The organism is Streptomyces roseochromogenus subsp. oscitans DS 12.976 (genome assembly GCF_000497445.1).
Lineage (GTDB): Bacteria > Actinomycetota > Actinomycetes > Streptomycetales > Streptomycetaceae > Streptomyces > Streptomyces oscitans.
Genome location: NZ_CM002285.1, coordinates 8,709,659 through 8,766,780, shown reverse-complemented (window position 1 = coordinate 8,766,780; position 57,122 = coordinate 8,709,659). Strand labels below are relative to the sequence as shown.

The window sequence follows — 57,122 nt, the reverse complement described above, 5'->3', positions numbered from 1 at the left end:
TCATGGAACGTTCCTCACCCCGTCTTCGTCTGCGGCCCGGGCGACCGTCTACACGATGGTAGTCAATGGGGCCTTCGTACGGCTGTGCCCCCGCACACCATTATGGGAGGACCGCTCGTCCGGGGGCCGCCGCCCAGAAGACGCACCCCCGGCGTCTCAGCCTGCGGGGGCGTGCAGGGCGTCCAGCCGTGCCAGTTCGTCCGCGGTGAGCCGCAGGGCGCCCGCGGCGATGTTCTCCGCGAGGTGGTCCGGGTTGCCGGTACCGGGGATGGCGAGGACGTGCAGGCCCTGGTGCAGGGTCCAGGCGATACGGATCTGCGCGGGGCTCACGCCGTGGGCACGGGCGATGTCGCGCACGGTGTCGTCGTGGGTGTCGGCCGCCGCATGAGCCCCGGCCTCTCCGGCGACGGCGAAGAACGGTACGAAGGCGATGCCGTGTCCGCCGCAGAGGCGCAGCACCTCGTCGGCCACGGGATCGGGGCGGTCAAGTGCGTACCGGTTCTGTACGGACACCACCGGGGCGATCTCCAGCGCCTCGGCGAGGTGGTGCGGTGCGACGTCGGAGATGCCCAGGTGCCGGATCAGTCCGGCCTCGCGCAGTTCGGCGAGCGCGCCGAAGTGTTCGGCGACGGAGTCCTGGCCCATCCGGCGCAGATAGACGACGTCGAGGTGGTCGCGGCCGAGCTGGCGCAGGTTCTCCTCGACGTGACCGCGCAGTTGGTCGGGCCGGGCCGCGGTGCCCCACTCGCCGTGATAGTCGCGGAACGGGCCCACCTTGGCGGCGATGACCAGGTCGTCGGGGTACGGGGCGAGGGCGGTGTTGATCAGTTCGTTGGCGGAGCGGGTGGCGGAGAAGTAGAAGGCGGCGGTGTCGATGTGGTTCACGCCGAGTTCGACGGCCCGGCGCAGCACGGCGATCGAGCGTGCGCGGTCGCTGGGTGTACCGAGGTGGAAGGCGGCGCTGCCCGTCAGCCGCATGGCTCCGAAGCCTGTGCGGTGGACGGGCAGGTCGCCGAGTTTCCAGGTGCCCGAGGCATCCGCGGTGATCGTTTCAGCGGTCATCGGCGGAGTCTCGCACAAGCCCCGGAGCCCGTGCCGTTGAATCCGGTGACTCTGGTGAATATCGCATTGAGCGCGGCCGGGCTGGCGAACAGCGAGACGCAGTGGCCTCCTGTTCGTCGTCCCCCCAGCCGACGAGGCCCGAGAAGGGGCCGTGGCCGCACAGTTCGGATCTGCCCCGGCTCGACCCCGCCTGGACAGCGGCCGGGACACCCACCAGGTCCGCCACACATCACGCACGGCATGGTGTCAACTCCGTTGCACGGTAGCGTTTCCGCCGCCGGGCGGCCGACGGGGACTCAGCCGAGCGGCTTGTCCAGCACCGCCTTGCGGTGGCTGAACGTCTCGATGGAGTAGCGGCCGTGGTAGCTGCCCATGCCGCTCTCGCCCACACCGCCGAACGGCAGGTCGGAGACAGTGAGATGGGCGAGGGGCAGGCCGTAGCCGAGGCCGCCGGAGGAGGTCTCGGCGGCGATGCGCGCACGGGTCGCGTCGGACTCGGTGAAGACGTACAGCGCGAGCGGCTTGTCACGGTCGTTGATGAAGCCGATCGCCTCGTCCAGGCCGGTCACGGTGACGATGGGCAGGATCGGGCCGAAGATCTCCTCCCGCATGACGGGCGACTCCGGGTCGACGTCCGCGAGGACGGTCGGCGCGATGTACTTGGCCGTACGGTCGCTGTCGCCGCCCACCGCCACCCGGCCGGAGCCGAGCAGGGCGGAGAGCCGGTCGAAGTGCCGCTCGTTGACGATCCGGCCGTACTCCGGCGACTCGGCAGGGTCGGTGCCGAAGACTGCCTGGACCGCGCGGACCAGTGCGGCCTCCAGGGAGGCGGCGGTCTCCGGGTCGGTCAGGACGTAGTCGGGGGCGACGCAGGTCTGGCCGGCGTTGAGGAACTTGCCGCGGGCGAGCCGGTTCGCGACCACGTCGAGGTCGGCGCCCTGGTCCACGAACACCGGGGACTTGCCGCCGAGTTCGAGGGTGACGGGGGTCAGATGCTCGGCTGCGGCACGCATCACGACGCGGCCGACGGTGCCGTTGCCGGTGTAGAAGATGTGGTCGAAGCGCTCGGCCAGCAGGGCCGTGGTCTCCGGGACGCCGCCCTCGACCACGGCGACGGCGTCGGTGTCCAGGTAGGCCGGGATCAGCTCGGCCAAGGCTGCCGAGGTGGCCGGGGCCAGCTCGCTCGGCTTGGCGACCACCGCGTTGCCGGAGGCCAGGGCGCCGACCAGCGGGGCGAGCAGCAGCTGCGCCGGGTAGTTCCAGGGGGCGATGACGAGGACGACACCGAGGGGGTCGTACTGCGTCCAGGCCGTGGCGTCGGCGCCGAGGTGGGCGGGGACCGGTGCGGGCTCCGGGCGCAGCCACTCCTCGAGGTGGTCGAGGGTGTGGTCGATCTCGCGGATGGTGAAGTCGATCTCGGTGCGGTAGGCCTCGGTGCCGCTCTTGCCGAGGTCGGCGTGGAGGGCGGCGGCGAGGTCGGCGCCGCGCTCGGTGAGCATCGCGCGCAGCCGGCGCAGCTGGCCGGTACGCCACTCGACGGGCTTGGTGCGACCGGTGGCGAAGGTGGCGCGCAGCCGGGCCACGATGTCGGCGGGCTGCTCGATGGCGGGGTGGTTCACGGATGCCTCGCTGGTGGTGCACGGGCTGGTTTCGGCCCGGGCCTAGGTCTCAGTGGATGCATACACCAACCTTTCAGGTCCTCAAGTTCATTCCGGGGGCTCATGGTGACGCGAGTCACGTCGCCACGTGACGGTCCCGACGCGGGTCACGCGGCCATAGGGGCGATCCCGGGGCGGGTCCATCGGCCGCGGGTGTCTCGACGCCGGTCAGCCGGTCCTGACGACGCACTCGGCGCCGGTCACGTCGTCGTCGGACCGATCTCTCTCCTTCGTCGCTCCAGGCAGGCCCGCTCGGCCTCGCTTGCCATCAGGCCGGCGGCCCGGGCGTACTCCGCCGCCGCCTCGGCGGGGCGGTCCAGGCGGCGCAGCAGGTCGGCGCGGACGGCGTGCAGGACGCCGGCAACCGGCCCCTGACGCGATGTCAATAGCAGGCCCCATCGGGTGCTTACCGCAGTGCAGGCACTGGTCGAGCACGGGCTCGCCCACCTGAGGTGAGGCGTCTGGCGGATCCTCGCCAAGCTCTGTACTGGCCCCGTCCGCGCCACCCACCTGTATCGCACGCTGCTCGTCCTGACGAACATCGAGGCTGCTGCTGGCAATTGATTGCTACCGCAGGTAGGTCACGATCAGCTCAAGCACCGCGGAACAGCGTCACCGGGCCGGGATCGGCTGAGTGAGGTTCACCGGGTTGCCGTCGGGGTCCTGGATGTGGGCGACACGCTGTCCCCACGGCATGTCGTTGGGGCCGCTGCGGACCGAGCCGCCCAGCGCCGCCACCCGGCCGAGCGTCTCGTCGACGTCGTCGACACCGATGCTGAGCAGGATCCGCGGCGCCGCCACGGTCCCCGGGTTCGCCTTGGCCACCAGCCCGAGGTCGGTGTCGCCGATGCGCAAGCCGAGGTAGAAGGCCGGGCCTGCCTCCGGTACCCGGAAGATCTCCTCGGCGCCGAACAATTTCGTATAGAAGTCGAGCAGGAGGTCCTGGTCGGCGGTAATGATCACTGGCTGGATGGTGGACATGGCACTCCTGTCGAGAACGGTCGTGTCGCTGGGTAGACCGTTTGAGGACGGTGAACTCATCGACAAAGCCGCCCCGCCGGACGATCTACATCACAAACTGGCGCCCACGACCAGCACGAGCACCCCCAAACGAGGTCACGCCACGCCGCTGATCAGCCACTTCAAGATGGCGGAGCTTCACTGTCGTTGCCGCTGCGAGCACGTCGCTCTTGGTTTTGGTCGCCGTTTCCTGGCCGACGCGTTCGGTGCGCCTGTCGACCGTGCTGCCGGCGCTCGCGGTGGGCGTGATCAGCCAGGCCGAGTGCGGCACCCGTCCGGGCGGTGCCTTGTGCTGACGCGAGGACGACTTGATCAGGCAGACTGACGGCACATCGAAGCTCCGTTGGGCGAGGGCGACTTGGGAAGGTCACCTGCACAACGGAGCTTCGTTGCGTACATCGCGTGGTCGCCGGACATCGGCACACTGCCGTGACCGGCATACCTACAAGATCACCCCGGCTTTGAAACCGCCCTGGGTTGGAGGAGGGTCGGGCTCTTGTCGGCCGGGCTGGGGTCCGGCCGAGCCGACAAGAGCGGCAAGATGTGGTGTGGTCAGCCCCGAGGCGCTGAGGTTGTCAGTGGCCTCAGGGCGTCACCGGGTGAGGCTTGCGTGGGCCTGTGCCGCGGCTTCGACGACGCCTGGCCACAGTTGGTGTCCGAGGTAGGCGGCGTCATCTGCCTCGGGGTCCAGGGCGTCGAGGATCTCGTTGAGGCGGTCGGCGAGGCGTTGCATGGTCTGCGCCTCCGAGGCGTCGCGGAGTGTGTGGCCGATCGCCCCGGATGGGTTGTCCAGTACGGCGGTGTCGTCGTAGAGGATGTGGACGTTCAGCGTGAGGTCATCGAAATAGCCCGGGTGGGGGTACTGGCGCTCGATCCAGACGCGTCGCTGGTGGTCGGGGTCGGACAGCGCGTGTACCGCTGCGATGATCTGCTCGCGCATCTGCGGCAGTCGCACCTGCGGTGTCTGATTCATGGCTTGTCCCATTCCTTCCAGCGCAGCCATTCCTCCAACGGGATGTGGGCCTCCTCTGCGTGATCCTTGATCGAGCCAGCTATGGGCGTTCCATCGCGGCCGATGATTTTACCACCGGAGTTGATGACGACGTGGTCGACCTGCTGGAACACCTGGGAATTGTTGGGGTTTCCCTGGTCGATCCGGACGCCGTTCCCCTTGCCGTCGTTCCAGCGGTAACCGACGCCCTTCTTGTTCTCCTTCATGAAGGGCTTGAGTGAGTCCGGCACCTTGTCCACGGCGTCCTGGGGGAGCCAGCCGTCGACGGTCCTGCTGACCCGGCTGGCCTCGGCCACGCCTTCGACGCCCTCTTCGACCTTCTTGGCGGCCTTGAGTTCGCCGACGCCGGGGATGACGACCATGGCGGCGAAGGCGCATTTTCCGAGGGTGGGGTTCTCGATGCAGTCCTGGATGTCCTTGCCGCCGGAGAGCGTCCACAGTCCGCCGTAGATCATGGCGGCCTCTTGCGGATCCACATTGATCGGCGGATCCATGACACCGCCGTCCTTGACGCAGTCCGGGTAGTAGCCGAGGCGGGGGATGTAATGGCAGTGCTGAGTCTTCTTCTTGGCCTCGGCCTGTGCCTTGCGTGCTTCTGCGGCCTGACGGCGGGCTTCGGCTTCCTCGGCCCGGCGCTTGTCCATCGTGATCTGCCATGCCTGGGAAGCCTGTTCCTGGGCTTCCTTGGCACTCTTGCCGGCCGCGACCGCGGAGTCGTGGGCGTCGGCGGCCGACTGGTCGGCCTGGGTGGCGGAGGTGCGTGCGTAGTTGGCGTTGAACTCGGCCTGGGCGGCAGATTCAGTGGCGTCGGCGGCGTCGTGGTCGGCGGCGTCGGCAGCGGCACGCGCGGTGGCCACGGACTTGCGGGCCTGGTCCGCGGAGTTCTCCGCACTGGTGGCGGCCACGTCGGCGTCGTGGGCGTAGCCCTGGGCCTCATGGGCGGAGTTGGCTGCCTGATTGGCTGCCTTCTGGGCGTCGGTGGTTGCCTTGTGGGCATCGGCGGCTGCCTTGGCGGCGAGCCAGCTGTTCTTGCGCGCTGTGGCCGCGATGCCGGAGGCTTCAGCGATCAGGCGCTGCATCTGGGCGTTGTGGGTGTCGGCGAGCTTGTCCTTGCGGTCGGCCATGTACTGGCCGACGTTGAGGAAGGCTTCGAGCTGGTCGGCGGGGCCGGCCAGGGCGATCTTGGCGGCCGCCTTGACCTCCGGGCCACCGTCGTTGACGAGTTTGGAGGCGGTGACGCGTTCGTCGTCGTTGCGGGCGGAGTACTGGCCTGTGGCGATGAAGGCGGCCAGTGTCTTGGGGTCGTTGGTGGCCAGGACGGCCTTGGAGGCTTCCTTGACTCCGGGTCCGCCGGCGTTGTTGATCTGGGAGACCTTCACCCGCAGGTCGTCGTTGGCAGCCGTGTACTGGCCGGTGGTGTAGAAGTCGGCGACCTGCTGGTCGCTGCCCTTGAGCGCGTCTGCGGCGGCGGTGCGCACCGCCTGGTAGGGGCTGTCGGTGGTGAGTTCGAAGACCTGCTCGCGCGTCTCTTGCGTCTTGGCGGTCTGCCAGCCGGTGCGCAGGTAGGCGATGACGTCGGCGTCGGTGCCGGACAGGGCCTGGGTGGCCGCTTGCTGGCTGAGCGGGCCGAGGTCCCTCAGCGCCTGCAGGGCGAGCCGGCGTCCCTTGGCGGCCAGTGCCGTGGTGTCCGCGTCGGGCTTGGCGGCTTCGGCGGCCAGGGCCTGTGCGGTGTCGTCCAGGCCGCGTGCTTCAAGAACGTTGGCGGCGGTCTGGGAAGTGAGGGCGTCAGCCTGGTCCTTGCGGCTCCTGGCGCGTTCGATGGCGGCGTTGGTGCGGCTGGTGAGGTCTTCGGCCTCGGTCTTGCGGGCGATGTCGAAGACCTTCTTGGCGGTCGACACCGCCAGGCCGGCGGTGTCGGCGGCCTTCTTGGCGGCATCGGCTTGCCGGTCGGCCTGCTTGGCCGCGTCTGCCGCCTGGCCGGCGTGCTTGGCCGCGTCGTCGGCGGCGTCGGCTGCATTGTTGGCGTGGTCGGCGGCAGCCTTGGCCGCGTCACGCGCGGCGTAGGCAGCGTCCGCGGACTCCTGGGCCAGCGCCTCGGCGGCGTTGGCCGCGCGGTTGGCCTCAGCGGCGTGCCGTCGGGTCTCTGCCGCCGCCTGTGCGGCCTCTTCCGAGTGGACCCCGGCAGCGTCGGCGGCGGCGCTGGCCTCGTCCGCGGCGTCAGCTGCGGCGTTGGCATCGGCACCGGCGGCCAGCGAGTCGGCCGCGGCGGCCTTGGCGGCCCGGGAGGCGTCTCCGGCCGCCTGAGCGGCCTGGGCCGACTTGGCCGCCAGCAGCGCGGTGGCCCGTGCGTTGGCTGCAGCGTTCTTGGCGTCCTCGGCCTTGCTCGCGTTACCAGCCGCGGCAGCGGCGGCGTTGTAAGCGCGGGAGGCGGCGTCGGCTGCTGCGGCGGCGGCGCTGGCGGTCTGTGCGGCAGCGGCGGCGGCGATACGGGCCGACTCATTGGCCGCGTTCGCCGCTCCGATCGCCTCCTGCGCCGCACCGGCGGCGGCGCGTGCGGCGCTGGCGGCCTGCCGGGCCCGGGCCGCGGCGGTCTGGGAGTCGCCCTTGGCCGCCTGCGTCTCCTTGGCCGCCCGCTGTGCGTCTTCCTTGGCCAGAGCGGAGGCGGCCTTGGCTCGCGCGGAGGCCGCCTTGGCCGCCTCGGTGGCCGCCTGCGCGCGTACTCCTGCCTTCTGCGCCTGGTCCAGCAGCTGCTGGATGGTGGCGTGTTCCTGGTCCTTGTTGCGGGCTACGAACTGCCCGACCTCGAGGAACTCCACCACGTCGTCGGGTGTGCCCTGCAAGGCGAGTTTGCCGGCCGCCTTCACTGCCTGGCCGCCGTCATTGATGATCTTGGAGACCTCGACCCGGTCGTCGGTCTCCTGCGCCTCATACTGGCCCGACTTCAGGAACCGGGCGACGTCCTCCGGGGTGCCTTTCAGGGCTGCCATCCCGGCCTGCTTGACCTGCGGACCGCCGAAGTTGATGACCCGGGACGCCTCGACCCGCTGGTCCTCCTGCAGCGGCGCTTTCCAGCCGTCCTTCAGGAAGGCACGCACGGCACCTGGGTCGGTGGACTTCAGTGCGTTCTTGGCCGCCTCCTGCACAGCCGGGCCGCCCACGGCGACCATGCGACTGATGTCGACGCGGTCGTCGTCGTTACCGATGGCGTCCTTGTCGGCGAGGAACTTCTTGACGTCCTCGTCCGAGCCGACCAGGGCCTTCTCCGCCCCCGCCTTCACACCCGGGCCGCCCCAGGTCCACGCTTCGACGACGAGGCGGCGGTCGGAGACAGGGTATCCGCCGTCGTCTGAGTCATCATCCGCGCTAGCCGGTCCGGCGCCGAGCAGCCCGGCGGCGAGCGTGACGGGCAGCAGAACGGCGCAGAGGTCGCGAAGTGCGGGACGGTGTCCCCGGGTTGGCGCTGTTGTGTTCTTCGATAGCGCCCCTGATGAGCGCGAAGGCCGTTTCACTGGCCCATTCCCCCCTGAGAATTGAGTGATGTCAGTCACGCGTCCGCACGTGTGCGGATGCGGCTGGTCGAGGGCCGCGTCCGTTGGCGGCAAGCGGTGGCTTCTACACCCGGGCGACCTGGTCATGGCGTCCGCGCCGACCGGCCGGTCACCCGTCATCCGTGCTGTGTGGTGTGGCTTCTGACTACTTGCCAGTAGCATCCTACGCACAGACCAGGCACGGGAGGTTCACAGGAACTTCACCGCTGTGCCGCACCGCAAGGGGGAAGGAAAGACACCTTGATATCCAAGGTTCGAAACGTCATCATGGCGGGCGTATGCGGGGGTCTGGCGCTCTGCGTCGGAGTCGCGACGCTGACCACCGCGCATGCCGTTCCGGGGGACCCCTCCCCCACCGCCTCGGCCACCCCGGCACCGGGTGACGGCACGATGCCCTCAGCCGTCGAAGACTTCGCCTACCCGGGGGCGACGAAGATCTTCCAGGAGAAGCAGATCCTCCTCAAGCAGGGCGACGGTCACATCATGCTGACCGACTGCAAGTCCACGTACGCGATCATGGTGGAGTCGCGGACCGCTCAGAAGCAGTTCTGCTTCTCGGTCAGCGGGAAGCAAGGCGACCTGACCCTGGAGCTGCCCGATGCCTACGGCATCTGGACCCAGGACCACCCGGTCGAAGCCAAGGTGAAGAACGGCGACAAGGAAACCGTCGTCGAGGCTGCGAAGAACGATTACAAGCCCATCGGTGAGGCGGGCGCCAGCGGCAAGCCCTCCGTCCTCGTCGAGCTCCGGGTCACCGGCTGACCCCGGGTCGTTCACCGACCGGACTCCTCGGCACTCTCCACCACTTGAAGGACACACCTATGTTCGCCGGACGTTCACGTACCGCGAGGATCAGCGCACTTCTCACCACCGCCGCCGCCATGGCGGCCGGTCTGCTCACGGCGACGGCCGCCCACGCCGTGGTCGGCGACCAGGCCCAGGACGGCGCGTACCCGTTCCTGGTGAAGCTGGACATCACCATGGGCGACGCCAAGCGCGCCTGCACCGGCACCCTCGTCGACCCCCGCTGGGTGCTCACCGCTGCCAGCTGCTTCGCCGACACCCCCGGTGCGGCCGTCCCGGCGGGGGCGCCAAAAGGGAAGGCCACAGCCACCGTCGGCCGCTCCGACCTGTCCAACACCTCGGCCGGAGCCGTACGAGACATCGTCGAGCTGGTGCCCCGCACCGACCGTGACCTGGTCATGGTCAGGCTCGCGAGCGCCGTCAGCGGCGTCACCCCCGCCTCGGTGACCACCAGCGCACCCACCGAGGGTGAGAGCCTGCAGTCCGCCGGGTTCGGACGCACCCGCGACGAGTGGGTGCCCGATCACGCTCACACCGCTGCCTTCACCGCCGGCACCTTGACCGGCACCAGCGTGCAGCTGGCCGCGTCGGGGGACGCGGCAATCTGCAAGGGTGACACCGGCGGTCCGGTACTGAGCACCACCGGCGGCCATACTGCGATCGTGGGTGTCAGCAGCCTGTCCTGGCAGGGGGGTTGCCTGGGAACCGACCCGGCGGAGACCCGCACGGGAGCGAGCGCCGCACGGGTCGACGATCTGGCGGGCTGGGTGAAGCAGGTCGCCTACGGCCCCGCCTTCGCGGGCGCCCCGTGGGACCATGCCGTGCAGATGACCGCGGGCTACTACACCGGCGGCTCGGCGGGCGGCACCCGTCACATGGACCTGATCGTCGTCTGGGACGACGGGGAGGTCACGCTCTACCAGGGCGGCGAGGGCAACGATCCCGCCCACCCCTTCTCCGCCGAGTACCAGCTGGCGCCCCGGAAGAGCATCTGGATCAAGGCGCTCTCGGTCACCAGCGTCAACACGGGCGGCGGCACGGACGGGGTGGTGGTGCGCTGGATAGACGGGGAGATGACCCTGTACACCACCGTCGACGCCAAGGGGTTCCACGGCGAGAAGCAGCTCGCCCCGGCGAAGAACGAAACCTGGAGGGACGACGCCTTCCAGCTGGTCGGCGGCCGCTTCACCGCGGGCGGTCACCGCGACGACCTGCTGGTGGACTGGAAGGACGGCCACGTCTCCGTCTTCAACGACGTGGCGGTCAACGGCTTGAAGAAGCAGACCCAGGTCGTTGCGAAGAACACCACATGGCCCCACGCCACCCAGCTCACCAGTGGCTCCTTCACCGGCAAGACCACCGATGACCTGCTGGTGCGCTGGTCCGACGGCGAGACAACCATCTACCCCGGGATGAACGGCAAGTCCCTGCCCGGCGAGCTCAAGATCCGGCCCGCCAGGCCCGACAAGTCGAACTGGGCCGACGCCACCGTCGTCGCCGCCGGCGCCTTCACCGCCAACACCACCGCCGACGACATCATCGTCCGCTGGAGTGACGGCCACGTCAGCCTCTTCCCGGGCGTGGACGCCAAGGGCCTGCACGACGAATTCCGGCTCGCACCGGCCAACTGACCGATTCGGCACAGCTCTTGAGGAGGCGGCCCGCCGGAACACCTCGGCGGGCCGCCCCTCGAGCACCCCACCGCGCCGGGCCGACGCCCCCTGACCAGGATCGCGGCCCGTCGTACAAGCGCCAGCGGTCGGACAAGCTGACAATGCGGGCTGTGTCGCATGGCGCGGCCCGCACTCTCCTGACGACCCCACCGAGGACGCTCAGTACGTGCCGCCCTCGTCATAACCGACCTGGTGACCGAGTGGACGGCGAGCGGGGCCGGCCGGCAGCACGTCCGCGTGACCGTCTGAGAGGGCGAGGAAGGCGCAGGCCCCGAGGCCGCGGCGTTCATGGTGGAGATCCGGCCCCACATCGACGGAGAATGACGCCCGTCAGCCGTTCCGTGTCACGGGCGGACGCAGACGGTGTCGGGTCCGGCTCGGGTGGTGAACGGGGCGCTCTGAGCAACTGAGCCGGAGAGTGCGCTGACCATGCGTACGCCCCCGTTGCTCCGCCCTCGCATGTGCAGAGGCGGAGCAACCTCGAGCGATGCAGCCAGCAGCTCGGATAGGACTCGCTTCACGATACGGCAGTGAACATCAGTCGCTGACGAGCAAGCGTCGGTGGCCATGGGCATGGGGACGTCGGCCAACAGGCTTCGCAGTCCGTGCAACCGGCGTGATCGTGAGACGGGTGGAGACGACTCGCGAGTACCGGGGCGCCCCTCCCCGGGCGGGCGGGGGCCGTTCTTGGCGCACCTGGTGTCGTGGCTATGGGCAGCACCGACCACGAGCACCGCCGTATGCGTATCACGGCAGCCCCGAACGACGGGGCGCTCATCGAGATTGACGGTGACGATGTCGCCTCCGCTGTCGAGGCCTACCGGATCACGCAGACCGTCGACGAGGGCCCCGATGTCACGCTGTACGTCCAGCAGGGTTGGCGCGGCCCGGAGTTCGACGGGTTGGCCGAGGTCGTGGTGGAGCCCGCTGACGTCCGGCAGGTGGTGATCGGATTCCTGGATGCCGTCGACTGGCGGAGACTCAACGAGGCCGTTCTGGCTCGAGACGACCTCGACGGCCGGCCTGGCGAGCTGACCCGAGGCATGCTCGAGCAGCTGAGGGAGTGGGCCGCGAGTGCTTGACCAGTCAGCGATAGCAAGGTTCGCCGAGCGTCATCTGATGCCGGACCGCGTCCAGGTCAGTCGTGGAAACGGCGAGGACATGCTGGACCCGAAGACCGGCGACCTGGTACCCGACGCGGCCATTGATCGTCTACGAGGGCAAGGGCGGCTTGTACGCGCGTCAGGAGCGGATCCACACCGCTGGAGCGGGTCGCGGAGCGGCTGGCGGTGCGCGCGGAGGCGTACGAGGTGCTGCGTACGGCCACCACGGCGGCGGTGGTGGCCGGCGGCGGCCACTCGATGGCCCTGACCAGCCGCGCCCAGCGCCTCGCGCGGGAGGCGCTGTTCCTGCTGGTGCAGGGGCAGACGGCAGAGACCCGGGAGGCACAGCTGCGGGCGCTCGGAGGTGGCTGAGCCGACGCCCCGGCCGGTCGCCGCGGACACAGGTGTGTGCGCTCGTGGGCGCCTGATGCAGGCCCCTGGCGTCACCGCCGGCGCGGTACTCCCTGCGCGAGCGCATGGGTGGCGACCGTGGCCGCCGCGGCGAAGCCGAGGCCCTGGGCCAGGTCCCGCGGCCGCGTGGGGCGCAGCACGCCGGAACCGCGCAGCCGGCCGCGGGCCCACACGGTGAAGGGCAGGACGACCAGGGGCGTGGTCGCGGAGCCCGGGGTGAAGCCGCGCAGGGACGCCGCCTGGGCCAGATGGACCAGGCCGTGCAGGCCGAAGGCGTTGAGCGCGGTCTGGTAGACGGCGGACCGGCCCCCGGTCCGGTGGCCGTCGGCGGCCGCGGCGGCCACCACCACCGCCATCGCGGCGACCGCGGTGGCGAACTCCCGCGCGTCCACGGACTCCAGCCGCCGCCAGGCCGTCTCCGGCACCCGCGGGAACCGCTTGCGCAGCTCCGGCACCTGGGTGCGCACCCAGCGCGGCACCATGACCACTTCCTCGGTGTCGTGCAGGGCCCACGCGGCCAGCAGACCCCAGGTGACAGCCGCGCCGGTGCCGTTCGGTTCTCGTTTCATGAACCGGCAGCCTGCCACGGCGAGTTGGTCAGCTCGCGAACGGCACCTGGGCCGAGGGGGCGGCCGCCCTGACGTCGGGATGCGTCCACAGTCCCTGGGCGGCGAGCCGGGGCAGCACTCCCTCGCCGAACCAGTACGCCTCTTCCAGGTGCGGGTAGCCGGAGAGGACGAACTCGTCGATGCCGAGGGCGTGGTACTCCTTGATCCGCTCGGCGACCTCGTCGTGGCTGCCGACCAGCGCGGTGCCCGCGCCCCCGCGCACCAGGCCGATGCCGGCCCAGAGGTTGGGGTGGATCTCCAGGCTCTCCCGGCTGCCGCCGTGCAGGGCGAGCATGCGTTGCTGGCCCGCGGACTCGCTGCGGGCCAGGCCCGCCTGGACGGCCCGTACCGTCTCCGGGTCGAAGCCGTCGAGCAGCCGGTCCGCCTCGGCCCAGGCCCGCGCGGCGGTGTCGCGCGTGATGACGTGCAGCCGGATGCCGAAGCGGAGGCCGCGCCCGTGCCCGGCGGCCAGCTTGCGGATCCAGGCGATCTTCTCGGCGACCTGGGCGGGCGGCTCGCCCCAGGTGAGGTACACGTCCGCATACCGGGCCGCGACCTCGCCGGCGGCGGGCGAGGAGCCGCCGAAGTACACCTCGGGCACCGGGTCGGGCACCCGGCTGAGCTTCGCCTCAGCGACCTGGAGGTGCTCCCCGTGCAGGTCGACGCTCTTGCCGTCCCACAGGTCCCGCACGATGTGCAGGAATTCGCCGGTACGACGGTACCGGGAGTCCTTGTCGAGGAAGTCGCCGTAGGCCCGCTGCTCGTGGCTCTCGCCGCCGGTGACCACGTTGAGCAGCAGCCGTCCGCCGGTCTGCCGCTGGAAGGTGGACGCCATCTGCGCGGCGAGCGTCGGCGAGACGAAGCCGGGCCGGAAGGCGACGAGGAACTTCAGCCGCTCGGAGTTCTGGCTGACCATGGCGGTCGTCAGCCACGCGTCCTCGCACCAGGCGCCGGTCGGGGTGAGCGCGCCCACGAAGCCGAGGTCCTCGGCGGCCCGGGCGATCTGGCTCAGATAGGCGACCGTCGGGGGCCGGTCCCGGCCGGAGGCGGTGGCCGGGGTGCCGTGGCCGCCGCCGACGACATGGCGGCTGTCGCCGTTGGTGGGCAGGAACCAGTGGAAGGTGAGGGACACGTGGGTCTCCGATCGCGAGTGTCCGTTGGATCCGGCGGTGGCGGGGGCGGGTCGGGTGGTGCAGTCGGGGTGCGCAGCGGTGCTGCTTATGGGGTGACCTCTTTCGGGAGGCTCAGGCATGGGCCGGGGCGGACTCGGGCTCGCCGTCCGGAAGTTCACCGTCGGGGAGTTCGCCGTGGTGGAGCTCGCCATCGGGGCGTTCGCCGTCGGGGAGTTGTGCCTCCAGCTCGCGTACGGGCGGCAGTACCCGCCTGCCGAAGTACGCGATGAGGAAGCCGTTGAGGCCGATTTTCGGCGCCCTGCGGCCCACTTCCGGGGCGGACTTGGGGACGTCCGCGATCTGCTCCACGACGCCGTCGAAGTCCTTGCCGTTGGAGAAGTACCAGTCGGAGACCCGGCCGGCCATCCACCGGGCGGCGGTGGAGTTGCCGCCCTGGAAGATCTCCGGGTGCGGCCGCTCGGGTGTGCTGAGCGGCTTGGGCGTGAGGGAGAAGTCACGCAACCGGTAGAAGTCACCGGTGAGTTCGGCGTGGTCCTCGGCCCAGATCTGCCGCAGGCCGTGGATGAACTCCTCGGAACGGCGGATGGGGGTGCCCCCGTTCCGAGCGAAGCCGAGAACTGGGTGAGTTCGTGGTGCTCCAGCCAGGGCTCGCCGAGCGCGGTGAACTCGACCTTGAACCAGCCGGAGACGACGGCGATGGCCTTCGGGCGCTCGGTGGCGAGCAGCAGGGCGAGGCTGAAGCTGGTCGACTCGTGCTGGTACCCGGCGCCGTAGCCGGCCATGTGGCGGACCGGGCTGAGGGCGTACTCGAACCCGTTGTTCTCGGCGAGGACGGCGAGTTCGCGGTTGTAGTCGACTCCCCGGTCGGTGCGCTGTTCGATCGGGCTGGTGACGAGTCCCCCGCTGGCTTTGGGGACCGCAGGCGAATTTCACTGGCGCCGCGGGCATGCGGAACTCCTGGTGCGGAATTGCTCGGTGAAGTTTCCGGGCATGCCGAATTCCACGCACGGGCGCACGGGAATGCGCGGGGGAATCCGGGCGGTGCCGGAGTGGAGCGGAGAGCGGCGGAGGAGCCGGACGATCAGGCCGCGGCGCGACAGGAGGCGCTGGAGACGCGCGCGAGGTCGACATGGCGTCGCCGCGTGAGGTCCAGTCGCATTGTCATGCGGTCGATCGTCGCAGCCGCCGCTGAGGGCCGTCAAGGAGAACCCGACCGGTCTTGCATCCCGGGCCATTGGATCTCACGAAGGTGTGACAGGGTGTCGCAGCCCGCGTTGAGCGAGACCGTACGCAATCGGGAACGGGAACCGGGAGTCGACCTGCTGGAGCGGAAGCGGTCGGGCGCCGTGATGAGCGGAGCGGGCCGGGAGCTGCTGCCACACCTCGTGAGCGTGCTGGAGGCGGTGGAACGGTTGCGGGCCGCGGCCGGCGAGCAGCATCGCGTCAGCCGCATGGTGCGCGTCGGCACCGTCAACGCGGCGGCCGTGCCGCTGCTGATTCCGGTGCTGCGCGAGTTCCGGGCCGCGCATCCGGTCACCCAGGTCGAGGTGGTGGGCGCGCAGCGGACGGAGATCCAGCGCGGCCGCACCGAGGCGGCTTCGGCCTGGGCTGGTCAACCACCCGGACGGCGACGACGTGCCCGCGGGCATGGAGGGTACGGAACTCCTCCGCGGCCGGCCGGTGGTGTGCCTGCGCGCGGACAGTCCGCTCGCCGCGCTGCCCATGGTCGGCGCCGAGTACCTGCTCGGTGTGCCGCTGATCGCGATGCGCGCCCGGTATGTGACGCACCGGTATGTGCACCGGCTGCTGTCGGGCCGGGTCCCGGTGTTCTCGTACTCGACCGACGGTGCGGAGATGGGCAGGCTGACGGTCGCCGAGGGGCTCGGGGCGACCGTGCTGCCGGACTTCAGCGTCGCCGGGGATCCGCTGGAGCGGGCCGGCACGATCACATACCGGCCGATCGCCGACGACACCACCCGGGAGCCGCTGATGCTCCAGCGCCGGCGCGCGGAGTCGGTGCGGCGGGCGGCCAGGGACCTGAACACGGCCTTCGTGCGCCGGGCACCCGAACTGACGGTGGCCTGAGGAGCGGCCGTCACATTCCCGGTCACCCAGTCACCGTTCACCGGCTCAGCAGCGGCCGTCCTCGTCCCCCGCCTCGGTCACGACGAGGAAAGCGTCGGACTTCAGATCCATCACCACGGTCACCCGCTCGCCCTTGGCGCGGCGCGCGGCCGCGTACTCCTCCGCGGGCCACGATCCTCGCGGGGCCCCGGCGGGGAACCGCTCCAGCACTTTCCCACCCATGACGGTCGGTCACCTCCACGGCCGGCGGCCGGACGCAGCGTACGTCCGTTACTGCTCAGCCTGCCCGGATTCGGTGCGGACATGTCACCCAGTGCCGTATGCGGCCCGCACGACCGGCACAGCCTGCACGGGTCTACACATAAAGAATAAATAAGAGCAGACTGGGAACACGCGGTACGAAACCGAATACCGCACCAGACGCGGTCTGGCCTGCAAAGTCAAAGGAGACGAGTCATGTCAGACGTCTCGCACAGGGGTGATCTGTCGACCCACCCCGATGTCTCCGAAATGCGGGAACGCTACGCCCGCATGCTCAGCGGTCGCGATGTGGCGCTCGTGGACGGGCCGGTCTTCCTGCTCGGGCTCTACTGCGCGGCATCTCCGTGGATAGTGCACTACACGACGAGCCAACCCGCGCTCATGACCCACAACCTGATCATGGGTATAGCGATAGGCCTGCTGGCACTGGGATTCACCCGGGCCCCCGAGCGGATGTACGGCCTCAGCGGGGCCATGTGCGCGATGGGCATCTGGCTGATCATCGCTCCGTGGATCGTGGGCAGCGGCCCCGACAAGGGCGTGATCATCAACAACGTCGTCATCGGCGCGCTGGCGCTCGTACTCGGACTGGTCTGTGCCGGTACGGCAGCACGGAGCACCCCCAAGCCGTGACCGGAGACGCGCGGAGAGGAAGAACAGAGAACGAGGAACGGGGGTACGCGAGGCCGGTCCGCCCAGGCGGGCCGGCCTCGCGTCGGCTCAGTGCCCCGGCACCAGCCAGGGCTCCTGCGGCAGGGTCCGGCCGGTCTCCAGCAGCGACTTGAGGTTGGACAGCACGGCCGGCCAGCCCCCCGCCACGTCCGAGCGCTCACCCTCGTCGTTGAGGTCCTCGTGGATGACGGTCAGCCGGACGATGTCCTCGTGCGGCCGGATCTCGTAGGTGACCCGGGAGTGCCGGTCCTCACGGTCCTCGTCACCGGGCGCGGCCCAGGTGGTGACCAGCCGGGTCGGCGGCTCGCTCGCCACCACCCTGCCGACCACGTCGGCGATGCCGGAGCCGTCGGTGCGCACATGCGCCCAGCGGGAGCCGGGCCGCCAGTCGGACTCGTTGCGGTGGCCCCAGTAGGCGGCCGTGAGGTCGGCGTCGGTGAGCGCCTCCCAGACCTTCTCGGGCGTGCTCGCGATGTAGGTGACGTACACGAAGCTGGGTTTGTCGGTCATGGCTTCCTCGGCTCGTCGCTTCAGGGCGCCGAGCGCGCTCAGGCGCGGGCGCTCGAACTTGTCGATCCACCGCTCCTGGATCTCATGGAGCGGCACGGGGTTGAGGTAGTGCAGCTTTTCCCGCCCCCGCCGCACCGTGCTGATCAGGTTGGCCGCCTCCAGGACGGCCAGATGCTGGGTGACCGACTGGCGCGTCATGGCGATGCGCTCGCACAGCTCGCCCAGGGTCTGGCCGTTGTTCTCGTGGAGCCGGTCCAGCAGGCGCCTGCGCGTGTCGTCGGCCAGCGCCTTGAAGACCTTGTCCATCTCGCTGTCGTCCTCTGATCGCACACTCAACGTTATGCAGGCAAACACTTGCATGTCAAGGATAGCGAGGCCCTCAAGCGGTTTCTCCTGCGGATTCAATGATTGAGCGGTGGATTATGTACCGATTCGAGCAGAACGCTACAAACATCTGTTACATGACGTATGGATGACCTTGATGGACGGTTCGTAGCGTCGAAGACACACCGACGAACGAAAACCGATCGAAGGACAGTTCACCGATGCGTGCTCTTCGCACCCTGCGCACCACCCTCGTCGCCGCCGGCGCCACCGCCGTCCTGGCCGCCTCGGCGGGCGGCGCGTTCGCGGCCACCGCCCCCGAGTCGGCGCCCGCCGCCCACGCCCCGGCCCACTGCAAGGACAAGCGTGTTCTCGTCAAGACGGTGCGACTCGCGGACAAGGTCTCCGTCGCCAAGGTCTACAAGACCGGCAAGCACCGCTTCGAGGCGGAGATCTGGGCGAAGGGCAAGAAGTACGGGACCCTCGCCACCAAGGGCAAGGGCAAGCCCGTGCACGGCCGGCACAACGGACTGCATGTCACGCTGCACCCGAACGGCAAGGTGACGTCCTGGGTCGAGCGGGCCAAGCCGAAGCCCGAGCCCAAGCCGCAGCCCGTCGCCAAGCGCATCCTCGTCTCCATAACGACGCTGGCCGACGACGTCTCGACCGGCAAGGTCTACAAGCTCGGCGCCAACCACTACGAGGCCGACATCTACGCCCACGGCGTCAAGCTCGACACCCTCGTCGCCAAGGGCCACGCCGCCTACGGCGAGAACAACGGCCTGCACGTGGCCCTCAAGCCGGACGGCCGACTGACCTCCTGGGTCGACGACGCGCCGCAGCCCGAGCCGAAGAAGAACACCTCCGACGCCAAGCCGACCCCGCTGCCGGACAACGGCGACGCCACCAACGACAAGGCCGCCACCCCCGCGCCCGTGATCCCGGCCACGCCGGACGCCCAGGTCACGACGGAGCCCGCGCAGGCGCGGTGACGCGGCTCCGTTCAACCGGTCACGGCGAACGAGATCCACACATCCGGGGGCAGCTCCGGCCGGTCCGGTACCGGCCGGAGCTCGCGCGTCCAGGCGTCGCCGGCCATATCCCGGGCGATGTAGGGCCAGAACCGTACGGCGGCCGCATTGTCGTGCTGGAACGCGATCTCCCAGGCCCCGGGATGCCGGCCCAGCACGTCCCGCACGGCCCGCGTCCCGATCCCGCGCCGCCGGGCACCACGCACGACGAAGAAGCTGTTCAGCACCCGCACCGGCCGGTCCAGCGCGCGTACGAACGCGAAACCGGCCGGGCGCCCGTCGCACAGGAAGAGGTACGGCGCCCAGTCCGGCCGGGTGAAGGCGTACTCGACGCGTTCGTTGCGGAAGGTGCCGTCCGGGCCGGGCAGGGTGCCCCGGAACTCGGACAGGTCGTGGTGGAACATCAGCCACAGCCGTTCGACGGCGGGCCGGTCCTCCAGGGTCGCGGGGCGGACGGTCAGGTCCGCCGAGTGAGTTTCGGTCATGAAACACAGCCTCCCCGGCGGACAAGGTGTCCGGTCCGGGGAGGCGCGCTAAGAGTGCCGTAACTCTAGCTCATCTCAAGGACCTTGTACTCCTCGGTGATCTCCTTCCGGCCGAACGGCCAGACCTTCTCCAGCCGTGCCCACACGACGAAGGCGACGCAGCCGAGGGCCAGCCAGGCCAGGGACCACTCGATGGGGTGGCGGCCCGGGGAGTTCTCGTCGGCGTAGCCGTAGATCACGCACCAGCCGGCGAACGCGAGGATGCTCGGCAGCGGATGCAGCCACATCCGGTACGGCCGGCGCAGCTCCGGCTGCCGCTTGCGCAGAACGCTCAGGGCGACGATCTGGGCGAGCGCCTGGACGATCACCATGACCGTGGTGAGCAACTGGATCAGAGTCGCAAGGTCGGTGTGCCGGCCGATCAGGAAGCCTACGGCGGTGATCACGCCCATGGTCGCGAGGCCCAGCGTCGGGAAGCGGTGCCTGGGGTGCAGCTTCTCGTACGGCCGGAAGAAGACACGGTCGCGGGCGGCGTCGTAGGGGACGCGGGAGCCGCCCAGCAGTCCGGTGAACACCGAGGCGAACGCGGTGACGAGGATGAACACGGTCACCACGTCGGCGGGGCCCTTGCCCCAGGTCTTCTCCAGCACCGCCGAGGCGACCGAGGTCGAGGCGATGTCATGCGGGTCGGTCATCCGGTGCCAGTCGACGACGCCCAGGGTGCCGATCTGCAGCAGCAGGTAGATCGCCATGATGCCGAGGATGGAGAAGAGGATCGAGCGCGGCAGCGTACGGCCCGGGTCCTTCATCTCGGCGCCCATGTACGCGGTGGTGTTGTAGCCGAGGTAGTCGTAGATGCCGATGGTCAGGCCCCCGGCGAAGCCGAGCCAGAAGTGGTTGCTCGTCAGATCGAAGGCGCCGGCCGGGTAGGTGAAGGCCAGATGCGGACTGAAGTCACCGGCCGCGGCGACGATCACCAGGAGCACCGAGGCGATCATCACGGCCCACATCACGGCGGTGATCCGCGCAATGTGCTCGACGCCGCGCCACAGCAGGAGCACGACCAGGACGATGACGCCGAGGCCGATCAGATCGCCCGCCGTCTGGCCGAGATGCGGGGCCAGATAGCCCAGGTATTGGACGAAGCCGACCACACCTGTGGACATGATCAGCGGGATGAAGAGCATCGCCGTCCACACGAACAGGAACGGCATCAGCCGGCCCGTGCGGTACTGGAAGGCCTGGCGCAGATAGAGGTAACTGCCGCCGGAGCCGGGCATCGAGGCGCCCAGCTCGGCCCAGACCAGTCCGTCGCACAGCGCGAGGACGGCGCCCGCGACAAAGCCGATGACCGCCTGCGGACCGCCGAACGCGGCGACCATCAGTGGGATCGTGACGAACGGGCCGATGCCGCACATCTGGCTCATGTTGATGGCCGTGGCCTGGAACAGGCCGACACGGCGGACGAAACCACCTGTGGGCGGCGGGCTACCGGACATGGGGACTCCTGAACGCGACGGGGGCGCGGGCCGCGTGTCTGCGGGGCGACATGCCCGGGCCGGGCTGCTGGCGGATAAAGTTAAGGAGCCTTACTAGCCGCGTCAAGTATGCGCAGAGAATGCGTGAGAATGGTGCGATGGCCGCCAGTGATGTCATGGAGCAGCAGGAACAGCCCTGGAGCCGCCGGCGGCTGCGCAGCACCAATGAGCGGCTGCTGCTGGACCGGCTGCGCACCCTCGGCGCCGCCTCGCGCGCCCAACTGGCCCGGGAGACCGGCCTGTCGAAGCCGACGGTCTCCAGCGCGCTGGCCTCACTGGAGACAGCCGGTCTGGTGCACGAGGTCGGCACCCACACCCCGGAGCGCGGGCGCACCGCCGTGCTGTACGCCCCCGACCCGGCCGCCGGGTACGCGCTCGGGGTGGACATCGGGCGCGGCTGGCTGCGGGTGGCGGTGGCCGACCTGGACGGCACGCTCGTCGCCCGGGCCGATGTACGCAACCGCGCCCGCGCCTCCGCCGCGCTCGCCGACCTGGTCGTGGGCACCGCCAGGCAGGTGATCGCCACCTCGGACGTGGACCCGGCCGAGGTGGTGCACGGGGTGGTCGGCACGCCCGGTGTGTACGACGCGCAGCAGCGGCGGGTGCGGTACGCGATGCATCTGCCGGGCTGGGGGCGCGCCGGGCTCGTCGACCGGATGCGCGAGGAGCTGGGCGTGCCGCTGGAGGTGCACAACGACGCCAACCTCGCCGCGCTCGGCGAGTACACCTACGGCGTCGGCACGGGCAGCCGGCTGTTCGCGTACATCCTGATCGGCACCGGACTCGGCATGGGCGTCGTCAGCGAGGGCCGGCTGTTCACCGGGGCACACGGGCTGGCCGGCGAGATCGGCTTCCTGCCCTGGCCGGGGCGGCAGAAGCCGGAGCGGCTGGAGGACGCGGTGTCCGGGGTGGCCGTGGTGGAGGCCGCCCGGGAGTTCGGGATGAGGGGGCAGCTCACGGCGAAGGCGGTTTTCGACGCGGCCCGGCAGGGCCATCCGGCCGCCCTGCGGGCGGTGGAGCTGGAGGGCGAGCGGATCGCGCACACCGTGGCGGCGGCCGCCGCCGTGCTCGACCCGGACCTGGTGGTGCTCGGCGGCGGTGTCGGCCACAGCGTCGACCTGCTGCTGCGTCCGGTCCAGGAGCATGTGCGCACGCTCACCCCACTGCGCCCCCGGATCGCGCCGAGCCGGCTCGGCGAGGACGCGGTCCTGCTCGGTGCGGTGGCCACGGCCCTGGACACGGCCCGGGACCTGGTGTTCGAGCGCAGGGCGGCCGGAACCTGACCGGTCCAAGGTCCCGGCCGCCCACGGTCATTGACACGACCCGTACGGCGCCCTAGCGTGAGCCAAGTTAGTAAAGTTTCCTAACTTTACAAGGCCGGAGCTCTGCCATGCCCCCTCGCCCCGCCCTCGGCCACCGGTACGCCGTCACCGTGCTGGTCATCGGCCTGCTCGCCGCCCTGACCAGCGGCGCCTGGGCCGGCGCCCGGCATCGGACGTCACCGGCCGCTGTCACAAGCGTTCCCTCCGCCGCCGGGACCACCACCCCGCTCACCGGCTACGCCATCCAGTCCTCGGCGAAGGTGACCGACTCCGCCACCACGATCTCCTCCCCCGGCTATCCGGCGCAGGGCTGGTATCCGGCGGGCCCCCGCTCCACGGTGCTGGCCGCGCTGCTCGCCGACGGCGTCTACGCCGACCCGTTCTTCTCCACCAACCAGCAGCAGATCCCGAAGGCCGACTTCCAGGTCCCCTGGTGGTATCGCTCCGACTTCACGGTCCAGGACACCACGCGGCGCACCTTCCTCGACTTCAGCGGGGTGATCTCGGCGGCCGACGTCTATGTCGACGGCCACCAGGTGGCGGCGGCCAAGGATGTCACCGGCGCCTACACCCACCACGAGCTGGACATCACCTCACTGGTCAGGTCCGGCACCAACACGGTCGCCTTCCGTATCCAGCCCAACGACCCGGACAAGGACCTCACCATGGGCTGGATCGACTGGCTCCAGCCGCCGCCCGACCGGAACATGGGGATCGTCCGGGACGTCCTGGTGCGCAGGGGCGGCCCGGTGACCCTGCGGGACGCACATGTGCTCACCCAGCTGGCCGTGCCGTCGCTCGCCTCCGCCGAGCTGACGGTGAAGGCGCAGGCCCGCAACGACACCGACGCGCCGGTCACAGCCGAGATCACCGGCACCCTGGGCGCGACGAACTTCACCCGGCAAGTCCCGCTCGCCGCCCACGAGTCGAAGACCGTCACCTTCTCCCCCGCCGACACCCCCGGCCTGCATCTGACCGCACCCAAGGTGTGGTGGCCGGCCGGGATGGGCGGACAGCCGCTGTACGACCTCGATCTCACCGCGTCCGTCGCCGGTACGACGTCCGACACCGCGCACGACAGCTTCGGCATCCGCGACGTCCAGGCCCCGCTGAACACGGACGGCGCACGCCAGTACCGGATCAACGGCCGCAAGCTGCTGATCAAGGGCGGCGGCTGGTCACCGGACGACTTCCTGCGCTGGGACAGCCGTTATGCCGAGGACCGGCTGAGGTACGCCGTCGATCTGGGGCTGAACACCATCCGGCTGGAAGGGCATCTGGAACCGGACGAGTTCTTCGACCTGGCCGACCGCTATGGCGTGCTCACGCTGCCGGGCTGGGAGTGCTGCGACAAGTGGGAGGGCGACGTCAACGGTGCCGACGAGCCCGGGGACCCGTGGACCGACGCCGACTATCCGGTGGCGAAGGCGTCCATGACCGCCGAGGCCGCCCGGCTGCGCGACCACCCGAGTGTGATCTCCTTCCTGATCGGCAGCGACTTCGCACCCGACGCGAAGATCGAGAAGACCTATCTGGACGCCCTGGAGGCCGCCGACTGGCCCGACCCGGTCGTCTCCGCAGCCTCCGACAAGTCCTCACCTCAGCTCGGCAGTTCGGGCCTGAAGATGACCGGGCCGTACGACTGGGTGCCGCCGGACTACTGGTACGCCAAGCGCGAGGGCGGGGCCACCGGCTTCAACTCCGAGACCAGCGCGGGCCCGAGCATCCCGACCCTCGACACCCTGCGCCGCATGCTGACCCCGGCCGAGCTGGACACCCTCTGGAAGGACCCGGCGGCGAAGCAGTACCACCGCTCGCCGTCCCCGGTCTTCGGCACGCTCAAGATCTACGACGCCGCCCTCACCGGCCGCTACGGCGCCCCGACGAGCCTCTCCGACTATGTGCGCAAGGCCCAGCTGGCCCAGTACGAGAACGTCCGCGCTCAGTTCGAGGCGTACGAGCGGGGCGCCACGGACACCTCGAGACCCTCGACCGGAGTGATCCACTGGATGTTCAACAGCGGCTGGACGTCCCTGCACTGGCAGCTGACGGACCGTTATCTCGACGAGGGCGGCGCCTACTTCGGTGCGAAGAAGGCGAACGAGCCGCTGCACATCCAGTATGGGTACGACGACCGCTCGGTGGCCGTGCTCAACCACCGGCACACCGCCGCGACCGGACTCACCGCACGGGCCACGCTGTTCAACCCCGACGGCACACAGAAGTACGACAAGACCGTCACCGGCCTGACGGTGGGCGGCGACGGCGCGCACGGCACCGCCCTCACCCTGCCGTCCTCGGTGAGCGGACTGTCGTCGACGTATCTGCTCCGCCTGGTCCTGACGGACGCGGCCGGCAAGGAGGTGAGCCGGAACGTGTACTGGCTCTCCACCCGGCCCGACACCCTCGACTGGTCGGGCACCACCTGGTACTACACGCCGACGACGAGCTACGCCGATCTCAAGGGGCTGGCCTCGATGGCCCAGGTGCCGGTGTCGGCGACGGCGGCCACACAGGCGTCGGACGGTACGTCGACCACGACGGTCACCCTGCGGAACACCGGGAGCGGGAAGACGCCGGCGCTGCTGACGGACGTCCACCTCGTGGACGTGCAGGGGCAGCCGGTGCTGCCGGTGCGCTGGTCGGACAACGAGGTGAGCCTGTGGCCGGGCGAGTCGGCGACGCTCACCGCCACCTACCGGACCGCCGATCTGCACGGCTCGGTGCCGGGTGTGCGGGTTTCCGGCTGGAACACCCCGGAGCGGACGGTGCCTGCGGCCTGACGGAAGGGGGGCGGACCGGTACGGCCCGCCCCCGACCGGTTCAGCTCACGTTGAGCGCGGTGTCGTCCACGACGAACGACGTCTGGTACTGGGAGCCCTCGGTGCCGGTGAACTTCAGCGTGACGGTCTGCCCGGCGTAAGCGCTGAGGTCGAAGCTGCGCTGGGTGTAGCCGGAGGCCGCGTTGAGGTTCGAGTACGTGGCCAGGGTGCCGAGGACCGAGCCCGAGCTGTTGAGAACCTGGACCTTGAGGGTGTCGTAGGCCGTGCTGGTGGTGGTCTCGGCCGTGTCGATGTGCAGATAGAAGTTCAGCGTGGCCGAGCAGCCGGACGGGATGGTCACCGCCTGGGACAGGGTGTCGGTGGTGGCGGTGCCGTAGCCGTCGAGCCAGGCGTAGTACGAGCCCGAATGAGCCGACTCACCGGTCGAGTTGGTGATGACCCCGCTGGACGCGCTCCACGCCGTGTTGCCGGACTCGAAGCCGTTGTTGCCGAGGAGCTGGGCGGCGGTGCAGGTGCCGGTGCCGCCACCGCCGCCTCCCCCGCCGCTGCTGGTGCCCGCACCGGCCAGCCAGGCGGTGGCGTTGAGCGCGAGGGCCGCGTTGGTGGCACTGGAGTCGTTCCAGCCGTCGTACAGGGTGTTGCCCGCCTGACCGGTGCCGTCGTCGATCGGGGAGCTGTCGCCCCAGTAGGCGACGCGGCCGCTACCGAAGGCGCTGGTCAGAAAGAAGGCGCCGGTGTTGCCGGAGTAACCGGTGCGGTAGAGCAGGCCCTTGACGGAGGAGTTGTCGGCGGGCTTGAGGGTGGCGGTCGTGCCGTTGGCGATGAGGCTCTTGGTGACTGTGCCGAACGAGCCGTGCAGCACCGGGTCGGTGCTGTCGTTGATCGCGGCCGGGTGGTCGGAGGAGATGTTCAGCGAGTCGATCGAGAAGCCGAACGGGTCCGTCGAGTCGACGCTGTTGTTGGTCATCAGATCGTTGAGGATCTGGACCGAGTCGTACCCGTCGTTGTTGCGGTCCGAGCCCGTGTGGTCGGAGATCATGAACAGACCGCCGCCGTTCTTCACGAAGTTCATGATCGCCGTCTTCTCGGCGCTCGTGAACAGCGTGTTGGGTTCCGGCAGGACCAGCGTGTCGAAGTTCGACAGGTCGGTCGAGGACGAGCCGCCGTAGCTGAGGCTGGAGCCGGACGGCAGCGTCTTCAGGCTGTAGTCGCCGGTCTTCTGCAGCGCCACGCCCCAGGAGGACAGGGCGCCGGTCCAGTCGGTCTCGGCGGACGGGGAGGCGTTCTCGCCGAGCGGGTCGGGCTGGCTGGTGGAGATGATCCAGTCGGCGTTTCCGGCTGTCTCTGCATGGGCGTTGTCGAACAGGACGCGGTGCGTGGTCGCCGCGTGTGCGGCGGTGCCGCTGCCGATCTGGACGGCGGCTCCGGTGAGGAGCAGTCCGAATCCGGCCAGGGCGGTGGTGAATCTGCGGCGGGATCTCCGGGATCCAAGCATCCGACGAACCTCCATGAGGGGTGGGGAGAGGCGGTGCGGCGCCAAGTCTGCGCGCGTAGAGCCGGGTTGAGGGTTCTACACGCGTCACTTTGTTGAAAGGTACATGGCATGAAGGTCCGGTGAACAGAAAGTCCCGGCAATAACCGGAACGGACTGCCCCCGCTCTCCCGTGGACCATCGCCCCCACGGATACGAGGTTCAGCTCCCGTACAGGTAGGGGGTCGTGGTGCTCAGTGCGTGGAAGCCGAGGCGCTGCAGGATGGGGCGGCTCATGGGGGAGGCGTCGACCTGGAGATAGCGGTAGCCGTGGGCGGCGGCGACACGGGCGCGGCGGGCGACCAGGGCGCGGTAGATGCCACGGCCGCGCCAGCCCTCGACGGTGCCGCCGCCCCACAGCCCGGCGAACGCGGTGCCGGGCACCAGCTCCATCCGGGCGGCGCTGACGGGTTCGTCCCCGGCGAGCGCCACCACGGCGACGACCGTGCCGGGGTCGGCGGCCAGCCGGGCGAGCAGCTGGTGCCGCAGCCGGGTGCCATCGGTGCCGAAGGCCTTCTCGTGCACCTTCACGACGAGGTCGACGCCGGCCGGGTCGGTGGCCTGTACGAGGCGGATGCCGGCGGGCGGTTCGGTGTCCAGGGCGAGCCGGTCGGTCTCGCCGATCAGCAGCGTCTCCTCGGGCTCGGCCCGGAATCCGGCGGCGGTGAGCCGGGCGCCGAGGTCCGCCGGCCGGTCGTGGCCGTAGAGCTTCCATTCGAAGGCGAGGCCGAGGCCGGTGAAGCGGGCGATCTGGTCGCGGATCGCCCGGTCCGCGCCCGCCGGGTCCAGACCGGACCAGAGCACGCAGTTCCAGCCCTGCGCGTCCGCGACCTGACGCACCACCGCGCCGGCCCGTTCGATCCGGGCGCCGGGGCCGTCGGGAGCCGCGTTCTCGCGCATGTCACGGTCGTAGAGGGCGAGCACCGCCGTGTGATCCATGCGCCCAGCTCAACAGGAACGCTCCGGTGCGCGCAACGGGATTACCGCGGCGCGGGGGCCGCCGGTACACCTTCCCCGCACTGTGGCCCGCCGGTGCGGGGAAGGCGGCGGCTGAAGCGGGACCGGAGGCGGGGGCACGGGGGCACGGGGGCTTTACCGGCGCCGCCTCCGATCTTGGGGCCTGTCCGGCGGATCCTGTCGCAGCCGCGGGGGTCGGCACGCGCATCCGCGGCGCTGTCGCGGTCCCCGACTTCCCCACGCCCGCATGCGATTTCCTGCGATCTGACCCGCCGGACAGGCCCGGACTCCCCTGCCTCTCAGCCGAGTTCGAGGGTGGTCACGCCGAAGACGCGGTGCTGCGCGTACGCACGTACCGGCCCCGTGTACATACGCGCGGTCTCGAACGACGCCTGGAATCCGGCCTCTTCGGCGAGCGCGACGCCGGCCGCGTGCGGCTCGGGCACGTCGATGGCCACCTCGCTTCCGGCGGCCTCGGTCGTGAGAGCGGCGAACAGGGCGTGGGCGTCATCGGCGGTGTCGGCGAAGAGAGGGCCGATGCGCAGGGTGTCGCGGCCGGGGCGGAGGACGCCGTAACCGGTGAGGCGGGCGCCGTCGTGGCGGACGAAGGCCCGGTGGCCCGGACCGGTGAGCCACTCGGCGAGGAAGCGCGGACGGTCGGCCGGGTAGCAGGCGCTGTCGTAGGCGGTTATCGCGGCGAGGTCGGCGGGACCGGCCGGCCGGACGCCCACGGGTACCTCGGCCCGCGGGGCGGCACCGGTGAACCGGATGGTGCGGTAGGCGAGTTCGAAGCCGGACTGGCGGTAGTTGTCCTGCTGGGCGACGACGCCGTCCAGGCCGACGGTGCGGTCACCGGCGTGTGCGAGGGCGGTCTTCCAGGTGGTGAGGCCGTGGCCATGGCCGCGCAGGTCGGGGCGGACGAGATAGCAGCCCAGGAAGGCGTAGTCCGAGCCGTAGTTCACCACGGAGATCGCCGACACGGGCTCCCCGTCGATGCGGCCCAGGAAGAACCCGTCAGCATCCTGCGCGAAGAACGCGGGCCCGTCGGACAGTCCGGGATTCCAGCCCTCCGCCGCCGCCCATCCGGCGATCACCGGCCAGTCGGCGAGGGTGGCCTGGGTGACGACGAGGTCGTGGGGGGCCGCAGGGGTCATCGATGCGCTCCATTTCCGTGGGGGCCGGACTGTCGCCCCGCATCCTTCCGGATCAACGGGGGCCGCGCCACGGGGAGATCAGCCGTTGCGCAACGCGGGTCCCGGCCGTTCAGGGCGTGGAGCAGGGGACGCAGCGTCGCGAGGACGAACGCCCCGAAGACCGTGATGGGCAGCAGCCCGACCGGGCGCAGCAGCGCCGCCGGATCCTCCTGCACCCAGGACCGGTTGACGTACCAGTTGGCGAGGACGTCCAGCGTCATCAGGACGCCGGCCGCCCGGACGCCCGAGGGCCGCATCCACAGCGTCAGGACGGCGACCAGCGGGTCGAGGACGACCAGGGCGACGAAGAACACCTGCAACGGGACCGGGCCGAAGGCGGCGTAGGCGTGGAGCCCGCCGCGCACCAGGTCGAGGACATGGGAGCCGGCCCCCTCCAGGAATCCGCCGGCGTACACCACGAGAGTCCAGCGCGCCCAGGCCGGCAGCGCCCGCCATCGCCCGCGTATGCCGTCCGTCACCGGATCAACCTACTGCACCCGGTGAACCGCCTGACGGCAGGCGAACCAAGCCCCACCGGGCCGGCGTCCGGCGGGGCCTTGGGATGATGCGTCAGCTGGTGCCGCCGGAACGGAAGCGGCGGTAGAGGGCCGTGCCCGTGAGGAGCAGCGCGGCGCCGGCGGCGACGGCGGGGAAGGTGGTGTCCGTACCGGTGTGGGCCAGCGCCGATGCCGTCGACTGCGGAGCCGGGCGCGGGGCGGGGTGATGCCGCGGCGGGGCCTTCGGGGCCGGGCGGCGGGGGGTGCGGGGCAGGCCGCCGTTGCCGGACCGGTTGCCTTCGGCCGGGTTGCCCAAGCCGATCACGTTGACGCTGTTGCCGCTGACGTTCACCGGCACCTCGACGGGGAGCTGGACGCCGTTTCCGGCGAGCACGCCGGGCGAGTCCTGCGCCGTGCCCCGCGCGGACGCACCGCCGGACCTGGAAGACCGGCTCTTCGCGGTTGCGGCGTCACCGTTCGCGCACGCGTTGCCGACGGCCGGGTTGAGCAGCCCCACCACGTTCACGGTGTTGCCGCACACGTTGACCGGCACGTGCACCGGGAGCTGGATGCCGTTTCCGGAGATCAGCCCTGGCGAGCCGGCCGCGGAGCCGTCGGCTGCCGCGCCGTCGGCCGCGAAGGCGGCGGACACCGGCAGCACCACGGCCAGCGCCCCGGTGGCTGCGGCGACGGCGAACACGCCGTTACGGGTAGCCCGTCTCATAGGTTCCCTGCCTTCCAGACATCGTCGCGGGCACTCGCCCGCACCCCGTAAAACGCCCGCGAACCATCGGAGTTATGGCTAATCGGTCTTTCACCCCGTCGAGCGACACTGTTATCGAACTGCATGTAAAGCCACTGAATGATCACTTAACCGGGATATAGCGGGTGCAGGGTACGGCACCGGGTGCCATGGCGCTCGTCCGGAGGCGGCCCGTCCAGGCCCCGCTTATGGTGATCCGAAGGGCGCCGTCCCCGGTCCGCGACAGGCGTCCCGGGAGGCGAACGATGCTGGCCAAGCTGTCCACACGGCCCGCCGTGCGACGCTCCGCAGGTACCGGAGCCCTCGCCCTGGCCCTGCTCGGAGCCGGGCTGCCCGTCGCCGCGGCCGACCGGCCGCAGCCCGACCTGACACGCTTCTACCGGCAGAAGGTGACCTGGACGGCCTGTAAGGGCTCGGACGTCCCGAAGGACCTCCAGTGCGCGAAGGTCACCGTCCCCCTCGACTACGTCCGGCCCCGCACCGGCACCCTCGACGTGGCGCTGGCCCGCTATCAGGCCACCGGGAAGAAGCAGGGCTCGGTGCTGCTGAACTTCGGCGGGCCCGGCGGCGCGGGCATCCCCGAACTGGCCGCAGACGGCAAGGAGTTCATGGACCTGACGAACGGCTACGACGTGGTCACCTTCGACCCGCGCGGCGTCGGCCGCTCCTCCCCCGTCAGCTGCGGCGAGGGCAGCGACGAGGCCTCGCAGGCGACGGACAGCGCAGCAGACCTCGGCCATCCCCAGGCGCTGCTCGCGCAGTTGCGCAAGGCCGCCGACGAATGCGCCCGGCACTCCGGTCCCGTACTGCCGCACATAGGCACCGTGAACGCCTCCCGCGACCTGGACGTCATCCGCCAGGCCCTCGGCGACAAGAAGCTCAACTACCTCGGCTTCTCCTACGGCACTCGGCTCGGCGCGGTGTACGCGGCGCAGTTCCCGCACAGGGTCGGCCGGCTCGCCCTCGACGGCGTGGACACCCTGACCGAGCCGCTGTCCGAGCAGGGGGTGGCCGGCGCCGAGGGGCAGCAGACCGCGCTGGACGATTTCCTGGACTGGTGTACGACGGACGTCGCCTGTCCGTTCGGCCGGGACCGGCGGGCCGCCGAGGACCAGGTGACCCGGCTGGTGCGGTCGCTCGACGCGAACCCGGTCCCGACGGACTCCGGCGGCTCGTTCTCCGGACAGGACCTGGTGGGCGCCATCGGGGAGGCCCTCTACAGCAAGCAGCTGTGGCCCCCGCTGGAGCGCGCCCTGGCCTCCCTGGTCAAGGACGGCGACACGCGAGGCGTGCTGAACATCGCCGCCGGGGGTGCCGCCCCGGCCGGCGGGACACGGAGCGGGAACGGCGCTCTGGTCGATCCGCAGGACGTCCCGGCGGACAACCTGCCGGCCGCACTGATGGCGATCAACTGCGCCGACGACCCCGACCGGCCCGACGCTGCACAGATCATCAAGGACCTGAGGAACCTGCGGGCCACGTATGAGCAGGCCTCGCCGGTCTTCGGCCACTATCGGCTGACCCAGCTGCTCATGTGCTACGGCCGCCCCAAGGGCACCGACTTCATCCGCAACGAGGTGAAGGACGTCCACTCGGCGAAGATGCTGCTCGTGGGCACGCGTGGCGATCCGGCGACGCCGTACCGGTGGACCGTGGAGACGGCCGCCCGGCTCGGCCAGTCGGCCGTGGTACTCGACAACAGGGGTGACGGCCACACCGGATACACCTCCTCCAAGTGCGTGCACCGGAAGGTCGACGACTTCCTGCTGTACGGCTCCCTGCCGCCGAGCGGCAGTTCCTGCCCGGCGGACGGCACCGAGGGGAGCGGCGTCACCGGCTCCACCGACTGATGACTGCGCGGACGCAACCGGGTGGCCGGCACGAATCCGGCACGACCTCCCGCCTCTCCCGGCCGTCACACCAGGCAGGCGCCCTTCTGCCACCGTATCCGCAGTGCCCGTGACAGGGGGAACCACCATGCGCATCCGTGCCGCCACCGCCGTACCCGCCGCCTCGGCCGTCACGGCGGTCCTGCTGCTGGCCGCGCCGCAGAGCCAGGCCGCCACGGGCCAGGGCCGGCCCGTCCGCTGTGCCGAGAAGGCCCTGACGATGCGGGCGAAGGCCGCCGCCGGCGATCCGGCCGTGGTCCGTGTCAGCGTCACCAGCAGCGGCGCCCGCACTTGCCTGGTCGACCGGGTGCCCACGGTGACCTTCGGGAACCTGGACGGCGCCGCGCTGCCGACACCGGCGGGCGGCACCGGCGGCTACCGGCTCACGCCGGGCCGGACCGCCTACGCCGACGTCGGGACCATCGGCGACCCGGCGGACCCCGAGGCCCGCCGGGTGCACACCGTGACCGTGGCCGCCTCGGCCGCGCACGGGGGCCGCTCCTTCACCGCCGACCGGCTCGGCACCGGGAAGCAGGTCCTGGTGTGGGAGCCGGTGACGACGTGGTGGCAGCCCACGGCGGCGGCCGCGGACCGGGCCATCGGCCTCAGCTGAGGTTCACCTCGGGCGCGTAGGCGTCCAGCCACTGCGCGAGGTCCAGGGCGCGCTCCAGCCCGCGCCGCTCCGCCTGGCTGCTGATCGGCGCCTCGCGTTCGGCGGCCGTGCGGAGCCGGTCGCGGTCGATGAGGTCGAAGACCCGGTGGGAGGGCCGCGAGAGCAGGTCCTTGACCTGGTCCTGGAGGGCGCGGGCGTACTGCGGGTCCTGGGTGGACGGGTACGGGCTCTTGACCCGGTCGTACACCGAGCGCGGCAGGACGTCCGCTGCCGCCTCGCGCAGCAGGCTCTTCTCGCGGCCGTCGAAGGACTTCAGCGCCCACGGGGCGTTGTAGACGTACTCGACGAGCCGGTGGTCGCAGAACGGCACCCGGACCTCCAGGCCGACGGCCATGCTCATCCGGTCCTTGCGGTCGAGCAGGATGCGGACGAACCGGGTCAGGTGCATATGGCTGATCTGCCGCATCCGGTACTCGAAGTCGCTCTCGCCGTCGAGCCGGTCGACGGCGGCGACGGCGGTGCGGTAGCCGTCGGCGATATAGCCCTCCAGGTCCAGGGACTTGGTGACGTCGGAGCGCAGCACGTCGGAGTCGTCGCCGAAGTCGCGGCCGAAGCGCACCAGCCAGGGGAAGGTGTCGGCGCGCCGCGCCTCCTCGTCGAAGAACTGCAGATAGCCACCGAAGACCTCGTCGGCCGACTCACCGGACAGGGCCACCGTGGACTTCTCCCGGATGGCACGGAAGAGCAGCAGCAGCGAGGCGTCCATGTCGCCGAAGCCGACCGGCAGGTCGCGGGCGCGGATCACCCGCTCGCGCACGGCGGGGTCGGCGAGGGACTGCGGGTCGAGCACGATGTCCTGGTGGTCGGTGTCGGCGAGCTTGGCCACGTCGTGCACGAAGGGCGTGTCGGGGGTGCCGCGCAGCTCATCGGCTATGAAGTTTTCGGTCCGGCCGACGAAGTCGACGGCGAAGCTGCGTACCCGCTCGCCCTGCGCGGCGAGTTGCCGGGCGGCGATCGCCGTCATCGCGGAGGAGTCCAGGCCGCCCGAGAGCAGGGTGCAGCGCGGGACGTCGGCGACCAGCTGGCGGCGCACGATGTCGTCGAGCAGCGAGCGCACGGTGGTGATGGTGGTGTCGCGGTCGTCGGTGTGCGCACGGGTCTCGAGGCGCCAGTAGACGCGCGTCGACAGGCCCGAGCGGTCGACGGTGACGACCGTGCCGGGTTCGACCTCGCGCATGCCGTCCCAGATCCCGTGTCCGGGCGTCTTGATCATGACGAGCAGTTCCCGCAGCCCGTCCAGCGTGACCCGGCGGCGGGCCAGCGGGTTGGCGAGGATCGCCTTGGGCTCGGAGCCGAACAGGACGCCATCGGCGGTGGGGTAGTAGTAGAAGGGCTTGATGCCCATGCGGTCGCGGATCATCACGAGCTGATCGCGGCGGCCGTCCCACACGGCGAACGCATACATCCCGTTGAGCCGTTCGGCGACCGCGTCCCCCCATTCGAGATAGCCGTGCAGGACGACCTCGGTGTCGGAGTCGGTGGTGAACCGGTGGCCGCGGCCCTCGAGTTCGCGGCGCAGTTCGGTGAAGTTGTACGCCTCCCCGGAGTACACCATCGCCAAGGTTCCCTCAGGGGTGTCGAGGGTCATCGGCTGACGGCCGCCGGGGAGGTCGATGATCGCGAGTCGGCGGTGGCCCAGAGCGGCCGGGCCCTGTGTCCAGGTGCCGCGGTCGTCCGGACCGCGGCAGGCCATCGTCTCGGTCATCGCATGCAATGTCGTGGCCTCGGTTGTCAGGTCACGGTCGAAGGAGACCCATCCGGTGATGCCGCACATGCGCTGCCTCCTGCCTCCGGCTGGCGGCCGGATCCGGCGCTCACCTAGGCTTTCCCGGGTGAGCCATGGACCGGCCGGCGAACCAGTTGTAACTAGCACCTATACGACCAGCCTCCGTCGGTTGCCCCAGGCAGTCAACTCGGCCGTAACACCTGCGCCCCATCCACCCCCATGGTTTCGGCCGTGTTTTGCTTACGCGACATCCCGTGAAGCCCGCCCACCGGGCCCGCGCCGTCGCGAACCGGCCAGAAGCAAAAACTTCACCAAGCGGCACATGGTTCAGGCCTTTTCACTCACAAACCGGTCCAGCACGGCTGTCAGCTCGGCCGGCTTCTCCAGCGGCAGTTCATGGCCCGCGTCGAGGATGCGCACGACCGCGTCCGGATAGGCCTTGGCCATCCGCAGCATCTGCCGCACGGGCAGCTGGACGTCGTGGTACCCGTGCACCATCAGCGTGGGCGTGCCGATCTCACCGGCCCGGTCGAGGACGTCGAAGGCGCGCATCGCGCCGTACAGCGTCATCACGACCTCGCGCGGGGTCGCGGCGGAAGCCCGGATGTGCGCACGGATCTCGTCGCGCGGATGGCCGGGCGCGAAGGCACGCTGGATGTTGGCGGCCACGAACAGCCGGTACGGCACCAGGGTCGAGACGGCCATGAGCAGGCCCCGGGCACGGCTGTACGTCATCCGGGCGATGGAGCCCACCAGCACCATCCGCTCCACCCGCTCGGGGTGGGCCAGCGCGATGGTCTGCGCGATCATCCCGCCCATCGAGTGGCCGACCAGCACGAACCGTTCGGCCTTCAGATGGTCGAGCAGGGCGAGCACGTCCCGCGCCAGCTCCGCGATCGTGCGCACCCCCGCGCCGGTGCTCTCGCCGTGCCCGCGCAGGTCCAGCCGGATCACCCGGCGTCTTTCGGCGAAGTGCGCGATCTGGTGGTCCCAGCGGTGGCGGTTCGCGGTCCAGCCATGGACGAAGACCAGGGGCACCTCAGGTGCGTCACGGGGGCCCTCGTCGTCGTACGTCAGGGCCGCTCCGTCGACTTCGAGCTGCGGCATGGGGGCCTCCTGGGGGTGCGTCGCGGTCCGGTTACCGACGGGTACGGTAACCGGCGGCACGGCGCCGCGTCACCGGCTCGGACCGGGGAATTCACGCGGCGGGCGGGGTCCGGGACACCCCGAATGCCGTACGCGTGAATCCGCCCTATCGTGCTGTCATGGAGCACGCACTGAGTCCCGCGACCCTGGCCGAACTGCGGCGCCCGCGGCCCTACCCGGCGGTGTCCGTGCTGACCCCGACGCACCGCCGCGAACCGGAGAACGGGCAGGACCCCGTCCGGCTGCGCAATGTCGTCACCGAGGCACGCAAACGCCTGGAGGCCGACCCCGCCGTCACCCGTGAACGGCGCGCCGAGATCGAGAAACAGCTGGACCGCGCGCTGGCGGAAGTGGATCTGGCGCACGCCGAGGACGGCTTGGTGATCTTCGCCGCCCCCGGTGAGCACCAGGTCTGGTCGCTGGCCCGCACCGTCCCCGAGCGGGTGGTCTTCTCCGACACCTTCCTCACCCGCAATCTGGTCTCCGCGCAGGCCGCCGAACGGCCCTTCTGGGTGCTGTCGGTCTCCGCCGACCGCGCCACCCTGTGGAGCGGTGGCCCCGACCGGGTCGTCGAGGAGCACTTCGGCGGCTTCCCGCTGATCCGCAGCCAGGAGAACTTCGACGCCGAGCGGCAGATGCAGATCGGCGACCAGCCGAGCACCTTCAGCGACGAGGCCACACGCCGGTTCCTGCGCGAGGCGGACACCTCGCTGGAGGCGGTTCTGCGCGAGCAGCCCCGCCCGCTCTACGTCACCGGCGACCAGGCCGCACTGTCCCTGCTGGACGAGGCGGGCAGTGTCGCCAGGTCCGCCGTCCACGTCCCGCGCGGGGGCCTGGCCCACGCCGACCCCAACGCCGTGTGGCAGGCCCTGCGGCCGGTCCTCGAGGACGAGGCCCGCAAGGACACCACCTCCGTCATCGACGAACTGACCTCGGCACGCGGACACAAGAGCTTCGCGGCCGGGGTGGACGAGCTGTGGCAGAACGCCCGGGAAGGCCGGGTCCGGCTGCTCGCGGTCGAGGAGAACTACCGCACGACCGTCCGCGACGACGGCGCCCACCTCGTGCCGGCCGAACCCGGCGATCCGGACGCCCGCGACGACATCGTGGACGAGATCGTCGAGCAGTGCCTCGAGACCAGTGCCGAGGTCCGCTTCGTCCCCGACGGCTCGCTGGGCGACGCGAACGGGATCGCGGGGGTTCTGCGCTACTGAGGCCCCCCGGGGCGGCGATCCCCAGTACCCCCAGCAATCCCCGGCGATCCCCAGCGATCCCGAGGCAGCGCTCCCTGCGCGGCGTACGCTACGGCGTGATCGTCGGCGTAAGGGAGCGCGCACATGGGTGACCCGCTGGGAGTGGCGGTACTGGGTGCCGGACACATGGGGGCCGACCACATACGACGTCTCGATCAAGTAGTCAGCGGAGCCAGGGTCGTGGCGGTGGCCGACCCCGATGTCGAGCGGGCGAAGGAGGCCGTGGCCGGCATCGATTCCGTCACCGTGCATCAGGACCCGGTCGCCGCGCTCGACGCGCCCGGTGTCGCGGCCGTGCTGATCGCCTCCCCCGGTCCGGCCCATGAGGAGGCCCTGCTCGCCGCCTTCGTCCGCGGGCTGCCGGTGCTGTGCGAGAAGCCCATGGTGCCGGACTCCACCGGTGCGCTGCGGGTCGTGGAGGCCGAGGCACGGCTGGGCCGCCGGCTGGCCCAGATCGGCTTCATGCGCCGCTACGACGCCGAGTACCGCCGGCTGAAGTCGCTGCTGGACGGCGGCAGTCTGGGCCGGCCGCTGATGCTGCACTGCACCCACCGCAATGTCTCCTCGCCCGGCCACTTCACCAGCGCGATGCTGATCAACAGCTCGGTCTCGCACGAGATCGACGCCGCCCGCTGGCTGCTGGGGCAGGAGCTGACGGCGGTGACCGTACTGCGTCCCACGCCGTCCGCGGACGCCCCCGAGGGCCTGCTCGATCCGCAGTTCGCGCTGTTCGAGACCGAAGCGGGCGCGCTCGTCGACGTCGAGGTCTTCGTGAACTGCGGCTTCGGCTACCAGGTGCGCTGCGAGGCCGTGTGCGAGCGGGGCAGCGCCCGGATCGGCGCCGAGCACACCATGGTGGTCACCACGGCGGGCGGCGCCCGTGAGGAGGTGGCACAGGACTACCTCGTCCGCTTCGCCGACGCCTACGACCGCGAGGTGCAGGCCTGGGCCGACGCCGCCCGGCGCGGCGAGGTCACCGGTCCGGGCGTCTGGGACGGGTACGCGGCGTCCGTCGTCGCCGAGGCGGGGGTCCGGGCGCTGGAGAGCGGCGGCCGCGTGGCCGTCGACCTGGCTCCGCGCCCGGACCTGTACGCCGGTCTCAGCCGCTGACGCCGGCGGCGCCCGTCTCCAGGCGCCCGGTGAACCGACGCGACCAGGTCGCGTCGGAGTCGACGGTCACCGTGAAGTCGTACCAGCCGTTCTGGTAGGCGACGGCGTTGAAGTAGTCCTCCGTCGAGCCGCCCGCGGCCACGGTGTAGGTCCAGGGGCCGTCACCGCGGTAGTGGTTCGAGGTGATGGTGAACTTCACCGGCGCGGAGCCCGAGTTGGTCATCTTGAAGTAGATCGCGAGCTTGCCCGTGCCCGGCTCGACCGCGTACCGGGTGCTCACCTCCGCCGACTTGCCCGGCTTGGTCGCGTCGCCCTGGAAGCGGCGCAGGAAGCGGTTGGGTCCGACCATGGTCAGGTCGTACTTGCCGCCGCCGAAGCCCGTGCCGATGTTGAAGAAGTCGGAGGCGGTGCCGCCCGGGTCGACCGTGTACTGGAACGGCGTGGTGTCGCGGTAGGCGTTCGGGTGGATGGAGAAGTGGGCCGCCCGGGAGGCCGGCGCGCCCTGGTTGGTCATGGTGAACCAGGCGAGGATCTTGCCCGCCGCGTCGAACTCCAGGTGGTCCAGATAGCCGCCCGGCTGGTACGGCAGCGCGCGGGACGGACGGGTGCCGGGCTCCTGGGCGGGCAGGGCGTTGTCCGTCGGCACCGGGTTGGGCAGCGGGCCGCAGGTGTCGATGCCGATGACGCTGGTCGCGGGCAGGGAGACCGAGCCGTAGACCGGGTTGGCGAAGTCGAAGACCCCGGTGAGGTCGCCGCTGACCTTGCGTCGCCAGTCGCTGATGTTGGCGCACTGGGCGGGCGTGCCGAGGGCCGACGTCCAGGTCTCCAGGAAGCGCAGTACCGAGGTGTGCTCGAAGACCTCCGAGGAGACCCAGCCGCCGCGCGTCCAGGGCGAGATGACGAGCATCGGGACCCGGAAGCCGAAGCCGTACGGCACCCCGTTGAGGAACTCCCCTGCCGTGCCGGCGGGCGGCGCCGGCGGGGGCACGTGGTCGAAGTAGCCGTCGTTCTCGTCATAGTTGAGGAACAGGACGGTCGAGTCGAAGACGTCCTGGTCGGCGGCGAGGGCCTGGTAGACGAGGTTGACGAAGTGGGCGCCGTCGCCGGGCGGGGCGTACGGGTGCTCGGAGAAGGCCTGGTTGGGGACCACCCAGGAGACCTGCGGGAGGGTGCCCGCGAGCACGTCGGCCTTGATCGCGGCGGCGATGTCGTCGGGGGTCGATCCGGTCACCTTCGGTACCGAGGACATACCGCGCTCGTACAGCGGGTCGCCCGCCTTGGCGTTCGCGAAGTTCTTGAAGTACGCGCAGCCGTTGTCACCGTAGTTGTCGGCCGCGTTCTGGTAGACCTTCCAGGTCACCCCGGCGGCCTGCAGCGCCTCGGCGTAGGTCTGCCAGGTCAGGCCGGACTCGTCGCCGCCGTCGTAGCTGGAGGAGTCGACCTTGCCGCTCCACAGGAAGGTGCGGTTGGGACCGGTCGCACTGAGCGTGGAGCAGAAGTAGGCGTCGCAGATGGTGTAGTTGTCGGCGAGCGCGTAGTGGAAGGGGATGTCGGAGCGGTCCAGGTAGCCGAGCGAGCGGACGTTGCCGACGCCGGAGACCCAGTTGTCCATCCGGCCCTTGTTCCAGGCGGAGTGCTGTGAGGACCACGAGTGCGGCAGGTCGCCGTTGCACTGGGCGAGGGTCTCGCCGTCCTTCCCGCCCGCGTCCGGGGTCGCGCTGAGCTTCCAGGGGTACTGGCGGCCCAGCCCGTTCGGCTGGTTGAAGACCGGGAAGCCGCCGCTCAGGGTGATGCCGCTGCGGTCGTCGAAACCGCGCACACCCTTCAGCCGGCCGAAGTAGTGGTCGAAGCTGCGGTTCTCCTGCATGAGGATCACCACGTGCTGTACGTCCTTGATCGTGCCGGTCGCCGTGGTGGCCGCGGCCGCGTCGGTGCGGGTGCCGGCGCCCAGCGCCACACCCGCCGCCACGGATGCGCCGAGTCCCACGAAGCCTCTTCGGCTGATCGGTGTCATTCGCCCCGTCCTCGTCACCGGAGTGCCCCTGCGGCACACCGCGCGCCAGGGTGCCCGCGGTGATGGTCAGGGTCCAGACCGATGCGGTGAGGCGAAGGTGAACATAAGTCAAAGTCGTCCCCGGGGTTGCCTCACACCCCGCCGAACAGGGCGCTCAGCCCGCGCTCCACCACCCCGGACAGATCCTCCCGCCCGGCCGGCACCACCGCGTAGGTGCGCAGCAGGAAGCGGCGCAGCGCGGACGCGGGGAACTGGAGCAGGGCCAGTCCGTGCGGCGAGTGGAACTCCAGCACCGTGCGCGTACGGCCGTACGGCCAGATCTGCACGTCCCCGTGGCCGGCCGGGGCCCGCAGCCCCTGGTCGAGCAGGGAGCGCGCGAAGACCCAGCTGACCTCCTCACCCTCCAGGGCGGCCTCGGCGGGGAAGTCCACGAAGACGGCCAGCGGATCGTCCGTGGAGTAGCGCAGCGTGGCGGACACGGGAATCTCCTGGTCCTCGGCGGTGATCAGCCGGGCCTGGGCGGACTGTGCGACAGTGATGGCATCCATGTCTTTATGGACTCCGCAAAGGCGCTCCACATGCCGCCAAATCCGGTCAGAGTTCGACAGGTACAAGTCGGTCGCGGCACACGGGAACACAGGAGCGACGAACATACGGATGAGCGTCCCGAGCGCGCGGCCGGCTTTATGCAACTCCCGTAGAAGTTCTACGACTTGGTCCGCGATGCGCGTACGTCATGCACGTACGGGGATCACTCCGGCGAGACTCTGGCATATGCCGGAAGCACCACCGTATCGTGTGTTGCCAAATCACTTACGGGGCGTCGCGGGCTGTGCAACAGTCGTAACCGGTCCCCCGTCCCCCTGGCCGTATCGTCCCCCTTCGGAGTGCGTCATGCCGTCCCCAGTCTCCGCGGACCGCTCAGCCGCCCAGCCACCCGGACGCGGCTCGGTCGAGGCGCTGATCACGCAGACGCGGCGGCTCAAAGGCGATGTGGACGCCGTACGGCGGGACACCCGGAGCGACGGTTCGGACCCGGAGGAACGCTGGCAGCGCGCTCTGTACGACCTCGCGCTGCACCAACTGGACGATCTGGACGCCCACTTGGCCCAGCTCCGGGACGGCCCGCACACCGAGCCGGCCGCTCCGGCCGAACCCGCCGGGACGCTCGCCGTCCGGCCCGCGCCGGCCCCCGCCCCGAGCGGCTCGCTGCTCAGCCGCGTCGGCAGCGCGGAGTGGGACCTGCTGACGGACGCGGCGACCTGGTCCGGGGAGCTGTACCAGATCCTCGGCCTCGACCCGGACGGGCCCGCCCTCACCCTGGACGAACTGCCCTCGCTGGTCCTGGACGAGGACCGGCCGAAACTGACCGCGATGGTGACGGACTGTCTGGTCGACGGCAAACCCATCGACGGCGAGTTCCGTGTCGTACGGCCCGAGGGCTCCGTCCGGGCCGTGCACATGATGGGCGAACCCGTGCTCGGCGCCGACGGCGGCACCGCCTCGATGTGGGCCGTGCTGCGCGACGTCAGCGAACTGCGCCGCTGCCGGCGGACGGTGCACGAGACCCGTGACTCGCTGCAGCGTGAGCGCCGGCAGGAGCAGACCGAGCACCGGATCGCGGCCGAGCTGCAGGAAGCCGTGCTACCGCCATGGCGCGGCTCCCTGCGGCTCCCGCACCAGGGCCCATGCACCCTCGACCTGGCCGCCCACCGCCTCCCCGCGGCCACGGACACGCTGATCGGCGGCGACTGGTACGACGCGCTGGAACTCTCCGACGGCGAGACCCTGCTCAGCGTCGGCGATCTCACCGGGCACGGCGTGTCCGTCGCCTCCGGTATGGCGATGCTGCTCGGTGCCGTACGCGGCATGGCGCTGGCCGGCACCCGGCCCGGTGAACTGCTGGGCATGCTCAACCAGTTACTGGACGCCACCGTGCAGCCCGCCCTCGGCAGCGCCGTCTGCTGCCGTTACCGGCCCGCGACACGCACCCTGGTCTGGGCGCAGGCAGGACACCCCGCCCCGCTGCTGTACCGCGACGGAACGGGGCGCCTGCTGCACGCGCCCGGCGGCGTCCTGCTCGGCGCCACCTCGGGCGCCGTCTACGGGCAGGCCGAGGTGACCCTCGAACCCGGTGACCTGCTTGTGCTGTACACCGACGGACTGGTGCCGGGGCACAGCCCGACCGCGGCCGCCGACCGCCTGCTCGGCCTCGCCCCACGGTTCCACGCCGCGCGCACGGCGCGGGACAGCGTACGGACGTTGGTCGAGGAGTTCGGCGGAGCCGGACGCGAGGACGACGCGTGCGTGCTCGTCGCCAAGGTCACCGCGTGAGCCGGACCATGAGTTGTAGAGGTTGGCGATGGTGTCGAAGTAGCAAGAGCTGTTGAAGTCAGCCGGCGCACAGGCCCCGTGCCTGTGCGCTCACGCCTGTGCGGTGCCCGCGCCCTTGGCCCTCGGCTTGGGCAGGGCGAGCCGGATCTCCTCCCGCAGTTCGTGGATCCTCGGATAGCCGGCGTACTCCGCGGTCAGCCGGTACATCTGCCGCAGCCGGTCCCAGGTGCGACGGGAGGAGTTCGACCCCATCGACATCAGGGCCAGCCGGGCATAGCTGTCGGCCTGTTCGGGGTCGTCGGCGATGAAGCAGGCCGACGCCATGGACAGATGGTCGAAGATCTTCGACCGCTCCCGTCCGTCGACGCGCAGCGCGAGCGCCTTCTCCGCGTAGTGCTGGGCGTGCACGGCCTCGCTCGGGTCGAACTCCGCCAGCGTGCGGTAGGCGAGGGCCTGCATGCCGTACAGGTCCTCGTCCTTGAAGGTCTGCATCCAGTCCAGTGGTTCGGCCTCGCCGCGGCCGGCGACGAACATGTCCTCCGCCTGCCCGAGGGTGCGGCGCATGGCCTGCCCCTTGCCCATCGACGCCTGCGCCCAGGCCTCGATGGTGTGGAACATCGCCCTGGTGCGCGGCTGCAGACCGTCACCCGCGCCGGACTGGGCGAGCTTCATCAGGTCCAGCGCGTCGTCGGGCCGGCCGAGGTGCACCATCTGCCGGGCCGCCCGGGACAGGGCCTCGCCGGCGCGCGGCCGGTCTCCGCCCTCGCGGGCGGCATGAGCGGCGATGACGAAGTACTTCTGAGCCGTGGGCTCCAGGCCGACGTCGTGCGACATCCAGCCCGCGAGGACGGCGAGGTTGGCGGCGACGCCCCACAGGCGACGCTGGAGATGGGGTGGATGGTGGTAGGCGAGCATGCCGCCCACCTCGTTGAGCTGGCCCACGACCGCCTTGCGCTGAAGCCCGCCGCCACGGGCCGCGTCCCAGGCGCGGAACACCTCGACCGAGCGCTCCAGTTCCTCGATCTCCTGCGACCCGATGGGGGCGGCCTCATAGCGGTCGAACCCAGCGGGGTCGGCGTGCAGGGGGTCGTCGAGGACGGGGGCGTCGGCCTTCAGGGCCGGGTCGGTGTGCAACCAGTCGTACATGGCGCTGCTGAGTGCGGATCCCGCGGCGAGCGCGGCACCCGCGCCCACCAAGCCGCGTCGGTTGAGCATGAGGTCCATTCCCGTGAATTCGGTGAGGACCGCAGCGGTACGTTCGGGCGCCCACGGCACGCCGTCGGGATGTTCCTCGATCCCGTCGCCCTGCCGTTTTCCCGCACGCCCGTGCCGCACCAGACCGAGGTCCTCGATGGTCACGACACGGCCGAGACGCTCGGTGAACAGGGCCGCCAGCACCCGCGGCACCGGATCGCGCGGGATCTCTCCCATGTCGATCCACCGCCGCACCCGGGAGGTGTCGGTCGACAACTGGGGGTGACCCATGGCCGCCGCCTGCTTGTTGACCAGCCTCGCGAGTTCGCCCTTGGACCAGCCGGCCAGGCCGAACAGGTCCGCCAGGCGGGTGTTGGGTTGTCCGCTCACGTCAAGCCCCCAGGTTCTCGGCTGAGTTGACAGTAGCCCGGTGGAGGTTGCCGGGCGACTATTCGCCAGGGTTCGCCAGGGTCCGCCAGATGGTGTGCCACGGGGCATCGGGTGTCGAGTAGGAACGCGCCACCCCGACCCGGTCGCCAACTCGGTACGACAGGTGCATTCCCCAGGGTGCACCCCGGCGGCCGGGCCGGGCAGGCGCGCGCCCGCAGTGCATGCGATCGGAGTACGCGCTCCCCCGAGCACCGTCCTCACGCAGCTGCGCCGCGCACGGAACCACAGGCAGGCACCGCAGGCACACGAAGGGATCTGTATCTCCCATGTACGCAGCATCGTCCTCCGTGTCCGCCCCGCCCCGGCCGCTGCGTCCCCGCCCCACCAGCGGCGGGCCGTACCTCGACCCGGTGGCGCGTCCGGGCGGACCGGTACCGGTCGCGGGCCGGCCGCGGCGGGTTCCTGGGCAGCCCGGTACCCAACCGCTCAGCGGGAGACTCGACTTGTCCGGTCCCCAGGGCGCGCAGTTGCGCACCGCCATCGCCTCGGTGCACCGGATCTGTCCGGAGTTCTCTCCGGTGCAGGTGCTGCGGCGCAGCGGACGGTCCGTCCTTCTGGTCGGGACGACAGGGCGGAGCACGGCAGTCGCCAAGTGTCTGCTGGACCACTCGCCCGCCTGGGCCGAACGGAGCCGGCACGAAATAGCCGCATACCGCTCGTTCGTCCGGCACCGGCCTCCGGTCCGCGTGCCCCGGCTGATCGCGGCGGACCCGGACAACTGCACCCTGGTGATCGAGCGGGCGCCGGGCCGCGTGGCGGCGCTGCAGCGGCATCCGGTGGAGGCGCCGCCGCGCGCCGACATCCGGGCCGCGCTCGGCGCACTGTGCCGGCTGAACTCCTGGCGGCCCCCGGCGGGCATCTTTGAGATGCCTCTGGACTACGGCGCCCGGATCACCCGGTATCACGAGCTGGGCCTGCTCACCGACCGCGACCTCGGCGACCTGCAGAAACTGCTGCACGGCATCGCCCACGAGGTCGGCCGCCAGGGCATGCTGCAGTTCTGCCACGGCGACGCCCTGCTGTCGAACATCCTGCTGTCACCGGCCGGTCCAGTGCTGGTGGACTGGGAGCACGCGGGCTGGTATCTGCCGGGGTACGACCTGGCGACGCTGTGGCTGGTGCTCGGGGACGCGCCGGTGGCCCGGCGGCAGATCAGCCAGATCGCCCAGTCGGCGGGCCCGGCCTCCCGGGACGCCTTCCTGGTCAATCTGATGCTGCTGCTGACCCGGGAGATCCGGAGGTACGAGACGGCCGTGCAGCGTTCGATGCACGATACGGCCCCGGCGGCACCGGGCCTGGCCCACCCGGGTGCCGCGCCGTCCGGCGAGGAACAGCGGCTGCTGCTCAGGCGGCTGCACGACGACTGCCAGATGGCCCGCAAAGCCGTCCGCGCTGCGGTCGGGACTCGCTGACGGGGACGAAGGTCCGCGGTGCGCCAGAGCGGCGGCGCACCGCGGACCTTCGTATGTCCAGGCACGGTCGCGCACACCCGCTGTCCGGACGCGGCACACCCGTTCTGCGGACGCGCTGCGCACCTCCGCTGTCCAGGCGTGTTGCGCACATGCGCGCGAAGTGGCCACTGGTGTACGCCAGTGACGCCGCGCAGGCCCGCGCACCGCCGTCGCGAAACTCGCCGAAACCCCTCCGTGACGTGGGAAATCGCCGTCTTGAAGGCATCATTGACGGATCGTCGGCCAGCCGGTACCACTGACCCAGCTCGGCGCCGCACGCCCCGCCACGCCCGTCCGTCACAGGAGGCCGCTTTGCGAGGTTCCGCCACGCACTCCCCGTCCATCCACGGCCACAGACAACTGCGGCGGGCCGTCGGCCCGTTGGCGTCCGCGGCCCTGCTGCTGCCGCTGCTCGGCGCCGCCCCCGCCCAGGGCGCCCCGGACTCCTCCGCGCACCGGCTGCAGCAGGCGTTCGCCTCCGCCGCGGCCGAGTACCACGTGCCGCAGAGCGTTCTGCTGGCCGTCTCCTACCTGCAGTCCCGCTGGGACTGGCACGCGGGCGCGCCGAGCGTGAGCGGCGGCTACGGCCCGATGCATCTCACGGACGCCCGGACCGCGATCGCCGCCACGGAGCATCTCACCGAGGGCGCGGAGGACCCCCGCGGTGACGGCTCCCGCGCCGCTCTGCACCCGGACGTCAAGGTGCCGGCCGGGTCCGCGCTCCCCGCCCGGCTGAAGACGCTGGCGAAGGCCGCACGGCTGATCGGCCGGCCGGCCGCGGACCTGCGCACCGACCCGGCGGCGAACGTGGCCGGCGGCGCCGCCCTGCTCGCTGCCGCGCAGAAGCAGCTGGGCGAGCCACTGAGCGCGGACCCGGACGACTGGTACGCGGCGGTGGCCCGCTTCTCCGGCGCAGACGACACGGCGACTGCGGCGGCGTACGCCAACGACGTGTACGACGTCCTGCGCACGGGTGAGGAGCGCACCACGGACGACGGCCAGCTGGTCGCGCTCGCGGCCCAGCCGCGGCTGACCGCCGACACCGCCCAGTTGCGGCGAGCGGGCCTGGGCACACTGCCGACGGACGGCGTCGAGTGCCCCGGCTCGGTGTCGTGCGAGGCGGTGTGGGCGCCGTACGCGCAGTTCGGGAACAACGACTACGGCAACCACGACCTCGGCGACCGCCCCGTGTCGCAGCCCATCAAGTACATCGTCATCCATGACACGGAGGGCACCTGGGACGGGGTGCTGAACCTGATCCAGGACCCGGCCTATGTGTCGTGGAACTACACCGTGCGCTCCACGGACGGTCTGATCGCCCAGCACGTCAAGGCGAAGGACGTGGCCTGGCACGCGGGCAACTGGGACATCAACGCCCGGTCCATCGGCATCGAGCACGAGGGCTTCCTCGCCAACCCGGACGCCTGGTACACGGAGGCGATGTACCGGTCCTCGGCCCGGCTGGTGAAGTACCTGAGCCGGAAGTACGACATCCCGCTGGACCGGCAGCACATCCTCGGCCACGAGAACGTGCCCGGTCCGACCGCGTCCACGATCCCCGGCATGCACACGGACCCGGGCCCGTACTGGGACTGGCGGCACTACTTCCAGCTGCTGGGGCACCCGTTCAGGCGGACCGCCGGCAAGCGGTCCGGGCTGGTGACGATCCTGCCGGACTACGCCTCGAACCAGCCCGTGTACACGGGCTGCGCCACCAAGGGCGAGCCGTGCCCGGCGCACGGCTCCGGCGAGGTGCGGCTCTACTCGGACCACGATGTGAACGCGCCGCTGATCAAGGACATCGGGATGAAGGCGGACCCGACCATCGACGTGAACGACCTGTCCTCCCGCGTCTCCACCGGTCAGCAGTACGCGGTCGCGGACCGCTGGGGCGACTGGACCGCGATCTGGTACCTGGGCCAGAAGGCCTGGTTCCAGAACCCGCGCACGGCGCCGACGGCGGTGCCGGCCAGAGGTCTGGTGATCACGCCGAAGGAGGGCCTGGCGAGCGTCCCGGTGTACGGCCGGGCCTACCCGGAGAAGGAGGCCTACCCGGAGGGAGTCCCCGTGCAGTCGGTCGTACCGCTGCCGTACACGATCCCGGCCGGGCAGAAGTACGTGGTCGGTGACGAGGTGCCGGGCGAGTACGACTACTCGGTCACCTTCACCACCGACTCGCACCGGGTCGTGATGGGCAAGGACCTGTACTACGAGATCCAGTACGGCCACCGGGTCGGCTTCGTCCGCGCCGCGGACGTGACCCTCGAAGGCGCGGCCCGCTAGCCGCGCAGGAGGGCCTCAGCCCTGCTGGAAAAGCTCCGCCGGGAGCGGCTTCAGCAGGGCGTACAGGTCGTCGGTGATGGGGCGGTCCCAGGCGGCGATGGTGACGAGGACGCCGTCGCTGCGGTCGAACTGGACGCAGGAGATCCGGGACTCGGAGAGCTTCAGCCGCCGCACGATGAGGAGGTTGTCGCCCTGGAGGACCGGGGTGTCCTCGACGCCGACGACGGTGACCTCCTCGTCGTTCTCCAGCGCCAGCAGCAGCTGGCCCACCTCGAAGGGGATCTCGCCCTCGGCGACCTCGCGGGCCGGGGAGCCCTCCGGAAGATTGCCGATGATCATGGCGGGGCCGCGGCCGCCGAAGAGGTCGTAGCGCAGGAAGACACCCTGGCAGGTGCCGTCGGGCGCGGGCAGCAGGCCCGCGCCGAGGTTGCCCGGCCAGTCGCCCGGGTCCATGGCCAGCACGTCGAAGTCGGGTCCGGCGGGGGTGGCGCTGCGGCGGCGGAGGAACGACATGCGGCCATGGTACGTGCCCACGCTGCCGTGGGTGGCGTGTGGGCGCCCGGGCGATCCGCTGGTCCCTGCCTAGTCCAGCGGGCAGCTGGTGAGCAGGGTGGCCGGGGTGGCGCCGGCCGGGCGCTGGACGGTGTGGTCGGCGGGCGGGAGGGCGGTGCCGGAGAGCCAGCGTTCCAGTGCCTCGAAGGCCGAGCGGTGGCAGGGCACCATCGGGCGCAGCCGGTCGGGGAAGGCGTCGACCAGGGAGTCGGTGTGTGTGCCGTCCTGGATGCGGTAGTAGCGCAGCAGGGCGCCACGCCCGGCCGTGTGGACCATGCGCGCGTAGACGTCGGAGTCCTCGCCGATCGGCAGCAGGACGTCGAGGGTGCCCTGGAGGGTGATCAGCGGTTTGCCGATGCGTCCGGTGAGGGCGATCCGGTCGACCGCGCGGTGGACGGCCGCCGGGCGGGCCGCGTAGTCGTAGTCGGCGTCGCAGTCGGGTGTGCCGGAGCGGCAGAACGGGGTGCCGGCCTCGGTGGTGCCGTCGTAGCCGGGGTCGAGTTCCTCGCGGTATATGCGCTGGGTGAGGTCCCAGTAGGCCTGGTAGTGGTACGGCCACAGGAACTCCGAGCCGGCCGGGAAGCCGGCCCGGTGCAGGCCGGCCTGGGCCTGGGCGGCTCCTGCTCCGCCGGCGGCGTAGGTGGGGTAATCGCGCAGCGTGGTGGGCAGGAAGGTGAGCGGGTTGGGGCCGGCGGTGCGCCAGAGGGTGCCTTCCCAGTCGACTCCGCCGTCGTACAGTTCGGGGTGGTGCTCCAGTTGCCAGCGGACGAGGTAGCCGCCGTTGGACAGACCGGTGGCGATGGTGCGGGCCGGGGGCCGGTGGTAGCGCTGGGCGACCACGGCGCGGGCCGCGCGGGTGAGTTGGGTGAGGCGGGTGTTCCATTCGGCGATGGCGTCGCCGGGCCGCCGGCCGTCGCGGTAGAACGCGGTGCCGGTGTTGCCCTTGTCGGTGGCGGCGTAGGCGTAGCCGCGGGCGAGCACCCAGTCGGCGATGGCCCGGTCGTTGGCGTACTGCTCCCGGTTGCCGGGGGTTCCGGCGACGACCAGGCCGCCGTTCCAGTGGTCGGGCAGCCGGATGACGAACTGGGCGTCGTGGTGCCAGCCGTGGTCGGTGTTGGTGGTGGAGGTGTCCGGGAAGTAGCCGTCGATCTGGATGCCGGGGACGCCGCTGGGTGTGGGCAGGTCCTGGGGGGTGAGACCGGCGTAGTCGGCCGGGTCGGTGTGGCCGGAGGCCACGGTGCCGGCGGTGGTCAGCTCGTCCAGACAGTCGGCCTGTTGACGGGCAGCGCCGGGCACCCGGAGCTGGGTGCGGCCGGCGCAGTGCTCGTCCGGTGTGCCGGTGGGGGCCGCGGTGGCCGGGGTGGTCAGGAGCAGACTGGCGGCGGTGAGCGCCAGTGCGTGGAGAGCGGTTCGGCGTGGGCGACGTCCGGGCGGTGTGGTGGGCATACGGGTTCCTCCGGCGGTGGGTGGACGCGCTGGAGGCTAGGGGTGATGGAGGTGTGCGGAACATGTGTGGGGCCGCTAGGAAGGCGGCCCCCGCAACGGTGTCGGACAACACCATGACCGGGTGTGGCTGACCTTCTGTCAGGGGCAGCCGTTGTCGGCGATGGTGTAGTAACCCGTGGGTGACTCCTTCAGTGTGTGGGTGACGAAGGTGTTGTACAGGCCCATGTTCTGCTGAGACCCTTTGGCATAGGTGAAGCCGCCGCTGGTGGTGGCCCGTCCGGCCTGTACCTGGGCGTAGTTGCTCGCCGTCCAGCAAGCAGCGCCGCTGCCACCACCGCCGGTGCCGCCACCACTGCCTCCGCCGCCCGGATCGGTCGTGTCCAGGCCGAAGAACCGGGCGATCCAGTAGCTGGAGCAGATCGAGGCCGGGAAGTAGGGGGCGCCGGTGCTGCCGCACTGCTGGGTGCCGGTGCCCGGGTCCACCGGGGTGCCGTGGCCGATGCCGGGGACCCTGTCGACCTCGACGGCGACCGTGCCGTCGGAGGCCAGGTACTGCTCCTGCCGGGTGGCGTCGGGGCCGATGGTCGTGGTCCGGGTCGGGGTCTGTGAGAGACCGTGCAGGGCCGTCCACTGGTCACGCAGCTCCGTGGCGTTGCGCGGGACGACGGTGGTGTCCTGGTCGCCGTACCAGACGGCCGCGCGCGGCCATGGCCCGGTGTACGACGGATCGGCGTCCCGCACCCGCTGGGCCCATGCGTCGGGACTGAGGTCGACGCCCGGGTTCATGCAGGTGTAGGGGCTGTTGTCCCTGGTGCAGTCGTAGGGCAGGCCCGCGATCACGGCGCCGGCGGCGAAGACGTCGGGGTAGGTGGCGAGCATGACGGCGGTCATGGCGCCGCCCGCGGACAGACCGGTGACGTAGACCCGCTGGGGGTCGGCGCCGTAGGCGGTCACGGCCTGGCCCGCCATCTGCCGGACGGAGAGCGCCTCGCCCTGTCCGCGCCGGTTGTCCGTGGTCTGGAACCAGTTGAAGCACTGGCTCGGGTTGTTGGCGGTCGTCGTCTGCGCGAGCACGAGCAGAAAGCCGTCCCGGTCGGCGAGTTGGGGCAGTCCGGAGTTGTCGGCGTAGACCTGTGCGCTCTGGGTGCAGCCGTGCAGGGCGACCACGACCGGCGGATGCGCGGGCAGCGACGCGGGCCGGTACACATACATGGTGAGGTTGCCCGGGTTGGATCCGAAGTCGCTCACCTCGGTGAGCCCCACGGACGCCCGGGCTGCGGGCAGCGGACCGGCGAGCGCGGTGCCGAGGACGACGGCTACGACGGCGAGGAGACGGGGCAGCAAGCGGGGCAGCAGGCGCGCAGGGGGCGGCGCTCCGGGCGCCTTTCTGAACATGGGCAGGGGCATGAGCGGCTCCTTCGGCGGACATGTGTCCCGGCCGCTCGTGCGCGGGTCGGCGCCTGGAGCGCCGGGCGTGGCGGAACCGTACGAACCCCTATGGCCCGGCACCATGGCGCGGGACACCACAGTCCGGTCCGTGCCGCTCGGCACCGGACGCATTGCGCGGCGCCGTACGGTCTGCTAGACGACCACGGCCCCTGCCCGCCTCACTCCTGCGGCGGTTCCGGCGGCACCACCGCGATCGGGCTGGCCGCGTGCAGCAGGACGGCCTGGGTGACCGAGCCCATCATGCGGGCCGGGGCGAGCAGCCGTCGCCGGTGCCGGCCGACCACGACCAGTTCGGCGTCCTTGGAGGCGGCGACGAGATGGCCGGCCGCGTCGCCGGGCAGCGCCTCGGCGTCGGCGCGCACCTCGGGGTGCCGCTTGCGGTGCGGGGCGAGGTAGCCCTCGGCGAGGGTGCGGGTCTCGTTGGCGACGACGTACTGGTCGACCTGGGGCGGCACGATCTGGCCGGGGGCGGACCAGGTCTGCACCGGCCACGGATAGGCGGCGATCACCTGGACCCGGGCCTTGCGCACAGCGGCCTCGGCGAAGGCGAGGGCGAGGGCGCCGTCGTCGGGGCTGTCGACGTGCAGCCCCACGACCACCCGGGGCCCGGGCTCGGCCGGCCAGTCCCCGTGCACCTGCCGGTCGGGCCGGGGTACGACGACCACGGGGCACTCGGCGTCCCGGGCGGCGGCCAGGCCGTTGGAGCCGAGCAGCAGGCTGGCGAAGCCCCCGCGGCCGCGGGAGCCGAGGACCAACAGCTGGGCGTCCGTGCCGAGTTCGGGCAGGACGGCGCCCGGGACGCCCTCCAGGGCGACGTACTCCACGGAGGGCTCCGTGCCGCGGTCCGCGAGCCGGGCGTGCACGTCGTCCAGCACCGGATCGCCCTCCGCCTCCGGCGGCCCGGCGACCAGCACGTCGGCCTGGCCCCAGGCGGCGTACTGCCGTACGTGCACCACCCGCAGCGGTGCGGCGCGACGGCGGGCGGCGTCGAAGGCCCACTCCAGTGCGCGCAGGCTGTCGTCCGAACCGTCGACCGCGGCGATGACGGGTGCAGTGCTCATCGTTCCTCACCTTTCGGAACACGACCTTCCCCTTGCTGGAACCAGCCTGACGCAGGCGTCGGTCCCGGCGGAGCCCCGCTGGTCGCGTGTCCGGAAATCGGCGTGGAACACCCCCGGTTCGGCTGCCGTCGGCCGTGCGGCGCCGGGCGCTCGGGGAAGGGTCAGGTGAGGTCGAACTCCCCTTCCCGGGCTCCGGAGACGAAGGCACCCCATTCCGCCGGCGTGAAGATCAGGGATGGGCTCTCCGCACGGCCGCTGTTGCGCATCGCGATGAAGCCCTCGACAAACGCGATCTGGACATCGCCCAGCCCCCGGCTGCTGGACTGCCATTCGGCGTTGCTGAGGTCGAGGTCCGGCTTGTCCCAGCCCGCGAGCGACTGCTGCTGGATGGTGCTCTCGGCCACGTCCGTGCTCCTCCCGGTTCGTCGTCCGCGGGCCAGCCTAGCGACCGCTCACGATGCTCAACAGGCCACGTGGGAAGGACTTTCAGGAGTCCGGGGGCCGCGCTCCCACGAGCCACATGGAGAAGAACTGGGAGCCGCCGCCGTAGGCGTGTCCGAGTACCTTCCGGGCGCCGTCCACCTGGTGTTCTCCGGCCTGGCCGCGCACCTGGAGGGCGGCCTCGGCGAAGCGGATCATGCCGGACGCGCCGATGGGGTTGGTGGACAGCACCCCGCCCGACATGTTGACGGGCAGGTCCCCGTCGAGTTCGGTCACCCCGGACTCGGTGAGCTTCCAGCCCTCGCCCTCGGCGGCGAAGCCCAGGTTCTCCAGCCACATGGGCTCGTACCAGGAGAAGGGTACGTACATCTCCACGGCGTCGATGTCCCGGCGCGGGTCGGCGATGCCGGCCTGGCGGTAGACGTCGGCGGCGCAGTCCTTCCCGGCCTGCGGGGAGACGAAGTCCTTGCCGGCGAACAGGGTCGGTTCGCTGCGCATGGCACCGCCCAGCATCCAGGCGGGCGGGCGGGGCGCGCGGGCGGCTCCGGCGCGGTCGGTGAGAATCATGGCGCAGGCGCCGTCGGACGACGGACAGGTCTCGGAGTAGCGGATGGGGTCCCACAACATGGGTGAGGCCTGGACCTTCTCCAAGGTGATGTCGTGCTCGTGGAGATGGGCGTAGGGGTTCTTCAGGGCGTTGCGCCGGTCCTTGTAGGCGACGAGGGAGCCGATGGTGTCGGGGGCCCCGCTGCGCCGCATGTAGGCGCGCACATGGGGGGCGAAGAAGCCGCCCGCGCCGGCGAGGAGGGGCTGCTGGAAGGGGATCGGCAGGGACAGGCCCCACATGGCGTTCGACTCGGACTGCTTCTCGAAGGCGAGGGTGAGGACGGTGCCGTGGACGCGGGCGGCGACCAGGTTCGCGGCCACCAGCGCGGTGGACCCGCCGACCGAGCCGGCGGTGTGCACCCGCAGCATGGGCTTGCCCACGGCGCCGAGCGCGTCGGCGAGGTACAGCTCGGGCATCATCACGCCCTCGAAGAAGTCGGGCGCCTTGCCGATGACGACGGCGTCGATGTCGGCCCAGGTCAACTCGGCGTCCTCCAGGGCCCGTTGTGCCGCCTCGCGGACGAGTCCGGCGATCGAGACGTCCCGGCGGGCGGCCACGTGCTTGGTCTGGCCGACGCCTATGACGGCCACGGGCTCCTTGCTCATCGTGGATCCCCTTCGAGTACGGCGACCAGGTTCTGCTGCAGGCAGGGGCCGGAGGTGGCGTGGGCGAGGGCGCGGTCGGAGTCGCCGCGATGGATGCGGGCGGCGGCCTCGCCGATGCGAATGAGTCCCGCGGCCATGACGGGGTTGGCGGCCAGCGCCCCGCCGGAGGGGTTCACGCGTACGTCGTCGCCGAGGCGGAGCGCCCTGCGCAGGATGACCTCCTGGGCGGTGAACGGTGCGTGCAACTCGGCGGTGTCCACGGGCTGTTCGAAGGCACCCGCCTTCTCGGCGGCGAGCCGGGTGGACGGTGAGTCGGTGAGGTCGCGGACGCCGAGGCCATGTGCCTCGATCCGGTGGTCGATGCCCCGGATCCAGGCGGGCCGTGCGCACAGGTCCCGGGCCCGCTCCCCCGCCGCGAGGATCACGGCGGCGGCGCCGTCGCCGACGGGCGGGCAGTCGCCGGTGCGCAGCGGTCGTACGACGTGGTCGCCGTGCGGGATCTGGCCCTTGAGCTGGGCGTGCGGGTTGGCGGTGGCGTCGGCGCGGCTGCGGGCGCCGACGGCCGCCAGTGCGGGCTCGTCGGTGTGGCCGGCATCTATGAGGGCCTGCGCCTGGAGGGCGGCCAGAGCTATGGAGTCGGGCCACAGGGGAGCTACGTAGTACGGATCGAGCTGGCGGGTCAGCACGTCCCGTAGCGAACCGGGTGAGCTCTTGCCGTAGGAGTAGACGAGCGCGGTGTCGGCGTCGCCGGTGAGCAGCTTGGTCCAGGCCTCGTACAGCGCCCATGCGCCGTCCATCTCGACGTGCGATTCGGAGATCGGCGGCCAGGCGCCCACACCGTCGAGGGCGAGGGTGAAGGAGAAGGCGCGGCCCGCGAGGTAGTCGCTGGAACCGGAGCAGGTGAAGCCGATGTCGGCGGTCTTCAAGCCGGTCTGCGCGAGGACTTCGTGCAGGACCGGCATGAGCATCTCGACCTCGGAGGACTCCTCGGTGGAGCGCCGGTGGTCGGTCTGGGCGAAGGCGACGACCGCGATCTCCCGGACGGCGGGGGCTTCTTCGCTGGTCACAGCAGCTCCTTGTACGTCTCGTAGTCCGCGTCGGGCTCACCGGTGGGCCGGTAGTAGCCGGGGTAGCGGGCGCCCTCCGTCCACACGGGCTCGACGCGCAGGCCCATGCGCACCTGGTCGTAGGGGATGCCGCCGATCCGGGCGTGCAGGGCGAGGTCGGCGCCGTCGAGAGCGATGTGCGCGTAGACGTAGGGCACCTCGATGTCGAGATTCGCCGTATGCGCAGCCTTGATGTTGACGATGCAGAAGGTGGTGACTGTGCCGCGGGGACCTACTTCGACCTGTTCCTTTGTGGCCACACCACATGTGGGGCACGCACCCCTCGGAGGGACGTACACCTTGCGGCAGGAGGGGCAGCGTTCACCGACCGTCCGCTGTGCGGAGAGGGCGTCGATGTAGGCGGACTGGGCGCGGCCGGGCGAGTAGGTGTAGTCCAGGCGGGCCGGGGCGACGATTCCGGTGAGCGGGTCCTCGAACTCGCCGGTGTGGCCACCCGGCCGGTGGGGCTCTCCGTCGTACGGCTCGAAGCAGGCGATGTCGGTGATGGCGCCGGTGCGTTCGGCGGCCCAGCGGATGCGGACCCGCATTCCGGTGTGCACGGAGTCGGCGCCGGGGGCGTCGAGGGCGTGCAGCAGGGCAGTGTCGGCGCCGTCGAGCCGGACCAGGACCCAGGCGAAGGGGGTGCCGAGAGGCTGGCCGCGGCGCGGTTCGTGGTTCCACGCCCAGGTGGTGACCGTGCCCGTGGGCGCGACCTCCACCAGGTCGCGGATCTCCTCGGCGGTGGCGGGGTCGTACTCGACGGGCGGGACGAGGGTGCGTCCGTCGGCGGTCTTCACGCCGAGGACGACACGTTCGCGCAGGCCGGTGAGGAAGGCGCTCTGGACGGGGCCGAGGGAGCGGGTGAACGGGAACTCGACGACGAGAGGTGCTTTGAGGACGTCGGGCATCGGGGCTTGCCTCCTTGGGAAGGTCGGCGAGGCCGCGCCCAAAAGGGGCGCGGGGCGGTGACACATGCGGCTCCGCCGGGTGGGCGCGACCAGCCACACACGGCCCGCGGTGTCCAAACCGGCCTGAGCCGGCGCAGCGCTACGCGCGCTTGTAGACGGGGGGCCGTTTCTCCGCGAAGGCGCGGGCGCCTTCCTTGGCGTCGGCGGTGTCGAAGATCGGCCAGCCGCGCGCGAGTTCGGCCGCGAGGCCGTCGGTCTCCGTCATCTCGGCGGTCTCGTACAACGACGCCTTGACGGCCTCGACGGCGAGCGGGCCGCAGGCGTTGATCTGCTCCGCGATCTCCAGCGCTTTGCCGAGCGCGGCGCCGTCGGGGACGACATGGCCGATCAGGCCGATGTCCGCGGCCTCCCGGGCGCTGTAGGGCCGTCCGGTGAGCAGCATCTCCAGGGCGTGGGTGCGCGGGATCTGCCGTTGCAGCCGGACGGTGGAGCCGCCGATCGGGAACAGGCCGCGCCTGACCTCGAACAGGCCGAAGGTCGCGGACTCGCCCGCGACCCGGATGTCGGTGCCCTGGAGGATCTCGGTGCCGCCCGCGACGCAGTACCCCTCGACGGCGGCGATCACCGGTTTGCGGGGGCGATGGTGGCGCAGCATCGCCTTCCAGTGCAGGTCGGGATCGGACTTGAGCCGGTCGCGGTAGTGCTCGCCCTGCATACCGTTCCCGGCCAGCGCCTTCAGGTCCATTCCGGCGCAGAAGGAGCCGCCTGCACCGGTGAGCACGATCGAGCGGATCTCGTCGTCCTCGTCGGCCTCGAACCAGCCGTCGTACAGGCCGACGAGCATCGGCAGCGAGAGCGCGTTCCTGGCGTCGGGCCTGTTGAGCGTGAGCACCAGTGTGGCGCCCTCACGCCGCACGGTGAGGTGTTCCGTCCCGCCCATGGACTTGTCTCCCCTCGGTGAGAACGAGAACAGGTTGCAGTAGGCGGGGAGGCACTTCAAGGGTTTTCTGACAGGTAGTCAGATTTATTGGCGTGAGGCCTTCACAGTTGCGGCGCCGTTTGCTCTGATGACCGGCGAAGCGATGGTTCTCACCTTTCTTCGTCAGGGCTGCCGGGGTCAGGAGGAGCGGTGGAGTACAACCTTGCCGACCTGTTCGAGTCGGTCGTCGACGTGGTCCCGGACCGCGAGGCGCTCGTGTACGTCGACCATCCCGGCACCGGCGCGGAACGCCGCCTCACGTACGCGGAGCTGGACGCGGCCGCCAACCGCGTCGCCCATCACCTCCTCGCCAGCGGGATACACCCCGGGGAGCACCTGGGCCTCCACCTGTACAACGGCGTCGAGTACCTGCAGACGGTGCTGGCCTGCCTGAAGGCGCGGATCGTTCCGGTCAACGTCAACTACCGCTATGTCGAAGAGGAGTTGGTGTATCTCTACCG

General features: G+C 70.9%; 48 protein-coding genes and 3 pseudogenes (1 of these 51 cut by a window edge). 17 read left to right on the top strand and 34 right to left on the bottom strand.

From position 1 onward, the window contains the following. From M878_RS87620 to M878_RS000000101185, 7 genes are all read right to left on the bottom strand, one after another. Positions 1 to 4, bottom strand: the 5' portion of a protein-coding gene (locus tag M878_RS87620; protein ID WP_023553036.1) for a BlaI/MecI/CopY family transcriptional regulator. It extends 377 nt beyond the left edge of the window; only the first 4 of its 381 coding nucleotides appear in the window; the start codon lies at positions 2 to 4; its stop codon lies off the left edge, out of view. A gap of 152 nt (positions 5 to 156) precedes the next feature. Continuing rightward, on the bottom strand, positions 157 to 1,062 hold the full coding sequence (locus M878_RS87615; RefSeq protein ID WP_023553035.1) for an aldo/keto reductase: 906 nt from the start codon (positions 1,060 to 1,062) through the stop codon (positions 157 to 159). 296 nt (positions 1,063 to 1,358) lie between these two features. Then, positions 1,359 to 2,681: an aldehyde dehydrogenase family protein gene (locus tag M878_RS87610; RefSeq protein ID WP_023553034.1), complete on the bottom strand. Its 1,323-nt coding sequence runs from the start codon at positions 2,679 to 2,681 to the stop codon at positions 1,359 to 1,361. Positions 2,682 to 2,920: 239 nt separating this feature from the next. Further along, entirely contained in the window at positions 2,921 to 3,106 is a 186-nt protein-coding gene (locus M878_RS96910) for a hypothetical protein (RefSeq protein WP_280923673.1), read from the bottom strand. A 226-nt stretch (positions 3,107 to 3,332) separates the two neighbouring features. Further along, complete coding sequence (locus M878_RS87600) at positions 3,333 to 3,701, bottom strand: VOC family protein (protein ID WP_023553032.1); 369 nt, start codon at positions 3,699 to 3,701, stop codon at positions 3,333 to 3,335. 631 nt (positions 3,702 to 4,332) lie between these two features. After that, positions 4,333 to 4,713: an SCO4402 family protein gene (locus M878_RS87595; RefSeq protein ID WP_023553031.1), complete on the bottom strand. Its 381-nt coding sequence runs from the start codon at positions 4,711 to 4,713 to the stop codon at positions 4,333 to 4,335. Next, positions 4,710 to 8,387 (bottom strand): ALF repeat-containing protein, encoded by a 3,678-nt coding sequence (locus M878_RS000000101185; protein WP_280923694.1) that lies wholly within the window; start codon positions 8,385 to 8,387, stop codon positions 4,710 to 4,712. Before M878_RS000000101185 ends, M878_RS87595 begins: the two co-directional genes overlap by 4 nt. Before the next feature lie 153 nt (positions 8,388 to 8,540). Between M878_RS000000101185 and M878_RS87590 the strand changes: the two genes are divergently transcribed. The 4 genes and pseudogenes from M878_RS87590 to M878_RS87575 form a co-directional block, all read left to right on the top strand. After that, positions 8,541 to 9,062 carry a hypothetical protein gene (locus tag M878_RS87590; protein ID WP_245238298.1) on the top strand — a complete coding sequence of 174 codons (522 nt, stop codon included), beginning with the start codon at positions 8,541 to 8,543 and terminating at the stop codon, positions 9,060 to 9,062. A 44-nt stretch (positions 9,063 to 9,106) separates the two neighbouring features. After that, a complete protein-coding gene (locus M878_RS87585) occupies positions 9,107 to 10,735 on the top strand; it encodes a S1 family peptidase (protein WP_245238297.1) in 1,629 nt (542 codons plus the stop codon). A gap of 752 nt (positions 10,736 to 11,487) precedes the next feature. Next, a complete protein-coding gene (locus M878_RS87580) occupies positions 11,488 to 11,859 on the top strand; it encodes a hypothetical protein (protein WP_023553027.1) in 372 nt (123 codons plus the stop codon). 177 nt (positions 11,860 to 12,036) lie between these two features. Continuing rightward, positions 12,037 to 12,252: pseudogene (locus M878_RS87575) on the top strand (acyl-CoA dehydrogenase); the annotation flags it as partial. A 71-nt stretch (positions 12,253 to 12,323) separates the two neighbouring features. Here the strand turns inward: M878_RS87575 and M878_RS87570 are convergent. From M878_RS87570 to M878_RS000000102030, 4 genes and pseudogenes are all read right to left on the bottom strand, one after another. Then, positions 12,324 to 12,860, bottom strand: a complete 537-nt coding sequence (locus M878_RS87570) for an HXXEE domain-containing protein (RefSeq protein ID WP_031226997.1) — start codon at positions 12,858 to 12,860, stop codon at positions 12,324 to 12,326. A 28-nt stretch (positions 12,861 to 12,888) separates the two neighbouring features. Then, positions 12,889 to 14,031, bottom strand: a complete 1,143-nt coding sequence (locus M878_RS87565) for an LLM class flavin-dependent oxidoreductase (RefSeq protein ID WP_023553024.1) — start codon at positions 14,029 to 14,031, stop codon at positions 12,889 to 12,891. Positions 14,032 to 14,293: 262 nt separating this feature from the next. Next, positions 14,294 to 14,980: pseudogene (locus tag M878_RS87560) on the bottom strand (LLM class flavin-dependent oxidoreductase); the annotation flags it as partial. Positions 14,981 to 15,113: 133 nt separating this feature from the next. Next, entirely contained in the window at positions 15,114 to 15,191 is a 78-nt protein-coding gene (locus M878_RS000000102030; RefSeq protein ID WP_351405193.1) for a putative leader peptide, read from the bottom strand. A gap of 64 nt (positions 15,192 to 15,255) precedes the next feature. Here M878_RS000000102030 and M878_RS87555 point away from each other — a divergent pair. Further along, positions 15,256 to 16,117: pseudogene (locus tag M878_RS87555) on the top strand (LysR family transcriptional regulator). A gap of 45 nt (positions 16,118 to 16,162) precedes the next feature. Here M878_RS87555 and M878_RS98630 read toward each other — a convergent pair. Beyond that, positions 16,163 to 16,339 (bottom strand): hypothetical protein, encoded by a 177-nt coding sequence (locus tag M878_RS98630; protein ID WP_167345810.1) that lies wholly within the window; start codon positions 16,337 to 16,339, stop codon positions 16,163 to 16,165. 234 nt (positions 16,340 to 16,573) lie between these two features. Here M878_RS98630 and M878_RS87550 point away from each other — a divergent pair, with 234 nt between their 5' ends. Beyond that, entirely contained in the window at positions 16,574 to 17,011 is a 438-nt protein-coding gene (locus tag M878_RS87550) for an SPW repeat protein (protein ID WP_023553018.1), read from the top strand. 87 nt (positions 17,012 to 17,098) lie between these two features. Here the strand turns inward: M878_RS87550 and M878_RS87545 are convergent, their stop codons facing one another. Continuing rightward, a complete protein-coding gene (locus M878_RS87545) occupies positions 17,099 to 17,866 on the bottom strand; it encodes an ArsR/SmtB family transcription factor (protein WP_023553017.1) in 768 nt (255 codons plus the stop codon). Between the two features lie 239 nt (positions 17,867 to 18,105). Between M878_RS87545 and M878_RS87540 the strand changes: the two genes are divergently transcribed. Continuing rightward, entirely contained in the window at positions 18,106 to 18,876 is a 771-nt protein-coding gene (locus M878_RS87540) for a hypothetical protein (RefSeq protein WP_023553016.1), read from the top strand. An 11-nt stretch (positions 18,877 to 18,887) separates the two neighbouring features. On the opposite strand, the gene M878_RS87535 is transcribed toward M878_RS87540, so the two are convergent. Next, positions 18,888 to 19,400 carry a GNAT family N-acetyltransferase gene (locus M878_RS87535; RefSeq protein WP_023553015.1) on the bottom strand — a complete coding sequence of 171 codons (513 nt, stop codon included), beginning with the start codon at positions 19,398 to 19,400 and terminating at the stop codon, positions 18,888 to 18,890. A 65-nt stretch (positions 19,401 to 19,465) separates the two neighbouring features. Beyond that, entirely contained in the window at positions 19,466 to 20,899 is a 1,434-nt protein-coding gene (locus M878_RS87530; protein WP_023553014.1) for an APC family permease, read from the bottom strand. Between the two features lie 137 nt (positions 20,900 to 21,036). On the opposite strand from M878_RS87530, the gene M878_RS87525 reads away from it, so the two are divergent. Together M878_RS87525 and M878_RS87520 are read left to right on the top strand one after the other, a co-directional pair. After that, entirely contained in the window at positions 21,037 to 22,221 is a 1,185-nt protein-coding gene (locus tag M878_RS87525) for an ROK family transcriptional regulator (protein WP_031226996.1), read from the top strand. A 107-nt stretch (positions 22,222 to 22,328) separates the two neighbouring features. Further along, complete coding sequence (locus M878_RS87520) at positions 22,329 to 25,043, top strand: glycoside hydrolase family 2 protein (RefSeq protein ID WP_023553012.1); 2,715 nt, start codon at positions 22,329 to 22,331, stop codon at positions 25,041 to 25,043. 40 nt (positions 25,044 to 25,083) lie between these two features. Here M878_RS87520 and M878_RS87515 read toward each other — a convergent pair whose 3' ends face one another. From M878_RS87515 to M878_RS87500, 5 genes are all read right to left on the bottom strand, one after another. Beyond that, complete coding sequence (locus M878_RS87515) at positions 25,084 to 26,538, bottom strand: immune inhibitor A (RefSeq protein WP_023553011.1); 1,455 nt, start codon at positions 26,536 to 26,538, stop codon at positions 25,084 to 25,086. A 198-nt stretch (positions 26,539 to 26,736) separates the two neighbouring features. Then, positions 26,737 to 27,513 (bottom strand): hypothetical protein, encoded by a 777-nt coding sequence (locus tag M878_RS87510; RefSeq protein WP_023553010.1) that lies wholly within the window; start codon positions 27,511 to 27,513, stop codon positions 26,737 to 26,739. Positions 27,514 to 27,830: 317 nt separating this feature from the next. After that, a complete protein-coding gene (locus M878_RS87505) occupies positions 27,831 to 28,685 on the bottom strand; it encodes a GNAT family N-acetyltransferase (protein WP_023553009.1) in 855 nt (284 codons plus the stop codon). Next, a complete protein-coding gene (locus M878_RS49900; RefSeq protein WP_245238295.1) occupies positions 28,682 to 29,203 on the bottom strand; it encodes a hypothetical protein in 522 nt (173 codons plus the stop codon). Before M878_RS49900 ends, M878_RS87505 begins: the two co-directional genes overlap by 4 nt. Positions 29,204 to 29,294: 91 nt before the next feature. Then, positions 29,295 to 29,945: a chaplin gene (locus M878_RS87500; RefSeq protein ID WP_106962784.1), complete on the bottom strand. Its 651-nt coding sequence runs from the start codon at positions 29,943 to 29,945 to the stop codon at positions 29,295 to 29,297. Positions 29,946 to 30,229: 284 nt separating this feature from the next. Here M878_RS87500 and M878_RS87495 point away from each other — a divergent pair, with 284 nt between their 5' ends. Both M878_RS87495 and M878_RS87490 read left to right on the top strand, forming a co-directional pair. Continuing rightward, complete coding sequence (locus tag M878_RS87495; RefSeq protein ID WP_023553006.1) at positions 30,230 to 31,834, top strand: alpha/beta hydrolase; 1,605 nt, start codon at positions 30,230 to 30,232, stop codon at positions 31,832 to 31,834. Positions 31,835 to 31,961: 127 nt separating this feature from the next. Further along, positions 31,962 to 32,486: a DUF4232 domain-containing protein gene (locus tag M878_RS87490; protein WP_023553005.1), complete on the top strand. Its 525-nt coding sequence runs from the start codon at positions 31,962 to 31,964 to the stop codon at positions 32,484 to 32,486. Here the strand turns inward: M878_RS87490 and asnB are convergent. Together asnB and M878_RS87480 are read right to left on the bottom strand one after the other, a co-directional pair. Then, positions 32,479 to 34,320 carry an asparagine synthase (glutamine-hydrolyzing) gene (gene asnB / locus M878_RS87485; RefSeq protein WP_023553004.1) on the bottom strand — a complete coding sequence of 614 codons (1,842 nt, stop codon included), beginning with the start codon at positions 34,318 to 34,320 and terminating at the stop codon, positions 32,479 to 32,481. The two genes, M878_RS87490 and asnB, sit on opposite strands and share 8 nt — an antisense overlap. Before the next feature lie 279 nt (positions 34,321 to 34,599). Continuing rightward, the gene (locus M878_RS87480; RefSeq protein ID WP_023553003.1) at positions 34,600 to 35,379 is read right to left on the bottom strand and encodes an alpha/beta fold hydrolase; all 780 of its coding nucleotides are present in this window, start codon (positions 35,377 to 35,379) and stop codon (positions 34,600 to 34,602) included. Between the two features lie 158 nt (positions 35,380 to 35,537). Between M878_RS87480 and M878_RS87475 the strand changes: the two genes are divergently transcribed. Together M878_RS87475 and M878_RS87470 are read left to right on the top strand one after the other, a co-directional pair. Then, positions 35,538 to 36,632, top strand: coding sequence for a baeRF3 domain-containing protein (locus M878_RS87475; protein WP_023553002.1), 1,095 nt, complete (start codon positions 35,538 to 35,540; stop codon positions 36,630 to 36,632). Positions 36,633 to 36,755: 123 nt separating this feature from the next. Further along, positions 36,756 to 37,781, top strand: coding sequence for a Gfo/Idh/MocA family protein (locus M878_RS87470; protein WP_031226993.1), 1,026 nt, complete (start codon positions 36,756 to 36,758; stop codon positions 37,779 to 37,781). Here the strand turns inward: M878_RS87470 and M878_RS87465 are convergent. Then, positions 37,771 to 39,795 (bottom strand): phosphocholine-specific phospholipase C, encoded by a 2,025-nt coding sequence (locus tag M878_RS87465; protein ID WP_023553000.1) that lies wholly within the window; start codon positions 39,793 to 39,795, stop codon positions 37,771 to 37,773. The genes M878_RS87470 and M878_RS87465 overlap by 11 nt on opposite strands. 131 nt (positions 39,796 to 39,926) lie before the next feature. Next, positions 39,927 to 40,343 carry an SsgA family sporulation/cell division regulator gene (locus tag M878_RS87460; protein ID WP_023552999.1) on the bottom strand — a complete coding sequence of 139 codons (417 nt, stop codon included), beginning with the start codon at positions 40,341 to 40,343 and terminating at the stop codon, positions 39,927 to 39,929. Between the two features lie 346 nt (positions 40,344 to 40,689). Here M878_RS87460 and M878_RS87455 point away from each other — a divergent pair, with 346 nt between their 5' ends. After that, positions 40,690 to 42,129, top strand: coding sequence for a PP2C family protein-serine/threonine phosphatase (locus M878_RS87455; protein WP_023552998.1), 1,440 nt, complete (start codon positions 40,690 to 40,692; stop codon positions 42,127 to 42,129). 90 nt (positions 42,130 to 42,219) lie between these two features. Here the strand turns inward: M878_RS87455 and M878_RS87450 are convergent, their stop codons facing one another. Continuing rightward, on the bottom strand, positions 42,220 to 43,713 hold the full coding sequence (locus M878_RS87450) for a DNA-binding protein NsdB (protein WP_023552997.1): 1,494 nt from the start codon (positions 43,711 to 43,713) through the stop codon (positions 42,220 to 42,222). Positions 43,714 to 44,039: 326 nt separating this feature from the next. Between M878_RS87450 and M878_RS87445 the strand changes: the two genes are divergently transcribed. Then, positions 44,040 to 45,185 carry an aminoglycoside phosphotransferase family protein gene (locus tag M878_RS87445; protein WP_031226991.1) on the top strand — a complete coding sequence of 382 codons (1,146 nt, stop codon included), beginning with the start codon at positions 44,040 to 44,042 and terminating at the stop codon, positions 45,183 to 45,185. Positions 45,186 to 45,536: 351 nt separating this feature from the next. Next, entirely contained in the window at positions 45,537 to 47,507 is a 1,971-nt protein-coding gene (locus tag M878_RS87440; RefSeq protein WP_023552995.1) for an N-acetylmuramoyl-L-alanine amidase, read from the top strand. A gap of 15 nt (positions 47,508 to 47,522) precedes the next feature. On the opposite strand, the gene M878_RS87435 is transcribed toward M878_RS87440, so the two are convergent. From M878_RS87435 to M878_RS87395, 9 genes are all read right to left on the bottom strand, one after another. Next, the gene (locus M878_RS87435; protein ID WP_030339601.1) at positions 47,523 to 48,020 is read right to left on the bottom strand and encodes a glycosyltransferase family protein; all 498 of its coding nucleotides are present in this window, start codon (positions 48,018 to 48,020) and stop codon (positions 47,523 to 47,525) included. A gap of 69 nt (positions 48,021 to 48,089) precedes the next feature. Further along, on the bottom strand, positions 48,090 to 49,505 hold the full coding sequence (locus tag M878_RS87430) for a 3-hydroxybutyrate oligomer hydrolase family protein (RefSeq protein ID WP_023552993.1): 1,416 nt from the start codon (positions 49,503 to 49,505) through the stop codon (positions 48,090 to 48,092). A gap of 138 nt (positions 49,506 to 49,643) precedes the next feature. Then, a complete protein-coding gene (locus tag M878_RS87425; RefSeq protein ID WP_023552992.1) occupies positions 49,644 to 50,912 on the bottom strand; it encodes an extracellular catalytic domain type 1 short-chain-length polyhydroxyalkanoate depolymerase in 1,269 nt (422 codons plus the stop codon). 200 nt (positions 50,913 to 51,112) lie between these two features. Continuing rightward, complete coding sequence (locus M878_RS87420) at positions 51,113 to 52,015, bottom strand: universal stress protein (RefSeq protein ID WP_023552991.1); 903 nt, start codon at positions 52,013 to 52,015, stop codon at positions 51,113 to 51,115. 161 nt (positions 52,016 to 52,176) lie between these two features. After that, complete coding sequence (locus tag M878_RS87415; RefSeq protein WP_023552990.1) at positions 52,177 to 52,419, bottom strand: DUF397 domain-containing protein; 243 nt, start codon at positions 52,417 to 52,419, stop codon at positions 52,177 to 52,179. Between the two features lie 82 nt (positions 52,420 to 52,501). Continuing rightward, positions 52,502 to 53,668, bottom strand: coding sequence for a thiolase domain-containing protein (locus M878_RS87410; protein ID WP_023552989.1), 1,167 nt, complete (start codon positions 53,666 to 53,668; stop codon positions 52,502 to 52,504). Next, a complete protein-coding gene (locus M878_RS87405) occupies positions 53,665 to 54,735 on the bottom strand; it encodes a thiolase domain-containing protein (RefSeq protein WP_023552988.1) in 1,071 nt (356 codons plus the stop codon). Before M878_RS87405 ends, M878_RS87410 begins: the two co-directional genes overlap by 4 nt. Further along, entirely contained in the window at positions 54,732 to 55,682 is a 951-nt protein-coding gene (locus tag M878_RS87400) for a Zn-ribbon domain-containing OB-fold protein (protein ID WP_023552987.1), read from the bottom strand. The genes M878_RS87405 and M878_RS87400 overlap by 4 nt, the downstream gene beginning before the upstream one ends. A 139-nt stretch (positions 55,683 to 55,821) precedes the next feature. Then, entirely contained in the window at positions 55,822 to 56,622 is an 801-nt protein-coding gene (locus M878_RS87395; RefSeq protein WP_023552986.1) for a crotonase/enoyl-CoA hydratase family protein, read from the bottom strand. A 189-nt stretch (positions 56,623 to 56,811) separates the two neighbouring features. On the opposite strand from M878_RS87395, the gene M878_RS49895 reads away from it, so the two are divergent. Beyond that, positions 56,812 to 57,122 (top strand): AMP-binding protein (locus tag M878_RS49895; RefSeq protein WP_037730262.1); only part of this gene is annotated, 311 nt, incomplete at its 3' end.

What these genes read in the sequence shown, in the direction of transcription:
- M878_RS87615 (WP_023553035.1), bottom strand. Translation starts at nt 1,062, where the DNA reads ATGACCGCTGAAACGATCACCGCGGATGCCTCGGGCACCTGGAAACTC.
- M878_RS87600 (WP_023553032.1), bottom strand. Translation starts at nt 3,701, where the DNA reads ATGTCCACCATCCAGCCAGTGATCATTACCGCCGACCAGGACCTCCTG.
- M878_RS87595 (WP_023553031.1), bottom strand. Translation starts at nt 4,713, where the DNA reads ATGAATCAGACACCGCAGGTGCGACTGCCGCAGATGCGCGAGCAGATC.
- M878_RS000000101185 (WP_280923694.1), bottom strand. Translation starts at nt 8,387, where the DNA reads ATGACCAGGTCGCCCGGGTGTAGAAGCCACCGCTTGCCGCCAACGGAC.
- M878_RS87580 (WP_023553027.1), top strand. Translation starts at nt 11,488, where the DNA reads ATGGGCAGCACCGACCACGAGCACCGCCGTATGCGTATCACGGCAGCC.
- M878_RS87570 (WP_031226997.1), bottom strand. Translation starts at nt 12,860, where the DNA reads ATGAAACGAGAACCGAACGGCACCGGCGCGGCTGTCACCTGGGGTCTG.
- M878_RS000000102030 (WP_351405193.1), bottom strand. Translation starts at nt 15,191, where the DNA reads ATGCGACTGGACCTCACGCGGCGACGCCATGTCGACCTCGCGCGCGTC.
- M878_RS98630 (WP_167345810.1), bottom strand. Translation starts at nt 16,339, where the DNA reads ATGGGTGGGAAAGTGCTGGAGCGGTTCCCCGCCGGGGCCCCGCGAGGA.
- M878_RS87550 (WP_023553018.1), top strand. Translation starts at nt 16,574, where the DNA reads ATGTCAGACGTCTCGCACAGGGGTGATCTGTCGACCCACCCCGATGTC.
- M878_RS87545 (WP_023553017.1), bottom strand. Translation starts at nt 17,866, where the DNA reads ATGGACAAGGTCTTCAAGGCGCTGGCCGACGACACGCGCAGGCGCCTG.
- M878_RS87540 (WP_023553016.1), top strand. Translation starts at nt 18,106, where the DNA reads ATGCGTGCTCTTCGCACCCTGCGCACCACCCTCGTCGCCGCCGGCGCC.
- M878_RS87535 (WP_023553015.1), bottom strand. Translation starts at nt 19,400, where the DNA reads ATGACCGAAACTCACTCGGCGGACCTGACCGTCCGCCCCGCGACCCTG.
- M878_RS87530 (WP_023553014.1), bottom strand. Translation starts at nt 20,899, where the DNA reads ATGTCCGGTAGCCCGCCGCCCACAGGTGGTTTCGTCCGCCGTGTCGGC.
- M878_RS87525 (WP_031226996.1), top strand. Translation starts at nt 21,037, where the DNA reads ATGGCCGCCAGTGATGTCATGGAGCAGCAGGAACAGCCCTGGAGCCGC.
- M878_RS87520 (WP_023553012.1), top strand. Translation starts at nt 22,329, where the DNA reads ATGCCCCCTCGCCCCGCCCTCGGCCACCGGTACGCCGTCACCGTGCTG.
- M878_RS87515 (WP_023553011.1), bottom strand. Translation starts at nt 26,538, where the DNA reads ATGCTTGGATCCCGGAGATCCCGCCGCAGATTCACCACCGCCCTGGCC.
- M878_RS87510 (WP_023553010.1), bottom strand. Translation starts at nt 27,513, where the DNA reads ATGGATCACACGGCGGTGCTCGCCCTCTACGACCGTGACATGCGCGAG.
- M878_RS87505 (WP_023553009.1), bottom strand. Translation starts at nt 28,685, where the DNA reads ATGACCCCTGCGGCCCCCCACGACCTCGTCGTCACCCAGGCCACCCTC.
- M878_RS87500 (WP_106962784.1), bottom strand. Translation starts at nt 29,945, where the DNA reads ATGAGACGGGCTACCCGTAACGGCGTGTTCGCCGTCGCCGCAGCCACC.
- M878_RS87495 (WP_023553006.1), top strand. Translation starts at nt 30,230, where the DNA reads ATGCTGGCCAAGCTGTCCACACGGCCCGCCGTGCGACGCTCCGCAGGT.
- M878_RS87490 (WP_023553005.1), top strand. Translation starts at nt 31,962, where the DNA reads ATGCGCATCCGTGCCGCCACCGCCGTACCCGCCGCCTCGGCCGTCACG.
- asnB (WP_023553004.1), bottom strand. Translation starts at nt 34,320, where the DNA reads ATGTGCGGCATCACCGGATGGGTCTCCTTCGACCGTGACCTGACAACC.
- M878_RS87480 (WP_023553003.1), bottom strand. Translation starts at nt 35,379, where the DNA reads ATGCCGCAGCTCGAAGTCGACGGAGCGGCCCTGACGTACGACGACGAG.
- M878_RS87475 (WP_023553002.1), top strand. Translation starts at nt 35,538, where the DNA reads ATGGAGCACGCACTGAGTCCCGCGACCCTGGCCGAACTGCGGCGCCCG.
- M878_RS87470 (WP_031226993.1), top strand. Translation starts at nt 36,756, where the DNA reads ATGGGTGACCCGCTGGGAGTGGCGGTACTGGGTGCCGGACACATGGGG.
- M878_RS87465 (WP_023553000.1), bottom strand. Translation starts at nt 39,795, where the DNA reads ATGACACCGATCAGCCGAAGAGGCTTCGTGGGACTCGGCGCATCCGTG.
- M878_RS87460 (WP_023552999.1), bottom strand. Translation starts at nt 40,343, where the DNA reads ATGGATGCCATCACTGTCGCACAGTCCGCCCAGGCCCGGCTGATCACC.
- M878_RS87455 (WP_023552998.1), top strand. Translation starts at nt 40,690, where the DNA reads ATGCCGTCCCCAGTCTCCGCGGACCGCTCAGCCGCCCAGCCACCCGGA.
- M878_RS87445 (WP_031226991.1), top strand. Translation starts at nt 44,040, where the DNA reads ATGTACGCAGCATCGTCCTCCGTGTCCGCCCCGCCCCGGCCGCTGCGT.
- M878_RS87435 (WP_030339601.1), bottom strand. Translation starts at nt 48,020, where the DNA reads ATGTCGTTCCTCCGCCGCCGCAGCGCCACCCCCGCCGGACCCGACTTC.
- M878_RS87430 (WP_023552993.1), bottom strand. Translation starts at nt 49,505, where the DNA reads ATGCCCACCACACCGCCCGGACGTCGCCCACGCCGAACCGCTCTCCAC.
- M878_RS87425 (WP_023552992.1), bottom strand. Translation starts at nt 50,912, where the DNA reads ATGCCCCTGCCCATGTTCAGAAAGGCGCCCGGAGCGCCGCCCCCTGCG.
- M878_RS87420 (WP_023552991.1), bottom strand. Translation starts at nt 52,015, where the DNA reads ATGAGCACTGCACCCGTCATCGCCGCGGTCGACGGTTCGGACGACAGC.
- M878_RS87410 (WP_023552989.1), bottom strand. Translation starts at nt 53,668, where the DNA reads ATGAGCAAGGAGCCCGTGGCCGTCATAGGCGTCGGCCAGACCAAGCAC.
- M878_RS87400 (WP_023552987.1), bottom strand. Translation starts at nt 55,682, where the DNA reads ATGCCCGACGTCCTCAAAGCACCTCTCGTCGTCGAGTTCCCGTTCACC.
- M878_RS87395 (WP_023552986.1), bottom strand. Translation starts at nt 56,622, where the DNA reads ATGGGCGGGACGGAACACCTCACCGTGCGGCGTGAGGGCGCCACACTG.